The sequence below is a fragment of the Flavobacterium pallidum genome (genome assembly GCF_003097535.1).
In the GTDB taxonomy this organism is placed as follows: domain Bacteria; phylum Bacteroidota; class Bacteroidia; order Flavobacteriales; family Flavobacteriaceae; genus Flavobacterium; species Flavobacterium pallidum.
Map to the genome: position 1 here is coordinate 2076173 of NZ_CP029187.1, position 57671 is coordinate 2133843.

General features: G+C 44.8%; 33 protein-coding genes and 2 tRNA genes (2 of these 35 running past the window's edge). 14 read left to right on the top strand and 21 right to left on the bottom strand.

Annotated features, from left to right (window positions below; all coding sequences use genetic code 11):
• Positions 1-953, top strand: the 3' end of a protein-coding gene (locus HYN49_RS08475; protein WP_108903711.1) for a B12-binding domain-containing radical SAM protein. 1237 nt of this gene lie to the left of the window's left edge; the window shows 953 of its 2190 coding nt (coding positions 1238-2190); the start codon falls outside the window, past its left edge; it ends in the stop codon at positions 951-953.
• Between the two features lies 1 nt (position 954).
• Here HYN49_RS08475 and HYN49_RS08480 read toward each other — a convergent pair whose 3' ends face one another.
• From HYN49_RS08480 to HYN49_RS08495, 4 genes are all read right to left on the bottom strand, one after another.
• A complete protein-coding gene (locus HYN49_RS08480; RefSeq protein WP_108903712.1) occupies positions 955-1395 on the bottom strand; it encodes a hypothetical protein in 441 nt (146 codons plus the stop codon).
• Positions 1396-1506: 111 nt separating this feature from the next.
• Positions 1507-2784, bottom strand: coding sequence for a glycoside hydrolase 5 family protein (locus HYN49_RS08485; protein WP_108903713.1), 1278 nt, complete (start codon positions 2782-2784; stop codon positions 1507-1509).
• Between the two features lie 5 nt (positions 2785-2789).
• The gene (locus tag HYN49_RS08490; protein WP_108903714.1) at positions 2790-3470 is read right to left on the bottom strand and encodes a response regulator transcription factor; all 681 of its coding nucleotides are present in this window, start codon (positions 3468-3470) and stop codon (positions 2790-2792) included.
• The gene (locus HYN49_RS08495; protein ID WP_108903715.1) at positions 3460-4728 is read right to left on the bottom strand and encodes a sensor histidine kinase; all 1269 of its coding nucleotides are present in this window, start codon (positions 4726-4728) and stop codon (positions 3460-3462) included. Before HYN49_RS08495 ends, HYN49_RS08490 begins: the two co-directional genes overlap by 11 nt.
• 158 nt (positions 4729-4886) lie before the next feature.
• Between HYN49_RS08495 and HYN49_RS08500 the strand changes: the two genes are divergently transcribed.
• The 3 genes from HYN49_RS08500 (at position 4887) to HYN49_RS08510 (ending at position 8381) form a co-directional block, all read left to right on the top strand.
• Positions 4887-5270, top strand: coding sequence for a DUF1573 domain-containing protein (locus HYN49_RS08500; RefSeq protein ID WP_108903716.1), 384 nt, complete (start codon positions 4887-4889; stop codon positions 5268-5270).
• A gap of 143 nt (positions 5271-5413) precedes the next feature.
• Positions 5414-7528: an ATP-binding protein gene (locus tag HYN49_RS08505; RefSeq protein WP_108903717.1), complete on the top strand. Its 2115-nt coding sequence runs from the start codon at positions 5414-5416 to the stop codon at positions 7526-7528.
• A complete protein-coding gene (locus tag HYN49_RS08510) occupies positions 7521-8381 on the top strand; it encodes a TorF family putative porin (protein WP_108903718.1) in 861 nt (286 codons plus the stop codon). Before HYN49_RS08505 ends, HYN49_RS08510 begins: the two co-directional genes overlap by 8 nt.
• 44 nt (positions 8382-8425) lie before the next feature.
• Here HYN49_RS08510 and rimO read toward each other — a convergent pair whose 3' ends face one another.
• From rimO to HYN49_RS08525, 3 genes are all read right to left on the bottom strand, one after another.
• The gene (rimO, locus tag HYN49_RS08515; RefSeq protein WP_108903719.1) at positions 8426-9742 is read right to left on the bottom strand and encodes a 30S ribosomal protein S12 methylthiotransferase RimO; all 1317 of its coding nucleotides are present in this window, start codon (positions 9740-9742) and stop codon (positions 8426-8428) included.
• Between the two features lie 226 nt (positions 9743-9968).
• The gene (locus HYN49_RS08520; protein WP_108903720.1) at positions 9969-11462 is read right to left on the bottom strand and encodes an OmpP1/FadL family transporter; all 1494 of its coding nucleotides are present in this window, start codon (positions 11460-11462) and stop codon (positions 9969-9971) included.
• Between the two features lie 65 nt (positions 11463-11527).
• A complete protein-coding gene (locus tag HYN49_RS08525) occupies positions 11528-12478 on the bottom strand; it encodes a hypothetical protein (protein ID WP_108903721.1) in 951 nt (316 codons plus the stop codon).
• Positions 12479-12579: 101 nt separating this feature from the next.
• Between HYN49_RS08525 and proS the strand changes: the two genes are divergently transcribed.
• From proS to rpsT, 4 genes are all read left to right on the top strand, one after another.
• Positions 12580-14058: a proline--tRNA ligase gene (proS, locus tag HYN49_RS08530; protein WP_108903722.1), complete on the top strand. Its 1479-nt coding sequence runs from the start codon at positions 12580-12582 to the stop codon at positions 14056-14058.
• Positions 14059-14159: 101 nt separating this feature from the next.
• Positions 14160-14231 (top strand) — tRNA-Glu (locus HYN49_RS08535).
• Positions 14232-14275: 44 nt separating this feature from the next.
• Positions 14276-14347, top strand: a tRNA-Glu gene (locus tag HYN49_RS08540).
• Positions 14348-14497: 150 nt separating this feature from the next.
• Positions 14498-14749, top strand: coding sequence for a 30S ribosomal protein S20 (rpsT, locus tag HYN49_RS08545; protein ID WP_108903723.1), 252 nt, complete (start codon positions 14498-14500; stop codon positions 14747-14749).
• A 48-nt stretch (positions 14750-14797) separates the two neighbouring features.
• On the opposite strand, the gene HYN49_RS08550 is transcribed toward rpsT, so the two are convergent.
• Both HYN49_RS08550 and HYN49_RS08555 read right to left on the bottom strand, forming a co-directional pair.
• Positions 14798-15199 carry a response regulator gene (locus tag HYN49_RS08550; RefSeq protein ID WP_108903724.1) on the bottom strand — a complete coding sequence of 134 codons (402 nt, stop codon included), beginning with the start codon at positions 15197-15199 and terminating at the stop codon, positions 14798-14800.
• A 1-nt stretch (position 15200) separates the two neighbouring features.
• Positions 15201-16913 carry a PAS domain-containing sensor histidine kinase gene (locus HYN49_RS08555; protein ID WP_108903725.1) on the bottom strand — a complete coding sequence of 571 codons (1713 nt, stop codon included), beginning with the start codon at positions 16911-16913 and terminating at the stop codon, positions 15201-15203.
• Positions 16914-17148: 235 nt separating this feature from the next.
• Between HYN49_RS08555 and typA the strand changes: the two genes are divergently transcribed.
• Together typA and HYN49_RS08565 are read left to right on the top strand one after the other, a co-directional pair.
• Positions 17149-18945: a translational GTPase TypA gene (gene typA / locus HYN49_RS08560; protein ID WP_108903726.1), complete on the top strand. Its 1797-nt coding sequence runs from the start codon at positions 17149-17151 to the stop codon at positions 18943-18945.
• A 171-nt stretch (positions 18946-19116) separates the two neighbouring features.
• Complete coding sequence (locus HYN49_RS08565; RefSeq protein WP_146185075.1) at positions 19117-22509, top strand: T9SS sorting signal type C domain-containing protein; 3393 nt, start codon at positions 19117-19119, stop codon at positions 22507-22509.
• A gap of 67 nt (positions 22510-22576) precedes the next feature.
• On the opposite strand, the gene dnaB is transcribed toward HYN49_RS08565, so the two are convergent.
• The 6 genes from dnaB to tgt all read right to left on the bottom strand — a co-directional run bounded on the left by dnaB (position 22577) and on the right by tgt (position 30686).
• Entirely contained in the window at positions 22577-24121 is a 1545-nt protein-coding gene (dnaB, locus tag HYN49_RS08570) for a replicative DNA helicase (RefSeq protein ID WP_108903728.1), read from the bottom strand.
• Between the two features lie 153 nt (positions 24122-24274).
• On the bottom strand, positions 24275-25228 hold the full coding sequence (locus HYN49_RS08575) for an acetyl-CoA carboxylase carboxyltransferase subunit alpha (RefSeq protein WP_108903729.1): 954 nt from the start codon (positions 25226-25228) through the stop codon (positions 24275-24277).
• A 256-nt stretch (positions 25229-25484) separates the two neighbouring features.
• A complete protein-coding gene (locus tag HYN49_RS08580) occupies positions 25485-27362 on the bottom strand; it encodes a hypothetical protein (RefSeq protein ID WP_108903730.1) in 1878 nt (625 codons plus the stop codon).
• Between the two features lie 150 nt (positions 27363-27512).
• Complete coding sequence (locus tag HYN49_RS08585; protein ID WP_108903731.1) at positions 27513-28406, bottom strand: DMT family transporter; 894 nt, start codon at positions 28404-28406, stop codon at positions 27513-27515.
• A complete protein-coding gene (locus tag HYN49_RS08590; protein ID WP_108903732.1) occupies positions 28393-29475 on the bottom strand; it encodes an LptF/LptG family permease in 1083 nt (360 codons plus the stop codon). Before HYN49_RS08590 ends, HYN49_RS08585 begins: the two co-directional genes overlap by 14 nt.
• A gap of 80 nt (positions 29476-29555) precedes the next feature.
• Entirely contained in the window at positions 29556-30686 is a 1131-nt protein-coding gene (tgt, locus tag HYN49_RS08595; RefSeq protein WP_108903733.1) for a tRNA guanosine(34) transglycosylase Tgt, read from the bottom strand.
• 146 nt (positions 30687-30832) lie between these two features.
• Here tgt and HYN49_RS08600 point away from each other — a divergent pair, with 146 nt between their 5' ends.
• The 4 genes from HYN49_RS08600 (at position 30833) to HYN49_RS08615 (ending at position 33083) form a co-directional block, all read left to right on the top strand.
• Positions 30833-31549: a hypothetical protein gene (locus HYN49_RS08600; RefSeq protein ID WP_108903734.1), complete on the top strand. Its 717-nt coding sequence runs from the start codon at positions 30833-30835 to the stop codon at positions 31547-31549.
• Between the two features lie 118 nt (positions 31550-31667).
• Positions 31668-32156 (top strand): VOC family protein, encoded by a 489-nt coding sequence (locus HYN49_RS08605; protein WP_108905002.1) that lies wholly within the window; start codon positions 31668-31670, stop codon positions 32154-32156.
• 42 nt (positions 32157-32198) lie between these two features.
• Positions 32199-32609: an SRPBCC family protein gene (locus HYN49_RS08610; protein ID WP_108903735.1), complete on the top strand. Its 411-nt coding sequence runs from the start codon at positions 32199-32201 to the stop codon at positions 32607-32609.
• Between the two features lie 222 nt (positions 32610-32831).
• Positions 32832-33083 carry a hypothetical protein gene (locus HYN49_RS08615; RefSeq protein WP_108903736.1) on the top strand — a complete coding sequence of 84 codons (252 nt, stop codon included), beginning with the start codon at positions 32832-32834 and terminating at the stop codon, positions 33081-33083.
• Between the two features lie 68 nt (positions 33084-33151).
• Here the strand turns inward: HYN49_RS08615 and HYN49_RS08620 are convergent, their stop codons facing one another.
• The 6 genes from HYN49_RS08620 to HYN49_RS08645 form a co-directional block, all read right to left on the bottom strand.
• On the bottom strand, positions 33152-43141 hold the full coding sequence (locus HYN49_RS08620; protein ID WP_108903737.1) for a YDG domain-containing protein: 9990 nt from the start codon (positions 43139-43141) through the stop codon (positions 33152-33154).
• Between the two features lie 210 nt (positions 43142-43351).
• On the bottom strand, positions 43352-45178 hold the full coding sequence (locus HYN49_RS08625; RefSeq protein WP_108903738.1) for a T9SS type A sorting domain-containing protein: 1827 nt from the start codon (positions 45176-45178) through the stop codon (positions 43352-43354).
• Positions 45179-45184: 6 nt separating this feature from the next.
• A complete protein-coding gene (locus HYN49_RS08630) occupies positions 45185-46357 on the bottom strand; it encodes a porin (RefSeq protein ID WP_108903739.1) in 1173 nt (390 codons plus the stop codon).
• Between the two features lie 2 nt (positions 46358-46359).
• Positions 46360-47082 (bottom strand): SdiA-regulated domain-containing protein, encoded by a 723-nt coding sequence (locus tag HYN49_RS08635; protein ID WP_108903740.1) that lies wholly within the window; start codon positions 47080-47082, stop codon positions 46360-46362.
• On the bottom strand, positions 47079-48551 hold the full coding sequence (locus HYN49_RS08640; RefSeq protein ID WP_108903741.1) for an Ig domain-containing protein: 1473 nt from the start codon (positions 48549-48551) through the stop codon (positions 47079-47081). The genes HYN49_RS08635 and HYN49_RS08640 overlap by 4 nt, the downstream gene beginning before the upstream one ends.
• A 345-nt stretch (positions 48552-48896) precedes the next feature.
• On the bottom strand, positions 48897-57671 hold the 3' portion of the coding sequence (locus HYN49_RS08645) for a YDG domain-containing protein (protein WP_219928742.1). Its footprint extends 1119 nt past the window's final position; only the last 8775 of its 9894 coding nucleotides appear in the window; the start codon falls outside the window, past its right edge — the gene reads right to left on this strand; its stop codon occupies positions 48897-48899.

Genomic DNA, 57671 nt, shown 5'->3' on the forward strand with positions numbered 1-57671 from the left:
CAATAGAAATCCTGCGCCGCAAACTCACCGTCACGTGGTGGACAAACATCCGTTTTGAAAAAAGCTTTACGGCAGATCTGTGTTTTTTACTCAAAGCCTCGGGCTGTATTGCCGTTTCAGGCGGGCTGGAAGTGGCTTCGGACCGTTTGCTGAAGCTGATTGACAAAGGTGTTACGGTGGAACAGGTAGCCAAAGTCACACGCCATTTTACAGAAAACGGGATCATGGTGCACGCCTACCTGATGTACGGCTACCCGACGCAAACCATACAGGAAACCGTGGATAGCCTCGAAATGGTCCGGCAGATGTTTGAAGCGGGGATCCTGCAATCGGGTTTCTGGCACCAGTTTGCCATGACGGCACACAGTCCCGTGGGATTGGAGCCGGAAAAATTCGGAGTGGTGAAACATACGCAATCCATTGGTCCTTTTGCAAATAATGATATTAATTATACGGACAAAACAGGAATTAACCACGACAGGTTCAGCTATGGACTGAAAAAATCATTGTTCAATTTCATGCATGGCATCTGTTTCGATTACAAATTGCAGGATTGGTTTGACTTTAAGATACCGTCCACAAAGGTTTCACCGGATTTTATATTCGATGCATTGCAGGAAACGGAGCAGTTTAGTACAAAAACTTCAGCTAAAATCATCTGGCTGGGCACGATGCCGTCGGTGAATCATTTTACAAAATCAAAAAAGGGGAATTCATGGGAAATGTCGGAATTGGCTTTCCACACCAAAAAAGAGTTTTTTTCACTTCAATTCCCAAAAGCGGAAGGGGAGTGGCTGGCAAATCTGCTTCAAAATATTAATGTCACAAATCAAAAAGTATGGAGTTTTGCTGAAATCAAATCGGATTTTGAATCACAGTTTGAGGATTTTGAACTTTTTTGGTTTTCAAAACCGATGCTGGCGCTGAAGCAGCACGGACTTTTATCTTTATAGATTAATCCTGTGTTTTTTCTGCGTCGTTGTCGTTCTTTTTGCCTTTGCCTTTTTTCTCGCTTTTATTTTTCATCGCTTCAAATTTCACCAACTGGTCTTTGTTAAGCAGTTGTTTGATTTTCGCCTCCATTTTGTCTTTTACGACATTTATCTTTTCATTTTTACCCGTATCCGGAATCTCTTCAGCACTGATCGATATCACCTGGTTTTTATAATCCTCGATGATGTTTTTTGCAGCGGCCTTCTGGAAATCATCCAATGACAATTCTTTTGCCATTTTATCCGTAGAAGCCTGTACGAAATCAAACTCAGATTTCTTCTCCTTGTTTTTGCTCTGCTGGAATTGCCCAGGCCCGCCAATGCTGCGGTCAACGCCACCATATTGTGCCTGGATTGAGATTGATGTGAAAAATACCGCTAAAATGAAGATTATCTGTTTCATAGCCTGATATAAATTTGAACGCTTTCAGTGCCAAACTTACGATTTATCTTTAAAGATATTTTTTTGGCGGAGTTAATTTTTTACAAAATAGGAAATTGAACGCAATGGTTTTCAATAATTTCCAATGGCCTGATTGAATTGCTTTATCAATTCAAGCAAGGCGGTATCGGAACTGAAAACGGTATTCAATCCTTGCGGTTCCTGCGGTGGATCGGCAGTGTATGGATCGCCGGTATTCCATTTTCCATCGTCATTCCTTGCAACCCCCTCGCCACCGAATCCCCAAAAGTTGATCCCACGCAGCACATCGTTATCTGCAAGGCTTTCTGAAAGCTTCGTGAAAAACGTGTTGTAGAAATGTAACCGGTCACCATAACCCGCAGCAGGTGACAGGCTTTCATTTTCCCTGGGCAGACCGAATTCCTCAATGACAATCGGGCGGCCCAGTTTCCGTGCGATTTTTACGTGTTCATCAATATAGTTTTCGGTATTGGTAAGCGCTATGGGCAGCGTGGTTTTCGCATTATCGGCTTTAAACCAGTTCCAGTTTTTTGGCCAGATGTGCATCGTCAGGTAATCGATCTTGGGGTTGGCGTGCGTACGTTCAAAAGTCGGTAAATCGCCATTGTTGCCCATCCTGCCTTCCGATCCCGTACAGATCAGGTGGTTTTTATCAAGGCTGTCGATCAGGTTCACGGTCTTGTTCAGCCAATCCGTAAAAGCGGTTTCATTTCCGGGAGTAAATACACGTGGCTCATTGGCTACCTGCCACGCCATAATAGCCGGATCTTCGGTGTAGTTCTTTTTGGTGTAATTGTTTTTCCTGCCGATGATGAATTTGATATGGTTGTCCAAAGCCGTTTTACAAGGTTCGCACGAATGGAATTGCGCGACGTAGTCCATAAATTTATCCCATGTATTTTCCGGGCTGGTATTCGGATTCGGGATCACGCCCTTGCCGTTCCATTCCAAATATTGCGCCATACCGCCGGACCATTCCCAGTTGTTGGTCAGATACAGCACCGCAGTCATATCCCTTTTCCCCATTTCTGAAAGCAGGAAGTCGAGTCCGTCAAGTACATCCGCATCGTATTTTCCCTGTTCCGTCTGCAACGGTTTCCTGACGGTGAAATCGTATTTGCCACCATCGGCGCCCACCATAATCCGCAGGTTCGTAATGCCGTATTTTTTCATTAAATCCAGTTCGCGTAGCAATCGTGGGCGGTCACCGTCTTTCGTCCCTAAAAGTGCACCGTACCAGTAATTCGCCCCGATGTAGGAATAGTTTTTCCCGTTTCTGAAGAATGCAGTGCCTTTAATCGTAACAAATTTTTGGGCAGACATGCCGAACGTGCAAAATACAAGCAACAGGTACAGTGTTTTTTTCATGGAAGCTATTCATATTTAAATTTGAAGCCGATCGCATGCAGGTTTTCAATGCTTAAGCCCTGCTCGTTGGCAATGACTTTCCTGAGCCTCGAAATGAAGACGTCCAGGCTGCGGCCCATAAAATAATCGTCATCACCCCAAAGTGCCGTCAGGATTTGCTCGCGCTTCAAAACCTTGTTTTTATTGTCTAGGAAATATTTCAGCAGTTCGGCTTCACGCTCGGTCAGCGTAATTTTTTCATTTTCCTTGAAAACAAGGTAATTCAGGCTGTCAAATCGGTAACTTCCCAATTCATAAATCGGGTTTGGGGAAGTTGCCCTTTGTGAACGTTTCAGGAAAATTTCAATCTTCAGCAGCAATTCTTCAATGCTGAACGGCTTTACCAGATAATCATCAGCGCCGATGCGAAGGCCTTTGATGCGGTCTTCCTTCAGCGTTTTGGCAGAGAGGAAAATAATGGGAATGTCAGTGTTTTTCTTCCGTACTTCCGAAGCCAGTTCAAAACCGTCCATTTTTGGCATCATAATATCGAAAATGCAGATATCAAAAAATCCGGAATTAAAAGTTTCAAGGCACGACGTGCCATCAGCGCAATGAATGACTTCATAGCCATTCTGTTCCAGGTTGTCTTTTGTGAGGAATGCCAGCGTATCGTCGTCTTCGGCATAAAGGATTTTAAACGGCATTGGCTTTTGGTATTAAAATGGTCATGGTAAGTCCGCCTGTATCATTTCCGGAAGGTATGATTTTCCAATTGTGGAGCACGCATATCTTTTTGACATAATACAATCCGAGGCCAAAACCGGTAACTTCATTGCTCCTCGAATTGCTGATCCGGAAAAACTTATCAAAAATAAATGAAATATTCTTGCCGTAAATACCGATGCCATTGTCGATGAATGCAATTTTCAGTTTGTCTTTTTCTTCGGAAATGCAGACGGTGATTTCAGGTGTTTTCTCACAATATTTCACCGAATTGTCAATCAAATTGTACACAAGGTTTGTAAAATGAAAGGCATCGGCATGGATGATATGTTCGTCTTTCCGGGTTTCGATAGTGACTTTTGTTTCGGGATATTTCAGGTGGATGCTTTCCACCACATTTTGAATGGTTGCAATCACGCCGATATGTTCTTTATTCAAAATAAGTGCCGAATTGTCCGACTTGGCGATGTTCAGTACTTTTTCGATATGCGCATTGAGCTTGTTGCTTTGCGCGATGATGATCCCGGTATATTTTTCCAGTTTTTCATCCGACTGGATCTGTGGTTGCTTGCTGAGGTAATTCGAAGCGATCAGTATCGATGACAGCGGCGTCTTGAATTCGTGTGTCATATTATTGATGAAATCGCGCTGTAGTTCGGAGTATTTTTTTTGCTGTAAAATCGTAAAAATCGAATATACATAAATCAGCAGGATCACAATCAGCGCAATCGTCAGCACAAACCAGAATTTCAGCGAACTGAACAAATAAGCCGTTTCGTTCGGGAAACGTACCGCAAAATAATATACCAGGTTTTTATGCTTTGGGAAATAAACCTTTTGAGGAGCCAGGTTTTTATTGGTAAATGAAATATAGTTGCCGTAGACCATTTCGTCGCTTTGGCAATTGTACATCGCATATTCGAAATCGGTGGTGATGTTCACCTTTGCAAATTCCGTTTTCAGGTAAAATTCCAGGATCTTCGGGTCGAAATCATTGTTGATGTTCACCACATAATAGTCATTGGAAACCTTCTGGACCGGATTATCACTGGGAAGTTCGTTGTTTGTCCCTTCATACAACTTTTTAGAGACTTCCAATAATGCAATGTGTGATTTCTGGCTGAATTTTTTCTCCTCGATGGTGTAAGCCTGGCGCGTCCAAAGCAGCTGCAGTACCAGGATGCCGATGATGGCAACCAGTCCGAGAAGTATGATAATATTGAGTTTGTTTATTTTCATTGCCTGCAATATTAGGCAAATTATCCCTTTTAAACGCCGCTTAACAACTCGTTAACAAACATTTGAAAGTCATTAACAACAGGCGGGGTTTTGTTGGGATACTTTTGGAATGTAAAACGACGACAGGTCATTTATTAAACCATCAAAAAACCAGAATTATGAAAAACACCATTATTTTATTCGTAACAGCCATTACATGTGCATTGGGACTGATGTCCTTCACGGGAAATCCGGGAACGTCCATAGTCGTATGGAAATCAGAAGTAATCGACACCGGTGAAATTCCGCAGGGAACGCCGAAAAGCATCGAATTTGAGTTTAAGAATACAGGGGATAAGCCCATAATTATTACCAATGCCAAAGCCTCGTGCGGCTGTACCGTTGCCGATTATCCGAAAGAACCGATTGCTCCCGGGAAATCGGCAAAAATCACCGGGACTTACAATGCCGCTGCCAAAGGCCCTTTTACAAAAACCATCACCGTAACCACTTCGGAAAATGATACCCCGAAAGTCCTTACTTTAAAGGGAACCGTTATTTAAGATTTAGTGCTTTTTTAATAAGATGCCATTGTCGACATACTGATAATGGCATTTTTTATTTTTCACAAAATCTAAAGGCGAAATCAAAAAATCGCGCATCAAATGTTTTTTTATCTATTTTTAACCCCGATATATTATGTAAAGTGCTGAAAAAATTAAACAGGATTACTATTTATAAAAAAATATTATGGCTGACGTTGTTGTCCGCTATTTTTTTTCTGGCCCTGTTTGCGGCAATTTATTATTATACCGTGCAGCAGGAAAAGGACGTTTATAAAGTTTCCCGGGCACAATTTGACAACGAGGTAAACTCATTGATGGAGCTCGATGCACAAACCAATATCTCCAATATCATAGATATGGTTTATTGGGATGAATTCGTATCCTACCTAAAAACGGAAGATAAATATTGGTTTGACCAGAATGTCAATTCTTCACTGGATACCTACAAAGCGGATTACCTTGGGATTTATGATGTCAACAGAAAATTTGTCAGCAAATCCTCAACCCAGTCCATAACGACATTGGATTTTATCCCAAAAGCTGCATTTGATGTCATCGACAGCAAGCGATTGGTCGAATTTTACATCAGGATTCCCGAAGGATTTGTACAGGTTTTCGGGTCGGGTGTGCATGCAACTGCCGATATATATGAGAAAAAGACAAAGCCTTTGGGATATTTCTTCATCGTCAAGCTCATGAACGGCGCTTATTTTGAAAGCCTTGAAAAACTGAACAATTCCAATATTGGGTTTTATAATAGTTTTCCTGACCCTGAAAATAATATTTACGTAGTTCGTAATCTGAAAGATTATAACGGTAAGACAATCACGAAATTATTATTCAAAAGGACTTTCGACGTGAGTTTTCATACGACAAAAAACATCCTTATTTTATTGATCATCACTTATTTGTGTAGTATTGTAATATATCTCTACTATTCGCGTCAATGGGTTTACAAACCGTTGAGCCTCATTACCAGCATCCTCGAAAAAGGCAATGTGAATGATATGGAATCATTAAAACACATCCCGGGTGAATTCAGGCATATCGGTAACCTGTTTGAAGAGCGTGACAAACAGAAGAAGCAACTTGAAGTCGCCAAGGCCAAAGCAGAAGAAAGCGACAGGTTGAAGTCGTCGTTCCTGACAAACATTTCACATGAAATCCGTACGCCGATGAATGCCGTAATTGGGTTTTCCGGAATATTGCAGAACAATAATCTTTCGGAGCAGGAAAGGGCTGAGTATTCCCGGATATTGCACAGCAGCGGTATCAACCTGGTTTCAATCATTGACGATCTCATAGAAATGTCGAGGATTGACACGAACCAGGTAATTCCAAACTATACGGCAGTTGATATCGATTTATGCCTTAAGGTGTTGTATGAATCCATAAAAATAACCCTTCCTGCAGAAAAGGAACTTGATTTTCATATCGCATGGCCTGATCAACGTGCCGCCGGAAAGATCGTCACCGATGAAATAAAGCTTCGGCAAATCCTGACCAACCTGGTTACCAACGCCATTAAATATACCGAACGGGGATTTGTATCCATCACTTATCAGATAAATGAACTCAGTTCCGAAGTGCTGTTTTCAGTACGGGATTCAGGAATCGGGATTGACCCGAAAGAACACGGGAAGATTTTTGAACGTTTTTTCAGGATTGACAATGATTTTTCAGTCAAGGCAGGTGGCCTCGGATTGGGCCTGGCCATTTCAAAAGCTTATGTGAATATGCTGGGCGGGGAAATCAGCATTGAATCGATTGATAATGCCGGGGCCGAATTCCGTTTTACCATTCCGCTGCATTATGCCGTAAATGAAGATTCGAAATCGATTCCCACTACCGATGTCGAAAACGAAAGCAATGAAGTGTTGACTATCCTGGTCGCAGAGGATAATAACATTAATTTTCTGCTCCTTCAAAAAATGCTCCACAAACACAATCATGTCATCTTAAGGGCTTGTAATGGGCGTGAAGCTGTCGATATATGTGAAAAAGACAAGTCAATCGACCTGGTCCTGATGGATATCAAGATGCCTGTCATGGACGGCTACGAAGCTTTCGAATTGATCCGGAAAATGAATCCGTTGCTTCCCGTAATTGCCCAAACTGCTTATGTAGGGGCGGAAGGGAGCATGATTGAACAAAAAGGGTTTACGGCTTACATTTCCAAACCAATCGATAAGGATAAATTGTTGTTATTAGTCAATAGCGCGATTTACCGCAAGAAAACCGCTGCCGATGCATAAGAAATATTATTTATTGCTAATGGTAATTACCGGACTGGCTGTTTTTGGGCAAACAGATACTGCCAAAGACAGCTTGAAAACAGATGGCAAGCGCTGGGAGGCCAAAGTTGATTTGAAAAGCAGGTACATCTGGCGCGGACAGGCATATGGCGGCAATACGCCCGCAATACAGCCTTCTTTTAGTTACTGTGTGACTGAAAATCTTTCCATAGGGATGTGGGCCACGCATAATTTCAGGTGCGAAGATGGCCATGCTGACGGCAGTTCGGACGGGTACCGCGAATTCAATTTCGGGTTGGATTACCAACTGGCTGATTTCCTTTCGCTCGGGATTTGGCAATATTATTGGCCTTCTTTAGACGATGACCCGGATGCTGATACCCGTTTCTTCCATTATGGACCGGCAAGCGTGACAACTATTGATGCGGGACTTACGTTTGATTTTTCCGAAAATTACCGTTATGCGTTCCAGGCAGCAATTAATACATTTATCTCTGGAAATGATTTCCGTTATGGTGATAAAGGGGAATCCACACGCAATTTCACCACTTATGCTGAAATCGGATATGTATTTAAGGACGTATTCAATAGTATTTCAGCAAAGACTTTTCGTGGCATCAGCCTTACGCCGGTTACAGGTGCAGTCCTCAACAATCGCGCTGGTTATTATGAGGCGGCGGATTACAATAAGGTGTCTTTCATCAATCTTTCTGTTGCAGCTGAGCGTGAATTTGACCTTGGGTACGGTATCGCAATGCCTGTCTGCATTAATTACACCCACAATGGCGGTACAGCAAATACAGCATTGGAAGGCAGGGATTTTTTAACAGCCACATTGTCATTTAAATATTGAATACAAAAACGCCGGAATGTTGTTCCGGCGTGTTACTATAATGATCAGTTAACTGGTTCCCCATACAAATCGAATTCTGTGGCTTCAATGATTTTCACCATGACGAAATCACCCGTCTTTACATAATGTTTGGTGGCATCGATTAAAACTTCATTGTCGACATCCGGGCTGTCAAATTCAGTACGGCCTACGAAATGCCCGCCTTCTTTGCGGTCAATAATGCATTTGAACGACTGGCCCACTTTCTCCTGGTTCAGGTCCCAGGAGATTTGCGACTGCAGTTCCATGATTTCATTCGCGCGTTGCTGTTTTACTTCGTCAGGGACATCGTCTTCGAGTAAATAAGCATGTGTGTTTTCCTCATGTGAATAGGCAAAACAACCCAAACGGTCGAACTTCATTTCCTGCACGAAATCCTTAAGTTTCTCAAAATCTTCCTGTGTTTCACCCGGATATCCTACGATCAACGTCGTCCTGATGGCCATTCCCGGAACAGCTTCACGGAAATCCTTGAGTAATTTCGTTGTTTTTTCCTGTGTCGTGCCGCGTCGCATCGATTTCAATACTTGATCCGAGATGTGCTGCAGCGGAATATCAATATAATTGCAGATTTTCGGCTCGCGTTTCATGATTTCGAGTACGTCCATCGGGAAACCGGTCGGGAACGCGTAATGAAGGCGGATCCATTCGATTCCTTCCACCTTCACCAAGGCCTCGAGAAGCTCACCCAGATTCCTTTTCTTATACAAATCAAGCCCGTAATACGTAAGGTCCTGCGCAATCAATATTAATTCTTTTACGCCGTCTTTGGCCAATGTCTGAGCTTCTTTTACCAGTTTTTCAATCGGCTGTGAAACGTGTTTACCACGCATCAGCGGAATCGCGCAAAAACTGCAAGGGCGGTCGCAACCTTCGGCAATTTTTAAATAAGCGTAGTTTTTCGGAGTGGTAGTAAGCCTTTCACCCAGCAATTCATGCTTATAATCAGCACCAAGCGCTTTGAGTAACAACGGCAACTCGGTCGTTCCGAAATACTGGTCGATATTCGGGATTTCTTTCTCTAAATCAGGACGGTAACGCTCAGAAAGACAGCCTGTAACGAAAACTTTGTCTACCAATCCGCGGTCTTTCTTATCGGCATATTCCAAAATCATGTTCACCGATTCCGCCTTTGCATTATCGATAAATCCGCAGGTATTGATCACGATGATATTGCCTTCTTCCTTTTCAGGCGCTTCATGCTGCACTTCCTTTCCGCTTGCGCGCAGCTGGCCCATCAGCACTTCACTGTCGTAGATATTTTTGGAACACCCAAGGGTAATGACATTTATTTTGTTCTTTTTTAAAGACTTAGTCCGCATGTATTTGAAATTTGAGGGTGCAAAAGTACGTTTTTTATGCATAATAATAGTATTTATTTTCAGGAGCTAGTCCGGCTTTCGCCTTTATCTTTTTAGGATAGCCTTCCGCTGCGCTTCAGTCAATCCCCAAAAAGGATACCGGCTCTATCCGGGCTAAAAAAAAATCCGTCCCAATCATGAAACGGATTTAATTATTTTTTCTGTCTGTCGACTTTCAACTTGTTCACTACAACTCAAAAATCACTGTAACACTTACATTGTGGTTCCTTTGATTAATGGTCGCTGAGTCAGTCATGCCCTGTGAGAACGAGGATTGCTGGTAGTCCCTTCTGGCTTTGGTGTAAGAAATATCAACCTTTGTGTCTCCGAAACTGTAGCCCAGACCGGCGGAATACGCATTAAGGTCGCTCACGATCTCGTCATTTTTATACGGACTCTGCTCAAAGCGGTAACCGCCCCTCAAACTCCATTTTTTGATACGGTATTCGCCGCCAACACGCAATTCTCCTGAGGTATCGAGCAAATCATTTATTTGGGCGTTGGCTGTAGCGAAAGTGGGATCGCTTTTAGGTTTCAACCTGGTCTTTGAATAATCTTTCATTGAATAATCAATGCTGATCAATCCCTGTTTCCCGAATACATAAGCGAAACTTCCGGTATAACTTCCAGGTGTCTGCAATTTATAAGTTGGATAAATGAATTTGATGTCCGGATCGGCATAAAAATCTCCCTCACGCGGACTGGTATTGACCGTGCTTACTGCAAACGTTTGCAGCAACTCATCTTTAAGGCTGTACCAGGTCGGTGATGTATATGATAATCCTACGCGGATTTCATTATTGAGTTTGGCGATACCACCCAACTGGAATGAAAATCCGGAACCATAGGTAGTCAGGTCATTACTGAACCGCGATGCCTGTAAGCCATTTCCGTTGTCGTGGCCAGGGGAATCAAGATAATCTTCGTAAAAACTCGTATGCCTGGTGTAATCCGTGAAATGGGAATTCAGATTCAATCCGAAATAATATTTGTCCTTATATGATACTGCAGCGTTAAAAGACAGCTTTCCGTTGTAACCCGTACTGGTTATGGTATTCTCCTGGTAAAAGTTATTGGCACCTGTAATCGCCGATTCGTAGCTGTTGGCTCCCACGGGATTGATGGCATACCCTTCAAAACCCAGGTAAGCCTGCTGTTCGGCATAATTAAGATCCCGGAAATCATTGTTTTGAATGGTCGCAACCGGGATGCCATTCGCATAACTTAAAAAATAATCCGCTACGGAATTGTTGTTGTGGCCCCTGTAAAAAATGGAATTGTCAAATAGGTTTTCATTTTCATAATTCAAGCCGAGTGCCAGCTTGTTCCATCCGCTTTTTTCACTCTGCTCTGTAAAAACCCATACACCGCCGACCTGGTTTAAGTCAAAAGTATTGTCGTTTTCTTTGTATTTTTCTCCAAAATAATTCGAACGGTTCGTAGTGTTGATACTACTTAACGTCAATGCAGCCTGGTTGTTGGTAAATACCGCCGAACCTGCCGGATTTACATTCAGTGAAGAGAAATCGCCTCCTAAAGCCCCGAAAGCCCCGCCCATCGCACGAAACCTTGCTGTCCCGTTCAGATTGTCCTGCGCATACCGGAGTGCATCTGTCATGTCCTGTGCCTGCAGGCCATTGGCTGCAAGTCCTAAAAATAAAATTGATAAATACTTTTTCATATTGATGATTAAATTTTTGGTCAAAAAAATACCTATGCTGAACACAGGTATTTATATTATCTTGATTAGCCCCTTCTTCCACCGCCGCCACCGCCGCTTCTGCCGCCGCCGCCGCTTCCACCATAGCTTCCGCCAGAAGAACGGCTTCCGCCTGATGAACTTGGGGTGTAGGACCTTGATCCTGAAGATGATGATGAACTTCTCGTCGGAGTATAAGTACTGTTGCTTCTTGTTGGTGTTGAGGTAGAAGTGGAGTAGTTTGTGTTCCTGGTCCCGGAATTGCGGGTTGAATAACTCGTTACAGATCTCCTGCCGCTATTATTTATTTCGCTTCTTCCGTAATTACGCGTTCCGGATCTTCCTATAGCGGCATAACCGTTATTCCTTCTTCCGGAATTGATGCCATAATTAGTCCCAGAACCCCTTCTGCCTAAGCCATAGGCATAATTACCATAATGGTGATGGTGCCCGTAATAATTTCCGTAGTAACCGCCGCCATAGTAACCACCATAATATGGGTAATAACCACCTCCCCATCCCCAGCCGGAATAATAACCCCAGCTTGGTCCGTACCAGGAATTCCATCCCCAGCCGATGTTCCAGTTCCATCCCGGGCCATACCATCCCCATCCCAGGCTTGGGCCGTACCAGTTGTTCCAACCATAGCCGTTGTCATAAACATTGATTACGACATTTTCATTACTACCCCAACCGGCGTTGTCGCTGGCATAGCGGTAGGAATTATTGGTGGTGTCTGCCACTGAGGAGTAATTATCAACATCAGTAAAAACTTCCGAAGATTGTTGCTTTTCGTCAAAATAGTCTTTATAGGCCTGATTATTAGGATTTGAAGCGGTTTCCTTTGTTCGGACATCGCTGCCCGCGGCACCGTAAACCCCATCATGGTCATAATAGGACGTATTCTGGTATGATCCGCAGGAAGCGGTCAGCGCTGCGATCAGTCCCATAACGGACCAGGCGCGGAGCGATCTTAAGTGAGCATAATAAGTTTTCATAGTCTGTAGCTTTTTTATTGTTGGACAATACAAAAATAATTAGTTTTGCGAAACTTTTTAGTTAAATAAAGTTAAACCTGTTTTATCTCAATTTATTGCATATGAGCAAGAATCTCACAACAAGGGAAGAAGATTATTCGAAATGGTATAATGAACTGGTGGTAAAGGCCGACCTTGCTGAGAATTCAGGGGTTAAAGGCTGTATGGTGATCAAGCCCTACGGGTATGCAATATGGGAAAAAATGCAGGCAGAGCTCGACAGGATGTTTAAGGAAACGGGCCACCAAAATGCTTATTTTCCGCTATTTGTGCCAAAAAGCATGTTCGAAGCGGAGGAAAAAAACGCCGAAGGCTTCGCAAAAGAGTGTGCTATCGTCACGCACTACCGCTTAAAGAACGATCCGGACAAACCGGGAAAACTGATGGTCGACCCGAACGCCAAACTTGAAGAAGAATTGATTGTCCGCCCTACGAGCGAGGCCATCATCTGGTCTACGTATAAAAAATGGATTCAATCCCACCGTGATTTGCCGTTACTGATTAACCAGTGGGCGAATGTGGTGCGTTGGGAAATGAGGACGCGTTTGTTTTTAAGGACAGCCGAATTCCTTTGGCAGGAAGGGCATACAGCGCACGCTACAAGAAGTGAAGCGATTGAAGAATCGGAAAAAATGATGAATGTGTATGCGGATTTCGCGGAGAATTTCATGGGAATTCCTGTCATCAAAGGCCTTAAGACAGAAACCGAACGTTTTGCCGGCGCTGAAGAAACCTATTGTATCGAAGCCCTGATGCAGGATGGGAAAGCTTTACAGGCTGGAACCTCACATTTCCTTGGGCAGAATTTCGCAAAAGCATTTGATGTAAAATTTGCAAATCATGAAGGAAAACTCGAGCATGTCTGGGGAACGTCATGGGGTGTTTCCACAAGACTGATGGGTGCGCTAGTCATGACGCATTCTGACGATAACGGCCTGGTGTTGCCCCCAAACCTCGCGCCTATACAAGTGGTTATTGTACCTATATATAAGTCAGATGAGGAATTTGCGGCAGTTTCAGAAGCGGCTCAAACCTTGGTATCGCAATTCAGGAAATTAAGGGTTTCAGTGAAGTTTGATGATCGTACGACACAAAAACCAGGCTTTAAATTTGCCGAATGGGAATTGAAAGGTGTTCCGGTTCGCATCGCGATCGGTCCGAAGGATTTGGAGAATGGGACTTTTGAAGTGGCAAGAAGGGACACATTGACGAAAGAAGTCGTACAGAAAGACGGCATTGTGACTTATGTGAATGACCTGCTGGAAACCATACAGCAAAGCCTTTTCAACAAAGCCCTTGATTACAGGAATTCACATATTACCAAAGTAGAAAACTTTGATGAGTTTAAGGACGTGCTTGAAAACAAAGGCGGTTTTATCTCTGCCCATTGGGACGGGACACCGGAAACCGAAGAAAAAATCAAGGAAATGACAAAAGCGACGATCCGCTGCATCGCGTTGGACAGGGTAGCGGAAAGCGGTGTTTGCGTACTGACAGGCAAGCCTTCAGAAGGCAGGGTATTGTTTGCGAAAGCGTATTAACAACCGTTATTTTTAAAGTTTTAAAAAAAATTAAAAAAATAAGCTGAAGCTATTGCGCGAATAAAAAATAGTTGTATTTTTGCATCCGCATTACAGAAGCAGGCCCGTTCGTCTATCGGTTAGGACGCCAGGTTTTCATCCTGGTAAGGGGGGTTCGATTCCCCCACGGGCTACAAAAGTTCAATCCAATATTGAATATCTGAACCAGAGGAATAATGGTCCGTTCGTCTAGGGGTTAGGACGCCAGGTTTTCATCCTGGTAACAGGGGTTCGATTCCCCTACGGACTACAAATTAGTTGTAAATTAGTTTTATAAGATAAAGGTCAGTGTCTCGATTTTTATTTTATTAGTTAAAACCAAAGTGATTACATTTTAATTGTGGGAGGTTTTTCTTTTTTAACTAGTATTTTTTATCAATTACAATTAAATTAAAAGAAAATGGCAAATCATAAGTCAGCTTTAAAGAGAATCAGAAGTAACGAAAAGAAAAGGGTGTTAAACAGGTACCAGCACAAAACTACGCGTAATGCTATCAAAGCGCTTAGGATGGCTACTGATAAAAACGAAGCTTCTTCAAAGTTATCTGCCGTGATTTCAATGATTGACAAATTGGCTAAGAAAAATATCATCCACGATAACAAAGCTTCCAATCTGAAATCAAAATTGACAAGACAAGTAGCTAAATTGTAATCTTTACAATTTCAAGATATACTAAAGGTTCCTTCCAGGAACCTTTTTTTATGCGCTGAATTTTGTGATGATATTTTCCAGTTTCTCTTTAGTAAGCGGCTTTGGAAGGAAATCTAAAACCATCTGGAAATTCTTTGCTTTCCTTATGTCGTTCGGGTCGACGGATGAGGAAAGTAAAATGATTTTGGTATTCTTGTAGTAATTATAGAGGTTCTGATCGAATTGCTCCAGGAATTCCCAGCCATCCATTACGGGCATGTTTAAATCCAGCAGGATGAGCAAATCTTCCATTTCGTGGGGTTTATCCTGTTCATTCTTTAGATAAGCAATGGCTTCTTCGCCGTTGGATAATGCGATTACATTGGTGGCAAAATTGGCTCTTGCGATTACCATTTTTGAAAGCAGTAATGCGATGGGGTCGTCGTCAATACAGATTACTTTGTGGAGCATTTTATAGTTCTTTCCTGAATTTTATTACAAAAGTGGTGCCTTCGTCTACCTTGCTCTCAATGCTGATTTCGCCACCCATACTTTCTATCTGCGACTTCACGAGATAAAGCCCGAGGCCTTTACTGTCCGGATAATTGTGGAAGCGCTGGTAAAGCCCGAAAACCTTATCCCTGAATTTCTCAAGGTTGATGCCAATGCCATTGTCGCTAAAACGCAAAATGGTATAATCTGCGTCTTCGGTTACTGAAATATGGATGCGGAGCGCACGGCTTTCCGATTTGTATTTGATGGCATTGGTAAGCAGGTTCAGCATGATGCTTTCAAAATAGGATTTATTTGAATAGACATCAGTAGCTGTAATGTCATAATCTACATTAAGGTTGTTGGCCGTGATCATGATATTGATCTGGTCCATCACATTCTCAATCGACTCGCGGATAGGGATATGCTGCTTTTCAATAGACGGATTGTCGCGTATGATCACCACTTTGCCCAAATCAGAAATGGTTTCATTAAGAAGGTAAGTGGATTTTGAAAAACCTTCCATAATCTGCTGCAGCTCTTCATTTTCAAGCGGAATTTCTTCAAGCAATTGCAGCAGCCCGATAAGGTTGGATAATGGCGCCCGGAGGTTATGTGAAGTGATGTATGAGAATTGCCTTAAATCCTTATTGTTTTGTGTGAGTTCATTGATGAGCTGCTCGCGTTCTTTTTCCTGCTGTTTCCGTTCGGTAACGTCACGCTGGATCGAAATCCAGTGTGTATGTTCTTTTTCTGAATTGAAAACCGGAACCATCGAAAACCGCACCCAATATTCGTCACCGTTTTTTTTGTAACAAATGATTTCCGTTTCGCATTCTTTCTTCAGCGAGATGCAATGCGTGAGCCGTTCCACTTCCACAGGGTCCGTTTTTGTGCCAAAGAAAATCAAGGGTGATTTCCCGATAACATCATCGTAATCATAACCGGACATATTCGTAAATGCCTGGTTTACGAAAACAATGGAGGGAATGTCCAGCAATGAATTGTCCGCATCTGTAATGACTACCGCATCTTTGGTATTGGTAATCACGGTTTCGAGCAGCCTGAGCCTTTGCTCTTCCTTCTTTTGTTTGGTAATGTCCTGCATTGCCCCAATCATACGGATCGGGGTGCCTTTTTCATTGAATACCAAAAATCCCCTGTCCAGCACATATTTGTAAGAACCGTCGCGGCATTTGAAACGGTATTCGTCCTGCCATTTCTGTGTCTTCTGTTCCAGGAATGCGTATAGTTTCACAGACATCCGGATGCTGTCCTCAGGATGGATGCGGTCAAACCACCATTTGGAATTGTTTCCTACTTCGTCTCTTTTGTAGCCGTAAACGCCCTGGATTCCCTTGTTCCATGTGAATTCATTTTCCTGTATTTTCCAGTCCCAGATGGTGTCGCTGGTGGCTTTGGCGACAATATCGTAGCGCTCTTTCGATTCTCGGATTTCTAGGTTGTTGTTTTTTAGTTTTTCTAGGTTTTGCCTGTTTGCGCGGTCATTCTTTAATATGAAATAACGAACCACCACGATGCATATCGAAATGAAAATGAAATCCCGTAAAATATGGAAATAAAGGAAGTCTTCTGACGGATATCGCCCTTCGAGTAATGTCAGGCTTGAAAACGCCAAAATAATCGCAATGAAAATAAAAATGTAGGTTATTTTATCGGTTTTATTTTTCATTACACCAAATATAACAAAATAATGTTATCGTTGTGATGTTTGTAAAAAAACCGGTAGTGTTTAAAGGTTCAGGGTACAGGGCGAAGAAGAGCGAAATTTTGTCAGTATTTATTTGGTTTTTCTTGGCCTCTGAACCCTGTAGCCTGAATCAAATCCACTCCTTAACTTTCTAATAACCACCATTCCTTTTTTATCCCGAAATAAAGTGTACCTTTGCACCCATTAAAAAATACAGATGGAATCTATCAGAAACATTGCAATTATTGCCCACGTTGACCACGGTAAGACTACTTTGGTTGATAAAATCATGTACCATTGCCAACTTTTCCGTGAAAATGAGAATACCGGCGATTTGATCCTCGACAACAACGACTTAGAGCGTGAACGCGGAATTACCATTACCTCTAAGAATGTTTCTGTAGTATATAAAGGAACAAAAATCAACATTATCGATACGCCGGGCCACGCCGATTTCGGTGGGGAAGTGGAGCGCGTACTGAACATGGCCGATGGCGTTTGCCTTTTGGTCGATGCGTTTGAAGGCCCGATGCCACAAACACGTTTCGTATTGCAGAAAGCGATCGACCTTGGTTTGAAGCCTTGCGTTGTAATCAATAAAGTGGACAAGGAAAACTGTACTCCGGAAGAAGTGCACGAAAAAGTATTCGACCTGATGTTTGAATTGGGTGCTGAAGAATGGCAGCTTGATTTCCCAACCGTCTATGGCTCAGCAAAAAATAACTGGATGTCTGACGACTGGAGGAACCAGACCGATAACATCGAGCCATTATTGGACATGGTGGTTGCAAATGTTCCTGCGCCAAAAGTTTCTGAAGGAACACCACAGATGTTGATTACGTCCTTGGATTTCTCTTCATTTACGGGCCGTATTGCTATCGGACGTTTAGAAAGAGGGGTCTTAAAAGAAAATCTGCCCATCTCATTAGTAAAAAGAGACGGAAAAGTTATAAAGTCAAGGATCAAGGAACTTCACACTTTCGAAGGACTTGGACGTAAGAAAGTAGCTGAAGTTATTGCTGGTGACATTTGTGCCATTGTCGGGGTTGAAGGATTTGAAATCGGTGATACGATTGCTGATTTTGATAATCCGGAAGCATTGGATACCATTGCAATCGACGAACCTACTATGAGTATGTTGTTTACGATCAACGATTCCCCTTTCTTTGGAAAAGAAGGTAAATTCGTTACTTCACGACACATTAAGGATCGTTTGGCGAAGGAACTGGAAAAAAATCTGGCGCTTCGCGTAAGCGAAACGGATTCAGCAGATAAATTCATGGTATTCGGGCGGGGCGTATTGCACTTGTCAGTCCTTATCGAAACGATGAGGAGGGAAGGGTACGAAATGCAGATCGGGCAGCCTCAGGTTATCATCAAGGAAATTGACGGCGTAAAATGTGAGCCGATTGAAGAATTGACCATCGATTTACCGGAAAACGTTTCTGGAAGAGCAGTAGAGTTTGTTTCAGTACGTAAAGGTGAGATGCTTTCTATGGAAGGCAAAGGTGAGCGTATGATCATCAAGTTCAACATCCCATCGCGTGGTATCATCGGACTGAGAAACCAGTTGTTGACGGCCACAGCGGGAGAGGCAATCATGGCACACCGCTTCATTGGATACGAACCGTATAAAGGAGAAATCTCGGGGCGGATCAATGGTTCATTGATTTCTATGGAGAATGGCAAGGCTATTCCTTACTCTATCAATAAATTACAGGATCGTGGTAAATTTTTTGTTGATCCCAATGAAGATATTTACGAAGGACAGGTTGTAGGTGAAAACTCACGTGGTGATGATATGTCTATCAATATTACCAAAACCAAGCAGTTGACGAACTTCCGTTCAGCAGGTGCCGATGATAAGAATAAGATCGTTCCTGCAATTAAGTTTACGTTAGAAGAAGCTTTGGAATACATCCAGAAAGATGAATATGTAGAGGTAACGCCGAAATCGATACGTCTTCGCAAGATCTACCTGAATGAGAATGACAGGAAGAGGTTTAAGATATAAATTTTACATTTATTGATATAGAAACGCTTCGGTAACGGAGCGTTTTTTTTTTGTTCCTTAATCAACCGTTGCAGCGCATTGACAAATTTTAAAATCTTGTAACAGTTTGAAATAATGGTGTAAAAAAAGGATGTAGTTGCACTCTAATTTAGCCCAAAAATAAAAGCTATTATGGAAAAAAGACTACTCTTCAGCAAGGTATTGCGTGTCATAATCTTAGGCATTGCAATCATGGGTTTCAGTACCCAATCGACGGCACAGCTCACCCTTTCGGGAAGCAGTTACAATGAAACTTTTGACGGCATCGGCACGGCACTTCCAGCAGGATGGACCGTACGGGCTACTGCTACTGCAGCCACAAGGGGCACAGCCCAGACCTTTACAACCACTGCCAATACATGGGCAGATACCGGAAGCGGCTTTAAAAACCTGGCTTCATCAGAAGGGCTTGTTACAGGAAGCAATGCCACAGCGCAAAATGCTTCTTCAGACAGGGCCTTAGGCGTCAAGCAAAGCGGTAGTTTTGGTGATCCTGGTGCAGCTTTTGAACTGGCATTGGCCAACACGCAAAACAGGACCGCATTTACACTGACCTTAAAGCACCAGATGCTCAGCGTACAGTCAAGAAGCACCACCTGGACCGTGCAGTATGCTACAGATGGAATAGGTGTGGTATGGACCAATCTGGGTACTTACACTGATCCGGCTGCATTTGGCAGCACTACCGGAAGCTACAACTTCGGGACGGCACTCGATAATATTTCAGGAAACGTATTGATAAGGGTCGTGGCGCTGACGGCTTCAGGCGGAACCGGGACAAGGGATACTTATGGTATCGATGATTTTGTACTTTCCTGGACCAATGCCACAGTTCCGGATTTAAGTACAAGCTCGAACTCATTGACATTCGGGACACACAGTGTGGGTACGTTTTCTGGCAGCCAGACATTCAACCTTTCGGGAACCAATCTCACAGGCGCACCCGGAAACATCACTGTGAATGCACCGAATGCAGATTTCCAGGTGTCGAATGATAATATGGCCTGGGGTGCGTCCACTACCATTGCTTACAGCAGCGCAACACTTCCTGCAACAGCAGTATATGTACGATTTGCACCACAGTCTTCCGGTGGAAAATCGGGGAATATCACTTTCAGTGGAGGTGGTGACGGCACGCCGCCTACAGTAGCTGTTTCTGGAACAGGGATATTGGAAGCACCTGTTGCCATTACAGCTTCGAATATCAAGAATACGGAATTTACAGCGAACTGGCAGCCGGTCAGCGGGGCGACAAGCTACCGCCTTGACGTGAGCTCGACACCTTTTGCCTCTATCGGTGCTGTACCATGGATCAATGAATTCCATTATGACAATATCGGTTCGGATGTGAATGAATTCGTTGAAGTGATTATCCCGACAACTTATGCAGGAACCGGTTTTACATTGACATTTTACAATGGCTCGGGAGGCGCTTCTTACAGTACGGTAACTTTGGCACAGATGACGGCTGGCGAAAGCAATGCGCTTTATACGATTTATTCTTATACTTTTCCTGTAGAAACCTTCCAAAATGGCGCACCGGATGGTATGGCATTATCAGATGCATCGGGATTGATCCAGTTCATTTCTTACGAAGGAAGTTTTACTGCTACCAATGGGCCGGCCAATGGGATCGTTTCCACAGAAATCAATCCTGCACTTAGCGAATCAAATACCACTTTGGCAACAGCCAGCCTTGGACTTACCGGTTCCGGTACTTCTTACAGCAGCTTTACTTGGGCAGCGGTAAATACCAATACTAAAGGTGCGTTGAATGCAGGACAAACCATCGGAAGTGCTACCTACATCATCCAGGATCAGAATGTGGGTAACAATACGTCTTATACTGTTACCGGGCTGAATCCTGAAACGCCTTATTATTACAGGGTCAGGGCTGTGGATGCCAATAGCGTTTCGGGAAATTCAAATACAATCAGTGTGTCCACGATTGCAGAAACTACATGGAATGGTTCCGTATGGTCAGATGGTACTCCAACGGCATCTCTTAATGCTGTTATCGAAGGTCCTTTTGATACTGCAACAGATGGTGTCTTTACCGCAAAAAGCCTGACAATCAATACCGGCGGAAGCGTTACAATTAATTCAGGGACCAATATCACTGTAGTGAACCAGGTTACCAATACGCTGACAGCAGCCGATTTTGTGATTGAAAATAACGCTAACCTGTTGCAGCTTGGCGTTGTAAATGTCAATTCAGGAAATGCAACTGTGTACAGGAATGCAGCTATGCGTCGTCAGGATTATGTGTATTGGTCGTCTCCGGTTGCGGGCCAGAATCTTCTGGATTTTTCGCCAAATACGCTGACCAACCGCTTCTATGAATTGAATGAAACGACCAATTCGTTCGTAGCTGTAGACCCTTCCACAACCGACTTTGCTGGTGCAAAAAGTTATATGCTTCGCGCTCCGGATGATTTTCCAATGACCACCCAGACATTTAATGGTGAATTTATCGGCGTGCCAAATTCCGGAAGCTATTCCATTCCGGTTACCAATAACAACCAGGGGTACAATATGATCGGAAATCCATATCCATCAACCATCAGTGCTGATGCTTTCCTTGACGAAAATGATTCTATCGGCACGATTTACTTTTGGACGCATACGAACCAGGCAGCGGGCGCAGGAGATAATTATGCCACATACAATTCGACAGGGCAGGTAGCACCTTCATCTACAACACCGCAAAGCGACAGTCCTAATGGTGCCATCCAGACCGGACAGGGTTTTATAGTACAGACGAATGCCGCAACCAATGTTAATTTCCTGAACACCATGCGCATTCCTGACAATAATGATCAGTTTTTCAGAAATGCCGCTTCGGTGGAAAAAAACAGGATCTGGCTGAATCTCATTAATGATAATTCGGAGTCATTCCTAAACCAAATGCTTGTAGGTTATGTTGCCGGTGCGACAAATGGTATCGATCTGAGATATGACGGAAGGATGATGGCTTCAGAAGGGGCACGCATTTACAGCGCTATCGACAATAACGATTATGTAATCCAGGGAAGGGGATTGCCTTTTGCTGATAATGATGTCGTTGCTTTAGGATTCAGGACTCAGGAGCCGGGTACATTTAAGATCAGTATTGATCATGTTGACGGACTTTTCGAAGGGAACCAGGATATTTTTATCCATGATAATCTTACCGGAGCGACTGTGAATATTAAAGAATCGGATTATGAGTTTGCTTCCAATGCAGGGGATTTTACAAGCCGTTTCCAATTGGTTTACCAAAGCGCGCCACTTTCAATCGATCCGGTGCTTAATGAAAATACCATTGTGATTTATACTAAGGAGGCCCATCTTGCGATAAATACCGGCATCCTTAACATGGAATCCATAAAAGTATTTGATACCAGTGGAAGGCTTTTGATAGCAAGAGACAATATTAAATCTGCCGAAACAGTATTGGACAACCTCAATGCGAAAAACCAGTTGCTTGTAGTACAGATTACCGATGAAGACGGTTCAACAGTCACTAAAAAAGCGATGTATTAAACCAGATTGGCTTATAAAGAAAAACTCCCGTCACTTGGCGGGAGTTTTTTATTTTATATTTATTGAATTAGAACGGCACATCACTGTCGTCGTCATGATTATTGGCGCTACTGCCAAAAGCCTCATTCGGAGAGGGCAGATGTTTTACCGTAAACGGGTTGTCTTCGTGGTTCATTTTTGATGGGAGGTCATCATAGTTGCCTCCATAATCTTCTAAATTGTCAAACTTACCCAGGTTCCCGATAAACTTCAATCGGATGTTTTCCAGGCTACCGTTACGGTGCTTTGCAATGATGAATTCTGCCTGGCCTTCGGTCGGACTGTGCTCATCGTCATCCCATTCGTCAATCTTGTAATATTCTGGACGGTAGATGAACGATACGATATCGGCATCCTGCTCAATTGCTCCGGATTCCCTAAGATCCGAAAGCAAAGGCCTTTTACTCGAACCGCGCGTTTCCACGGCACGCGATAATTGTGATAACGCGATCACCGGGACACCAAGTTCTTTTGCCAGGGCTTTCAGGTTCCTTGAAATTGTAGAGATTTCCTGTTCGCGGTTTCCGCCACCTTTGCCGTTTCCGCCGGCAGTCATCAATTGAAGGTAATCGACAATAATCATCTTGATGCCATGCTGGGAGGAAAGTCTCCTTGCTTTGGCCCGTAAATCAAAAATCGAAAGTGACGGCGTATCATCAATATACAATGGTGCTTTTTCAAGGTTCTTGACTTTGGTGGTCAATTGTTCCCACTCGTGTTTTTCGAGTTTTCCGGTCCTTAATTTCTCAGAAGAAAGCCCGGTTTCCGACGAAATCAAACGTGTAATCAATTGCACGGACGACATCTCCAGTGAAAACAAAGCCACCGGATGCCCGAAATCTATCGCAATGTTCCTTGCCATCGACAATACGAAAGCCGTCTTACCCATACCCGGCCTTGCGGCGATAATGATCAAATCGCTCGGCTGCCAGCCTGAAGTCACCTTGTCGAGCTTCTCAAAACCGGTGGCAATACCGCTGAGGCCTTCTTTTCCGGCGATTTCCTCAATCCTTTTCTTGGCCTGGATCACAAGGCTTTGCGCGGTTTCGGAACTCCTTTTGATGTTTCCTTGGGTTACTTCGTATAATTTTGATTCTGCCTTATCTAATAAATCAAATACATCTGTAGTTTCGTCGTATGATTCTTCGATAATTTCAGACGAAATTTTGATTAAGCTGCGTTGGATGAATTTTTGCAGTATGATCCTCGAGTGGAATTCAATATGCGCCGATGAGGATATTTTCTGCGTGAGTTGGATCAAATAAAAATCCCCACCTGAGAGGTCCAGTTTGGCATTTTTCTTCAATTGCGCCGATACCGTCAATAAGTCAATGGGCTGCGTATCGGTAAAAAGCTGTACGATCGCTTCAAAAATATGCTTGTGTGCCTCTTTGTAAAATGCGTCGGGCTGCAGGATATCGATTACCTCGTCCACACCTTTTTTATCAATCATCATCGCGCCAAGCACCGCTTCTTCAAGATCAATGGCCTGAGGCGGAAGCTTGCCTTTTTCGAGGTTGATTAAGGTGGTTTTGTCCACCCTGATCGGGTTTATGTTTCTGAGATTTTCCATGTTGCGAATGTAACCAAAAAGTTAAGCCGGAGAAATTACACTTATAACAGTCCCCATGTTGATAACTCGGTATAACTTTATTTAATTGTTCATATCAAAAAAAAATCCAAAACTCGGGGCCTTGGATTTTCAAAAAGACTTGTGTTATAAGCCCTATTCTTTATACTCGCCCATCTTGCTGTATTTATCCATCCTCTTTGCAATAAGATCTGGTGTTGATAAATCCTTGAGCTCATTGAATGCCTTAATGATATATTCTTCGACCGTTTTTGAAGCCGTGATCCTGTCATAATGCGCTCCGCCCAGTGGCTCCGGAATCACCTCGTCAACAAGGTTTTGTTTCTTCATATCGGTCGAGGTCAGTTTCAATGCTTCGGCTGCCTGTTCCTTATAATCCCAGCTTTTCCAAAGGATTGACGAGCAGGACTCCGGCGAAATCACCGAATACCAGGTGTTTTCCATCATTAACACTCTGTCTCCTACACCAATCCCGAGTGCACCACCTGAAGCGCCTTCTCCGACAATCACCGCAATAATCGGCGTTTTTAATCGGATCATTTCAAAGATGTTGCGTGCAATGGCTTCTCCCTGTCCGCGTTCCTCCGCTTCCAGTCCCGGATAAGCGCCTGGCGTATCAATGAACGTGACTACAGGGATGCCGAATTTCTCGGCCATCTTCATCAGCCTCAATGCCTTGCGGTAGCCTTCAGGGTTTGCCATCCCGAAGTTGCGGTACTGGCGGGTTTTCGTATTGTACCCTTTTTGCTGTCCGACGATCATAAACGACTGTCCGCCAATCTTGCCCAATCCACCGATCATGGCTTTATCATCCTTAAAGCTGCGGTCCCCGAAAAGCTCGAGCCATGAATCACCGCAAAGCGCGTGTACATGGTCCATCGTATAAGGTCGGTTCGGGTGGCGTGACAGCTGTACGCGCTGCCATGCGGTCAGGTTTTTGTATATTTTTTTCTTGGTTTCTTCCAGTTTTTTCTCGATCTGCTTGCAGGTATTGGTCACATCGATGTCGGATTCCTGGCCGATGACCTGGCATTTGTCCAACTGTTCCTCCAGCTCTTTTATAGGAAGCTCAAAATCTAAATATTCCATAGGATCGGTGCGTTTTAATTAAAGTTCGAACTACAAAGATAAAATTTAAAATGGCGTGGGAAAACGTTTTTTTGTGTTAAGTTTTAAACATTTTGGGCGCGACCCTTGCTGCGCCGGGTCGGGCTCTCCGCGCTGCATGGCAGCTTGCTGCGATCCCTCGCGCGGCTCCACGGTAAATTGGCGTTATGCCCTTTAAAAAAATATAACCCTTTCAGCAACGCATACTGAAAGGGTTATCATAATTGAATCTGTATTCCTAATAGGTGGACGTCAATACATAGGAGCAGGTTTCATTGCCATTAACTCCGTCGAATTTTACAAAAGTTGCGTTGTGCCCTTGTCGAAGCACAAATTTCTCATCAAATGCAAGCCATATATTTTTCCCTGTCCATTCAGGTATGCCCATCGATACGAATGTAAAATCGGCATCTTCTGCAAACACATGCAGCGTTTCACCTGCGTTTAACGTTGAATTTATGCGGTAAATAGTGTTGTCAGGACTTTCCACATCTTTTTCTTTTATTAGTAAAACTAACTTTTTACCATCAGTAATAATTCCTCTTTTAGTCGCACACGGTGGAGACGCGTCACCTTGCGGATGATAAAATGGCACCGCTATAGTTTTAACTTCAACATATTGTGCAATCCCAAAAGTCTGGCTCAGCATATGATTCGCAAAGTAATTATTCTGCGAATTAATGGTATTATTGAATTCAAGAGTCCCCTCGTTCGTAAGACCCAGGATGAATCTTTCATTATAATACTTATAATTCCCATCAATATCCTCCGGATCCGGATATCCTATCGAAACATTATTCCTTTCCACGTTGATGACAGAGTTTTTTACTGCGATACAAGCGCCTTTTCGGTCAGGGTTAAGCATGGATCTGTTAAGGCCACCGTTTGCAGCTGCATTGGCAAAATTATTGTCGAGTATGCTTATAGCACTACAGTTCTCAACATAAATGCCAAATTCTGAGTCTTCAATCCAGCTGTTCTGGATCAATACGTTTCGCGCATTTTTGAAATAAAACCCTATTTCGCCGGGCCTGCCCGGTGCGCCACCGGCATCGCATCCGATAAATATAAGCGATTGGTTGAATCCCGTATCCTGTGAAACTGATTCGACATGGAATGCTGCACCTAGTAATGTTGGGTGTTCATCGTTAAAGTTGGCATTGGGCATGGTCGGATTACAATTTATGAAAGACATGTTGACATTCTGGCCGGTAATCCTGAAACTGTTGTGATAGTCAAATTGTCTTTCTACCCAAACATTTTCCAGATAAACAAATTGGTTGCATGTTTTATTCCAGGATGTATCATTCTCAACAAATTCACCACCTTCGAAATAAATACCGTGCCTGCCTACTTCTTCAACATATACATCTTTAATGATAGCTCCGTATAACCCTCCTGAAAAATCGCCACTATCAGAGGGCTGGCCTTTAGCATGCAACCAGCCCACCCTGTTATCATTTGAAGGATGACAACTTAAATTAAATTTAATGGTTTCAATACAAAGCCGGTAAATGCCACCTCTGTCTATTTTAAATAAGTAATCCAGGCTTGGAAGTACCTCATGGAGTCTTATTATTGTTGTGGTATCACCTTTAAGATGTGTTCCCGATCTTAATATAAGTGACTCAGTCGGTTGCAGCCAGTAAACGCCTTCCGGAAAATAAATGGTAAAATCGCCATAAGCCAAATCATCTGGGAAAGGGTCTGTGGAAGGAGAATAACCAGCATATGTAATTCCCTGAGCGTTTCGGTGGCAGAAATCGATGGCATCCTGTAGCCTTTCGTGGTTTTTCTTCACAGTTGGCGCCAGTTGTATCGGATGTTTGACTATTCCAAAATAAGCGGCATTAATGTGGCCATCGTACTGCCTGACCCATCTTCCCGGCGCATCTCTTTCAACATGGTCTGAAGTGAAATTAATTCCCAAATCCGGTATGGCGTTGCTTTTCAGGTCGAAGCGAAACATCCCGCCGCCGCCATCGGCCAGATGGTAATCCATACTTGGATCAAAGTCGTCATAATCGTAATAGGACTTTACATAAACGATGATTTTGTCGCTGGGAGGGTAAGCCTTAAGCTTTGCAATACTTTCTACAGTGTCAATTGATGCCATAACTTTACTGATTTAATTGTTTGTGAATAAATTGGTTATACTCTTTTTGTAAGATTACAACGATAAATCAATTCAATTTATTTGACTGCCTTATAAAAATTTACATTTATATAAAACATCCAAAAACTTAAAAAATCAATTCTATGGTATTCAGCTATTGCCAGACTGTTGTCTGCTGCGGTTCTTAATCACGCCATTCAAAATTACCGTCACAATAATCACCGAAGCGCCCACGTAAAACGACAAGCTCATGCGTTCACCCTGCCCGATAATGAAATAGGCCAGCAGGATGCCGTAAACTGGTTCGAGGTTCGTGGTAAGCATCACGGTATATGGCGTCAGTTTTTTCATCACATTTACCGAAGCGGTAAACGCATACGCAGTGCACACAGACGATAAGATCAGGATCAAAATCCAGTCATTCATGGAAACGGAGAAGAATGCGGGCTTAAAGGCACCATCATATAAAAGATACAATGATACGAAAAATGTACCGGCAAAGAATTCATACAAAGTGATGACCGCAGGGTCGTGTTTCTGGATTAATTTGCCATTAAATAACGTAAATACCACACCGACAAATACAGAAAATAACGCACATAAGGCACCGTCAAGATAATGTACCTCGACGTTCATGATCATAAACAAACCGGCGATGATGACCAGTCCGAAAAGCACTTCATACCACAACATTTTACGTTTGTAGAATATCGGCTCGAGTACGGATGCCAGGAAAGCACCGGCCGAAAACATCGCGAGTGTAATAGAGACGTTGGAAATATTAATGGCGCGGAAGAAAAACACCCAGTGAATGGCAATCAACAAGCCGACAAATACCAGGTTTGCAGCGGCCTTGAACGGCAATATGATTTTCCTTCCGGTTAAAAGCAGGTAAATTAAAAGGAAAATCCCGGCGCTGAGCATGCGGTACCATACCAATACGGCATCTTTTACATTGATGAGCGCGCCGAGTACGGCTGTAAATCCCCAAATGAAGACAATCAGGTGCAGGTTTAAATATGCCTTGAGTTTAGCGCTTGGCATTGCGGAGCAGGTAAATGGCCAGGATTCCGAAAATCACGTTCGGGATCCAAACGGCAAGCAACGGCGGCATAGTCGACTTTTCGGCCAGGACACCAAAAATCTTATCGAAGAAAATGTAAATGAACGCGAGCGCAATCCCGATAGCAAGGTTCATCCCCATGCCGCCGCGGCGTTTCATTGAAGATACTGCGACAGCAATAATAGTAAGGATAAATGCGGAAACGGGAATGCTGTATTTTTTATACAAAACCACAAGATAGGTGTTGATGTTCGAGGAGCCACGCTTCTTTTCCCGTTCAATGAATTTATTAAGTTCCCCGAAACTGAGTGTTTCTGCAACATATACTGTGGGCGCTAAATCCTCAAGTTCGAAACTGAATATCGTATCTTTCTTTTCGGCTTTTTCGAGTTTGTCATTCAGTGCGCCAACCGTCCTTTTGCGGTATTGGAACATGGTAAAGTTTTTCGTCTTAGGATTGTACCTGATCCTTTCCGCATCAATCTTGAAAAGCAGTTTTTGATCCTTGAATTTGGATAACGAAAATTTAAAAGCCGTTCCCCTTTCCTGGTTGAAATTTTGTACGTAAATATACTCATTGTCATTCACCTGCCGGAATACATCACTGGTTTGGCGCATTTCATTGAGCCCATTGCCCCGCAGGTACCTGTAACGGAAATTATTGAATCCCTCACTGGCTGAAGGCACGAGGTAGAACCCCATCATCAATGAAAATAATGATACCATTCCTGCCCCGATGATATAAGGCCTTAAAAAGCGATTGAACGAAATCCCTGAACTCAGTATGGCAATGATTTCAGTATTATTGGCCAGTTTTGAAGTAAACCAGATCACGGACAGGAACAGGAAAATCGGGAATAAAAGGTTTGCAAAATAAATCGTAAAATCGAGGTAATATCTCGCAATGGCACTGAATGCCACTTTATTCTGGAGCATCCTGTTCACTTTCTCAGATACATCAATCACAATCCCGATAGGGATAAACATCAGCAACATCACTGTGAATGTGGCGAGGTAGCGCTTGAGGATGTATTTGTCTATTATGCTCATTCGGGTACAAGGTTCAGGGTTCAGGGTTCAGGATTTTAAAGGCACTAACCTGTGCCTTGTAGCCTGCAACCTGTACCTTTTTATAATCTTTGGTCCATCTGTTTTACCATTTTTTCCTTCCATTCACGGAAATCTCCCGCTAAGATATGCTTTCTGGCTTCACGAACCAACCACATATAAAATCCAAGGTTGTGGATGGTTGCAATCTGTTTCCCAAGGTATTCATTCGCGGCAAACAGGTGTCGTAAATACGCTTTGGTGTATTCTGTGTCTACAAAGGTATGCCCCATTTCATCCAGTGGAGAGAAATCGGCTTCCCATTTTTTGTTCTTGATATTAATCGTGCCGTTGGAGGTAAAAAGCATGCCGTTCCTGGCATTCCTTGTAGGCATTACGCAGTCGAACATATCAATTCCCAAAGCGATATTCTCCAAAATATTGATTGGTGTTCCTACGCCCATCAGGTACCGTGGCTTGTCCTCAGGAAGGATTTCGCAGACCACTTCCGTCATGGCATACATCTCCTCGGCCGGTTCTCCTACAGATAATCCTCCTATGGCATTGCCCTGCTGTCCCGCATTGGCTATATATTCTGCAGATTGGCGTCGCAAATCCTTATAAGTGCTTCCCTGGACAATCGGGAAAAATGTTTGCTCGTAACCATATTTAAATGGCAGTGTATCCAAATGCGAAATACAACGGTCGAGCCAGCGGTGCGTCATGTGCATCGAGCGCTGTGCATAACGGTAATCGCATGGATAGGGCGTGCATTCATCAAAAGCCATAATAATATCTGCCCCGATGGTGCGCTGGATCTCCATCACATTTTCAGGCGTGAAAAAGTGGTATGAGCCATCGATATGCGATTTGAACTTTACGCCTTCTTCCTTAATCTTGCGGTTTGCCGAAAGCGAATATACCTGGTACCCGCCGGAATCGGTCAGGATGTTGCGGTCCCAGTTCATGAATTTGTGCAGACCACCAGCCTTTTCCAAGATTTCAGTCTGCGGACGGAGGTACAAATGGTATGTATTTCCGAGGATGATATCCGGATTGATCTCTTCCTTCAATTCGCGTTGGTGAACGCCTTTTACTGAGGCCACGGTGCCGACCGGCATGAAGATCGGGGTTTCAATCACACCATGATCGGTAGTAATGCTGCCTGCACGGGCTTTGGATTGGGAATCTTTCTGTAGTAAATCGAATTTCATATGGCTTTCCCGCTTTTAGGGACGGCAAAGATAGTCTAATTCGTTAATTTTAAAATCGGTATTTTAAAAATTAGAATTGTTTTATGATTTGGTGCCGGTGGCAAGGATCATTCACCAGGTTTGTTATTAATTCCTACATTTATCTTATGAAACATATTGAAATACAGCCCAAATTATTCCTTTATATTTTCCTGGCCTTTATCGGCTGTACCATTATCGGTACGCTTTCACATGAATACGGGCACATAGCCGTGGCACAATCTTTGGGTTATAAGACGACCCTTTCTTACCAAAGCATGCATGTCGATAGGAAAGCTGAAAAGGCGGAACTGCATCGATTGGCGTATCCATATCTCAACGAAATCAAGAATAAGCAGCCCTATCCGGCCAAGGCTGCTGTTGATGCCAAATGCAGGCAGATGCACCGCAATGATTTATGGATACGCCTTGGCGGGCCTTTACAAACCATGCTCACCGGTACTATCGGTTTTTGTATTTTATGGTATCGTAGAAAAAAATCCCGCGCTGCACTTTTCCATATCAATGATTGGATTTTTGTGTTCCTGGCTTTCTTCTGGATTAGGCAGCCGAGCAATATTTTGCATTCATTCGGGTACAAAATCATCACCGGCAAGGGACATTGGATAGGAGGGGATGAATGGTATATATCGTATTATCTGAAGGTCCCGCTATGGACTGCTTCCGTAATTACAGGCATCATCGGGCTATTGATTGTGGCTTATGTAATTTTTGCTGTCATTCCGAAAAAATACCGTCTTACCTTCCTTACTGCAGGAATCACGGGAGGTGTGGCCGGCTTCCTTCTTTGGATGGATTATTTGGGACCGTATCTGCTGCCTTAACATTGTCGAATTCCGATCTCTAAATGTCGTTTTTACACCACATCGAAGGATATTTGTTCATTTAACTTTGTCATATCAAATTAAAAGAATGAATCACAACCTTTTAAATCTTAAAAAAATGATACACACAGGAAAACTGATCAGCCCGTTTTTATGGTTTGATCAAAATGCAGAAGAAGCCGCGAAGTTTTACACCGGCTTCTTTAAAAATTCAGAAATCAAGTCGGTAACACATTACCCGCCAAACGGCCCGGCGCCTGAAGGCAGCGTGATGACGGTGACATTCGAACTGGACGGGCAGGAATTCACGGGATTAAATGGTGGTCCGGCCTTTAAATTTACAGAAGCGGTATCTTTCGTAGTGAACTGCGAAACCCAGCAGGAAATTGATTATTACTGGGATGCGCTTATTGAAGGCGGCGAATCTTCAGCCTGCGGCTGGCTTAAGGACAAATACAGATTATCATGGCAAATCTGCCCCGTACAGCTGTATGACATGTACACTTCTGGCAACAGTGAAGGCATCAACCGTGCATTCCAGGCGATGATGCAAATGGTAAAGCTTGATCTTCAAAAACTTCAGGATGCTTTTGACGGCAATTCATGATGACCATCTCAATTCTCAATACTCACATCTCAATATTATCTTATGAAAATTACAGTAAAAACAACAGTCAACGCCCCAGTGGAAAAAGTCTGGCAATTGTGGAATAACCCGGACGACATTACCAAATGGTGTTCTCCTTCGCCTGAATGGCATACGCCTAGATCCGAAAACGATCTTCGTGAAGGCGGGAGCTTTACCTCGACTATGGCGGCGCGCGATGGCAGCATGTCGTTCGATTTCAAAGGGACTTATACAAAAGTGGACCACAACCGGTTTATTGCCTATACGATTGAAGATGGCCGTAAAGTTGAAATCACTTTCGAAGGCCAGGCTGGTCAGACCATTTTAACGGAAACCTTTGATGCCGAAAATATTAATCCTGTGGAAATGCAACAGGGCGGCTGGCAGGCCATTTTGGATAATTTCAAAAAATATGCCGAGGCTGGCGTGTAAACCCGGTTTCCCCGAACTTATAAAACCTTCTTTGCGGAAGGTTTTTTTATTTTGGCTTAAGCCTTAAAACAAAATGGCAAAATGGCATTACATGTCCCTACATCAAAAGATGTATTTTACATTAAAACTGTGACATTTACAGCCGTTTTTTTTTGATTTCCAGCGTAATTATGCCAAATTTGTGTAGCTCCGAACCAACAAACACCACTTAAACACAAAACCATGGAAGTAATTGCAGTAGAATTAGAAGCCGACGACACCAGGTTTGCACTTGTCTACAAAAAAGTCAATGCCCTGAGCCGCATGCAGAAGGAACGGATTAAAAGGACTTACGCCAAGTTTTTCCCTGGACAGGAAATCATTATGATGTATGCCGAAGCCGACAAGCTGCCGCACTATTATGGCAAAGAAGACCTGATTGAATGGCTCGTCACGAACAATCACAGGTCAGAGTTTAAAAAGTATACTTTCTGAAGTAATTTTCAGCTTATTGGTTACAAAAAAGCCTCCCGAAGGAGGCTCTTTTAATTACATATATCTGATTAATATGCTGTTTTCTTATTGACGGTCTTCCCATCAACCGAAGTAATCTGGACAATCAGCAGTTGCTGTTCCGCCGTAAATTGGCTTACCATATAATTTGCTGCATTGATCCCGTTCCTGTTGAAAAGCAATCTTCCGCGGATGTCGAAAATTTTGATATCATCCATCAGGATGCTGCCAGCGTTGATTACAAGCTGCCCGTTTTGTTTATAAATCACAATACTGTTGGCATCAAGGATCGGTGTTACGTTCAAAGGCGCATTTTGGTACACGATTTCGAAACGGTTTGCAAAATTTCCGGCAGTCGTTGCGAAAGTATAACCGCCATCTTTAATGTTGTGATATATCCCGGTGAAATTGTCCTTGATGAAAATATCCTGCCCTTGTGAAAATAATCCGTCAACATGGTCAAGTGAAATCGTGAAATTGCCATCGGTCATCGCGCGGAAACCCATTGCCACAACATCAGTATCTGCAAACGGCAACGCTTTCCCCTGGATCGTATAAGGTGTATTATCGATGAGGTTGTAAATTGCGGAACTTTGTCCCTCAATCGATTTTCCGTCAAAAGCAAGGTCCAGGGCATTTGTAGCACCTTCAATATAACCCACAAGCATTTGACTGATTTTTGAACCATTGACATTCAGGTTTAACCAAATGCGTCCGTCCTCAGTATCAGCAACGTTCCCATTCCTGAAGAATTGATTCCCATGATTGTCAGCACGCATGGCATTGGTAAACGAAACCGTAGTCCCGGAAGCTACATTCACCACAAATCCCTGACCTGTCTGGATGAAACCGTTAGGAGCGGCACTTCCTGAAGCAGAAGCCGCACCAGTACTGTTAAACGTTGCATAATTTTCTCCTGAAGCCGCAGCCTGGTTAAAGTGTGTCCAGAAGTAAAGCGTTCCTAAGGCCGGATTCGCAGTAAGGAAAGCCGTAGCGCTCATCGGGGACGGATATGGGTTACCGATCATATTGTATCCTTGTCCCGCATGCGTTGCCTGAATCGTGATGTTACCGTTATTAGGTGTACCGGCAAAAAGGCCTGTAAATGCCTGCGGTGTAGCCGGGAAGGTATTCGGAGCCCTGACCATATATCCTTTTGCAGGTACGAACGTAGTGTTGGCTGGGTTCACTGAAGTGAAATTATTGCTTGCTTCGTCCATAACATAAAAACGGTTGGTCAGTGTTTCCGGAGAGAAATTTAACAATGACTGGGTTCCTGTTACGGGAGACGACCAATACACATAATCCTGACGACGCATTGAAGCGGTCCTGCTCACTTTAACGATACCAGTATTTACGGCATTATTAACCTGTATAAGGTTGGCGTTGTTTGCAAGCACGATACCATTATTCACTGTACTAACAGCGTTTTGTACCGTAAGCGTTGTTCCTGATGCCACATTCAGCACTGCCGGAGCATTGACTGTCAGGATATCAGCCTCAAACCCGCCCTGGATTGCCGTATCATAGTTTCCATTGATAATGGCTTCGGTAAATAGGGTAGGGCCGCTTGCGTTAGACCATTGTGTTCCATCCCAGGTAATGCTGGCAGGGACAACACTTCCGTAAAGCGTCACGTCATCCAGCCTGAAAGTACCGCTGGCTGCTGCGGCTGGCGCCGTTAAATCGGCACGCTGTGTTCCGTAAGGATACAGCCTGAAAGTTACCGTTCCACCATTTGCGGAAGCGAAATCGGCGAAATCCCACGTGGCAACCGTGCCAACAGGTGCTGATAAAGGCGCTGCACCCCATGAAGTCGAAGTAGCAAAACCGTCTGTGCTGTAACGTACCTCAAGCTTATTTGGTGCCGAATTGCTCGCCTGCCTGAAGAATTCAAGCGAATTCAGCCTTACCTTATATCCGGAGGCAACACTTACCGAAAATTCGATGTAAGAAGTATTTACAACAATTGCAGTAGCATTCAATGTTGTAGAGTTGAATACATTTCCGGTCGAATTACAGGTAATGGTATTCCTTGTCAATGGTGTTCCTGTTGTATTGACCTGTACGAGTGCAATATTGCCGTTCGTCGGGCAGGCAGAAACGCCTGTGAATTGATTCAGGTAGAGGCCCTCCTTAATAGTCAGGTTTTGCGTAGCAGTTGCCAGGTTGTAATTGGTACTTGCCGCCTGTGTAGCAGTGATTGTCGTAGTGCCTTCACCCGTAATGTGGATCGTCGTTCCGGAGATGATTGTGGCTACGGCAGGATTCGAACTGCTGTATATGATCGGGTTGATCGCTGAAGTTGCAGAAGTAGCACCCGGTGCATAATCAGGTTCGAGCGTTGACTTCTGCGGAAGCGCATTGAACGTAATGGCCTGGTTTGCCTTGTTGATCGTTCCTGTTAATGAAGGCTGCAATAAAGTATATTTTGCAGCATCAGCGCCAACAAGTGTAAATGTCGTGGTTACCGGTTTGCCGATTCCGGCATTAGCATCATCAAAAGTACCGTTACCGCTGATCGTCACTACATCCGAGCCGACTACGCCAACTAAAGTAGCGCCTGTGATCGTTGCGGTATTCGTACCGTCATAAGTTTTTGTGGGCACAACAGCATTGGCCACTGTCAATTGTTTGGTGTCAACTGTCAGCGACTGGTTTACATTCGGTGCAGGGTTATAACTCGAATTGCCGTTTTGTGAAGCGGTAATCGTAGTCGTTCCGATACCTGTGATGGTTACGATATCACCTGAAACTGTAGCCACGGCAGGATTCGAACTGAGGTAAGTCACCATAAGTCCTGACGAAGCCGAAGCATTCAGCTGGAATGGCGCATCGCCATAAGTTTTGTTTGCCAATGCATTGAAAGTAATCGTCTGGTCCGCCAGTGTCGAATTGATCACATTCAATGGCTGAACCACATCTGCGGCAGCGAAATAATCGTTATTGCCTGCCTGTGAAGCGATGATATTCGTGACACCTGCTCCCACGATATGTACGATATTGTCCACAACTGTAGCAACAGCAGGGTTGGAGCTCGTATAAGTGATCGGAATAATAACCTCAGTGGCTGATATTGCGGTGAGTGTGAAATCAGGATCTGAAAATTCTTTCGTAGGAAGTGTATTGAATACTATGGTCTGGGTTCCTTTGGCCACTGTAAGCGAAAGCGTGGCTGTTCCCGTACCCGCGGCATTTGTTGCCGATAAAGTCACGTTGAAACTGCCAGCCTGTGTCGGTGTACCACTGATAACACCAGTGTTGGTATTTACGGTAAGTCCGGATGGAAGTCCTGTCGCATGGTAACTGGCAGGCGCATTTACGGCGGTTATCGTATAACCTGTTAATGCTGTTCCTACCGTTCCATTATCAGTTAAAACCGCATTTGTAATTGACGGAGCGATTAGTGCAGGGGCAAAGGCAACACCTTTTGCAATGGCACCGGCTCCTGCAGTGTATAAGGTCAGGTTACTCGAAGTAGAGATATTTATGGTACTGTTGAATCCGGCGGTATCGGTTAGCCTTAATACGCTGTTGGCTGTCAAGGCGCCCTGTCCGGTTGATACGAACAGGTAGGCGCCACCGCCTTGTGCTTTAGCAGCAATCGAGAATCCACCGAAAGTAGTGGTATAAGTACCGTTGGCAGTCCAGCTTCCGCTTACCAGTGAATATTTTGCTACAGTTCCGGCGGTATTTGAAGTGGCGTACATGGTATAAAGTATGTCATAAGCAGCGCCATTCGTCCCTGATGACATCAGGCAGAAATCCTGTAAATTGGTTACGCTCGCGGTTAATCCTGGCAGTAAGGTCAATGTGCCTCCTGTTGGTGTTGCGATAGTTCCTACTGCGATGGTGCTGCTTTGTGCATAAACTGCCCCGCCGTATGCTTTCACGCCCCTGAAGTTTCCTGACGGGCTGGGTGTTGTCGCGTTATTCGTATAAAAACCACCCTGATCACCGATGAATAGTACAGCGTTATCAAGGCTTGTGGCGCTACGGGCCTGCTGGCCTGAAGTACCGGTGTATGTAACGAGGTTAAAAGTCCCGGCGTTGTTTAAGGATCCTACACCACGGGTTGTCAAAGTATTGGCATTCGCTGAAGTGTTAGTGCTGTTGGCTCCGTTGAAATATAACTGTGTGCCGTCATTACTGTTGGCAAGGTATCCCGTTGAAGTGGCACTTCCTGAGAAACGCAATGCCGATGCACCTGTCCCGCTAATATTTGTTGTGGTAACGGTTCCCGCAGTGGACGGATTCAATTCGATAATGGAAGCGGTAGTATTAGCAGTCACGCCTGAAGGGTTTGTAACCAATACGGCTATATTCCCGTTTGTAAACGATGATGAGGTCACCGTAAGCAACTGTGCCACATCGGTGGCGGTATTGTAATTTGAATCGCCTGCCTGTGTGGCGGTAATGGTGCTTGTTCCGATCCCTGTGATGGTTACGGTATTTCCGGCAACAGTGGCCACAGCAGGGTTAGAGCTGATGTAAGCAATCGCCAGGCCTGATGAGGCCGATGCAGTCAGGTTGAAAGGCACATCGCCGGTGGTTTTTGTTGGCAAAGCGCCAAAAGTAATCGTTTGATCTGCCTTAAGGATATTTCCTGTAAGGGTTGCAGGCTGCGTAAGGAAATATTTAGCAGCGTCCGTTCCGCCTAAGATGAAATTAGTATTGACCGAAATCCCGTTTCCTGCATTTGCAGTAACAAAGTTCCCGTTCCCGCTGATGGTCACATTATCAGATCCGACGATGCCTACCAAAGTCGCGCCTGTAATTGTCGCGGCAGTAGTACCGTCATATGTTTTTGTGGCCACTGAAGCACCTGAAACAGTAAGTTCTTTTGTAGTTATGGTTAAAGGCTGCACTACATCAGGAGCAGGATTGTACCCTGAACCGCCAGCCTGTGAAGCCGTAATGTTTGTTGTCCCAACACCGGTAATGGTCACCACATTACCTGAAACCGTTGCGACATTCGTATCTGAACTGATGTAAGTAACCGTCAGTCCTGAACTTGCCGTGGCAGTAAGGTTGAAGCTGGCATCACCGTATACTTTGTTGGCCAGAGGATTAAAAGTAATGGTTTGGTTGGTCAGCGCCGGAGTGGTTACGTTGAGGTTCTGGTCCACATCTGCGGCAGCGTCATAATCAGCATTACCCGCCTGTGAAGCAGTAATGACAGTAGTTCCCGCACCTACAAGGGTAACGGTAGAGCCGCTTACGGTCGCTACGGCCGGATTCGAACTCGAATAAGTGATCGGGTTGATTCCGGAAGTTGGCGATGTAGCCGTTAAATTGAAAGCCGGGTCAGTAGTTTCTTTTGAAGGCAATGCCCCGAAAGTGATGGTTTGCGAACCTTTTGAAATTGTAATTTCCAAAGTTTTGGTATCAGTACCCAATCCGTTCGTTGCAGAAATACTTACGCTGAAAATACCTGCTGTCGTCGGAGTACCCGAAATTTCGCCGGTCGTGGTATTGAGAGCTAATCCGCCAGGCAAAACGACCGCATTGTAACTTGTCGGACTGTCAGATGCCGTAATGTTATAAGTAAAAGCTGTCCCTACCGCGGCAGTTGCAGTAAGCGGACTTGAAATTACCGGGGCGGCAGGGCATACGTTCAATGGTGCATCGCTGTTGCCGATCACCAGTGCTGTCGTTCCTCCGGCAGGGTTTACGGTATTCACCGCACTCCACGAACCGTCGTTGTCAGAAGCACAGCCTACAATGTTGTTGGCAAGATTCCTTTGCTCAATCCTTTTCACGCCATTGGCATTGACATTCGGGATAATGGCATTCCAGCTTCCCGCTGTAGTAGCATATCCTGTGACAACGCTTCCAATCGTGAGCCCGATATTTTCCACAACGGTAGATGCCAACGGCCTGCCTGTACCTGTAGTATTGTCATATAATTGTACGAAGTTTTTGACTGTAGCCGAAGAACTACTTTTGATGAAAGTACCATTATTGGCATTGGCAGCAGCATTAAAGGCAAGTACCTTGATGCTCTGGTCCATAGCCCATTTGTAAAATGCCAATCCGTTTGCATTTCCGATAGTGATTGTCGGATAAATGATATTTCCGGCGGTAAACCTGGCATTTCCGGTATTCACGAATCCGAACCAGCCGGTATAGTTACCAGAGGCATCAGTCGTGAAAGTTTCGTAATTCCCTGCTGTACTAAGGCTTGCGCTGGAACTGTAAATGTAAGTAGTACCAGTATTGTTAAGCAACAACGGGTTTCCTGCACCCGAGTTTGTCGTGCCGAAATCAATTGTTCCCCCACCCGTTGTGGCATTTGTAGCACCGTTGATGTAATATCTGTATGAAGTATTCGGTGCCAGTCCGCTTACCGTAGCACGGAACATAACCGGCAACCTTGTCGAAGTCCCTGAGCCCATGTATTGTGGCACAATAACACCTGTAAATCCTGTTTGTATCAGTAAAGGCGCGGCGATAACCAATGGTTGTACCACACTTAAAGCAGGATTGTAATTGGTGTCTCCGGCTTGTGAAGCGGTGATGTTTACAGTACCTGAATTCAGGATGGTTACCGTATTCGCTGATAATGAAGCAATTGCCGGATTGGTGCTTACAAGCGTAACGGCTAATCCTGAATCCGATGTTGCTGTCAAGACAAACGGCGCATCGGCTGTCGTTTTTGAAGGGATTGTCCCGAAAGTAATTGTTTGGTTGGCCCTGGCGATATCTGCGGTCAGTGCTAAGGGCGCCAGGTTGTAGTTTCCTGCATCATTGCCCGTAAGGCTATATCCTGTCACGGTTACCGTTTTTGCAGTGCCTGCGTCGGCGGTTGCGAAAGTGACAGAAGGTGTTCCTGCAATCGTTACATCTTCTGAACCTACAATCCCAGTCAGAGCAGGAGTTCCGCTGAGTGTTGCTGAAATAGTGCCATCATAAGTCTTGTTGTTTGCGGTAATTCCTGTGATGGTCAATATTGCCGGAGTGATATCTGCCGTAAGGCCTGTTGGCTGTGTAATGCTGTAATTTGGTGCGTCAGTGCCAGTAAGGGTTATGGCTGGAGTTACATTGATACCTGTTCCGATAGCAGCAGTTGCAAAATTTCCTGTGCCAACATATGAAACGGCATCCCCGCTGATGATACCCTGCAAAGTGCCGGTAATGGCAGCAGTATTATTACCGTCATATGCCTTGTTGGAAGCTATAGCTGCGTTTAGTATTAAGGTTTTTGGCGTAATATCGGCGGTAAGTCCCGTAGGCTGTGTCAGCGTATAGTTTGAAGCGGCGCTTCCGATTAAGGCAGCAGTCGGGGTGACGCTGATGTCGTTTCCGACAGTTTCAGCCGCAAAAGTACCTGTTCCCGTGAAAGACACGCTGTCAAAACTCACAATTCCTGATAGTGTACCGGTAATTACGGCATCAGTATTATTGTCATAAATTTTATCTGAAGCTACAGCACCTGCAATCGTAAGGGATTTGGGATTTACGGTTAATACCTGGTCTACCGTTGCTGCAGAATCATAAGTGCTGTCTCCGGCCTGCGAAGCGGTAATCGTCGTCGAACCCGCAGAAAGGATGGTCACGGTATTTCCTGAAACCGCAGCCACGCTGGTGTTCGAACTTACATATGATACCGTCAACCCTGAACTTGCCGTAGCATTAAGGCTGAAGCTTCCATCACCATAAGCCACCTGTGAAAGGGCATTGAAGGTAATGGTTTGGGCGGTATGCGCAGCCGTAATATTCGCCGTAAGCCCTGTTGGCTGTGTGAGTGTATAATAAGCTGACTGGGCTCCTGAAAGCGTACTCGTTGAAGTAACAGGAATGTTATTCGCTACGGCGGCAGAAGCAAAAGTTCCAGTTCCGTTCAATGTAACCACATCCGGAGCGATGATGCCTGAAAGCGTACCGGTAATGATAGCGTTGGTGTTGCCGTCATATATCTTATCCAGTGCGGCAGCGCCTGTGATGGTCAGTGCTTTTGGATTTACCATACTTAAAGCAGTGGCAATATCGGAAGTCACTGCGCCAGCACTAGCATTGGAGATATTTCCGGAATAACTGCCCGGAGTTGCTGTCGATGCCAAACGCACATAAATGGTTGTTGAAGCAATCGTACCTGCAGCACCAACCGTAATTGGTGAAGTGCTGCTGCCTACATTCGCTGAAAAATCCGAAGTAGTGGAAACCTCAAATCCAACAGGAGGGGTAACCGTAATGCCGGCAGCCATATTGGTTCCCGAAACGGTATAAGATGTTGTTGCCGAAGCTGTTCTGTAAGTTGTTGTTAAAGCGGAAAGCGTACCGCTCACATTGATTGTCGGTGTAAGGGCTTCAGGTACGATTTCGCCTGTGCTTAAAATAGCAGCGTGGCCTGAATATCCTGTAAATGAAATTTTAGCAAGTTGGGTATTGTCCAACCCTGATGCATTTGACCCAACAAAAATCTTACCAGCTGTTCCCGAAGCGCCTGCAGTTCCGGTCCATCCTGTAATCGTCAGCGTAGTACCGTTCCAGGTAATGAGATGGCTGTCTGCAAAAGTCAGCGTATGTGATCCTGCTCCCAAAGCAATAGTGGCATTGTTGTTCAGGTTTAAGGTACCTACTGTTTGCGTGAAACCCGTAGCTGTTCCCAAAGTACCGCCATTTAAGGTAACATTGGTTGAAGAAGCCAAAGCATTTGCAACCCCTAAATCCAATTTACCTCCGGCTATTGTAGTGGTACCTGTATAGGTATTGGCACTGGTCAGGGTTAAAGTACCCGCACCGTTTTTAATGATATTTCCGCTTCCTGCAAGCCTTGTTGTCAGTGTGTTCACTGCGCCTGCCCCGAAAGTAGTATTTCCTGATTGATTTATTGTAAGTGTATGTCCGCTTGCGAGGTTGATGGTTTGTGCAATAGTTCCCGTAACAGCCGTCCATGAGCTTGAAAGTCCGCTGATGGTTTGAGCGCTGTTGTTCAGGTTAATGGTCGTGGTATTGGTTGAAGTCTGTGCCAATGTCAAAGCCCCTGTACCCATTGATGAACCGCTGCTGACAGTCAGTGTGCCGTTGCCGATGCTTGTCCCGCCGGTAAGGTTATTGCCGGTTCCTGATAAAACCAAAGTTCCTGCCGCCTGTTTGAACAATGTTCCCGACCCGGTGGCATTTCCTGAAAAAGTAATTGAGTTTGCCGCGCCGCTTGGCTCGATCCTCGTATCGGCGCTGAGGCTTACAGTACCCTGCCATATTACGGCACCGGTATTGATATCCAATGAAGGCGTTGTTGTCTGGTTTGGATTAAATACCAAAGCCTGTGACGCGCCGCCGTAAGTTCCTGCCGCGTTAAAGCGAAGGCTTCCTGCAGTGTTAATGGTTACTGTCCCGGTTGTAGGTAATGAATTCACAGCGTCTATACGCATCCTTCCTGTACCACCTCCGGTTGCACCAATGGTTGTACCTCCTGTATAAGTATTGGTTCCGGAAAGGTTGAAATTACCGGTATTTGTAGCATTGAAAGAAAGCAGCCTTCCCGTACCGCTAATATTGCTGCTGATGACGATATTTCCCGTCCCATCGATATTCACGACGTTTGCCGTAGCGTTCCCGAGGACAATGCCTAAGGTTGTTCCTGATGCACCGCCCTGATTGTTTTGGAAGGTGAAGTTCCCCCCGGCATTCCTTATAATCGTGTTGCTTACCCCATTTACGGTTGCACCGTTCAATGTCAGTGTTCCGCTTGCGCCACCGCTGCTGTTCCCGACAAGCGGCATGTTTGTGGTTTTAGCCGAAGTCAATTCGATGGCTCCAACCTGTACATTGCTATTCGTATTGGAATTGATCCCGACTCCGACAGAAGTGCTCGTGGGATTGGCGCCAAACTGTGTTATACCGGTACTTGTAGGTACTGAGCCGCCGGTCCAGTTGCTGCCCGTAAGCCAGGCTGAGCCGCCAGTGCTTGTCCACAATTGGGCGCTTGCCTGGTGAAGGCCAAACAGCAGGAAAGCCAAAAGAATGAAGCTGTGTTTTAAAGAAACCACGCATTTTACTTTTGCGGCTGGGTTGTTAAGTAGCATTTTTTTCATAAGTAGGGTGTAAACTTTATTCTGTTAAAAATTCGCAACAAATTTAGTTTTATTTAAAAGTACACATGGGCATCCCTTATTACTATATGGTTAAAACTAAACGGCTGTTTTTTAATTTAATGTAAACAAAGCTAAATAGTCATAACTAAAAAATCCCGCAAGTTCGTTGCGGGATTTTTTTAAATGAGGTAACTGGCAGGATTTGTGCGGTTACCTGATGAGTTTGAGTACATTCCCCGCAGCGTTCCTTATGAAATAAATACCTTTTGAAAGATTGCTGATATTTAATTCGGTCGTGTTTTCCGCTCTCATAATTTCTTTCCCGCTGATATCTGATAGGGTTACATCTGCGGCAGCGTTGAAATAAATCATATTGCCATTTGCAGGATTAGGGTAGAAGCTGAAACGGTTGTTAATTTCTAAATCCGGTGTGCCCAATACAACATTTGTAAACCCGATATCATCCAGTGCCAATTGCGCACGGCTTCCCGTTCCGCTGATATAATAATACACCCAGCGTATTTCCACAAAATTCTGGTTGAGGCATTCCGCAGGCAATGGCGTTACGATATCCTGTGAAGTATTGTCATCGCCGCTGATATATTCCTGTACCTGCGGGAACTCGGTCCACCCGGCATTTGGGTTGCCGTTGCCGTTGCCAATACGGTATTGCATCCTCAACCCGTAAACCCGGTTGTTTTTCAGGATCGTCCTTCCGGTCCAGTTCAGGTCAGCCGAATCTACGAAGGTATCGCAACCGCATAAATTGTCTGCATTGGTATTAAGTGCCAGGACTATGGCACCGGCACGGCCGTTATCAATCATGGCCCCTGTGGCCTGAGTTGGATCTGAGCCGTCACATACTCCGGTAAACTGTGAGTTTCCAGTATTTATAAATGAAACGCCGTTATCGCCTTCGCCTGAAAATCTTGACCTGTTTGTAAGGTTGTATAGGCAATGCCAATCCTCGACAAATTGTACATCCAGGCTGGGATCAGTAACCGAATGTGTCCAGAAAGCCATGTGTTCCGGGAAGGTATTTATTGCCGAGGCTGGATCCCATGCCGTAAAAACCGGGCCAGCTTCCGGTTGTAAGTAAAACGGTTCAGGATCCGTCACATTCACGGCAACGGTAACACCGGAAAGATTTACAACAGCGTCGGAAACACCTGTAGTGCTGATGGTCAATGTTCCGGTATAACTGCCTGCGCTTAGAGCGTTCATCCTTACGTATACTATAGTTTCATTTACGATTCCGCCGCCTGGTGTCAACGTTAAAGCGTTTGTAAACCCTGTAGCGTCAGACAATGAAATCTCAAAACCGGCTGTAGCGGATAAAGTGATGTCGCCCGTAAGATTGCTTCCGGAAACGTTTACCGTGTGTGCCGGTGAAGGCGCGCCCAAAATCTGGTCAAAAGTCATCGCAGTCTCATCAACAGCCAGTTGTGGCGTATTGGATTGTGCGATCGATACATCGTCAATAATCAGTTTTCCGGCAGTACCACTTCCATCGCCCCTTGTTACTTTAAAGCGCACCAGCACTGCAGCCTGGTTGTTTGCAGCAGCAGGAAGCGCATAACTGTAATCTGCGAAATCGGCCTGGTCCGCATTCGGAAGCGAAGCGATTTGCTGTGTACCAATCCATGTCGAACCGGCATCCAGGGAAGTTTCCATTGTCAGGATGACATTCCTTGTTCCGGTCCCGTCACCGTTCAGCATTGATTTTGCCTTAAAGGAAAATGCCAGTGAAGAAGCCGATGTCATGTCGAGGCTCACGCGTACATCACCTGTAAAGGAACTTGTCGGGATGATGCTCAAAGCCGCTGGATCAGAAAAATAAACCGTTTCATCACGGAAAATCCTTGTGGCCGTGGCAGTCGGATTGACAAGGTTTCCGGTCCAGTTTGGAATAAATGCCACATCAGTACCTTCAGTAAAAGTAGCGTCGAAGCTTTCTGTTGCGGGAAACATGCTGATTTGCGCAAAAGCGCCCGTTCCAAAAACCAGCAATAATGGGATTAGTAATTTTTTAATCATATTGTTTTATTTAAAGTTCAATTGTAATCCGAGGCGGAATTGTTCTTTCCATTTAAAAGGGTCGACCGCTTCTTCTTTCAGGATGTTAAAGTACTGAAATTTTATCATAGCATCAAAACCGTCAATCTGGTAAGCGATAGCTGGTGAAAACCTCCTGGAATTGCCTTTGACAAGATCATTCAGGTCCAATTCCTCATACCTTGCAGAAAGGATGGTCCTGATGCTTTTGGCAAAATAATTCAGCTGCGCCACATAACCACCGGAAAGGAAGTAACCGCCGGTTTGCGCTGCAGCAAGATTGTGCAATAATGGATCGTTGGCCAAGGCCGGTTCTCCCTTCACCTGGTGCATTTCAAACTGCCCCGAAAAACCCATGTATTGAAAAGCAGCATCAAATCCATAAACATATTTCTTCCCATTGATGACTTTCAGTCCGTATTCGCCTTCCGCATTTTCCGGAAACACTTCGCCTTCAGGCAGTGTTTTGTTGGCATAGCGCGCATTAATTCCTATTGTAAACATGGGAATCGGGGTAATCCTGTCGTCAATATCGCGGTAACGGAATCGGGATGGATAAGAAAAATCAACCCTTGCCGCATATTCCGGCTGTCCGCTGGCATCATTATCGCCCTGGAGTGAAAGTTCGCCCAAACCGGTGTAGATTCCGGCGTAAACATTCAGGCGCTGGTTCAGGAAATCTTTCATAATGGTTACACCCACATCCCTTTGGCTGAAAATATCGCCGCGAACCAGATCGGCACGTTGCCAATATGGGGAATATGCGAAAGGCACCATCGAGCTCCTCGAGTAAAATAATTTGCCATATCCCACCTGCACATCGAAGAGTTTCAGCCCTTTGTATTTTACGTAAGCATCCATCAATCCCGGATTTTCCGGATCGGGTTGCGCATTGCTGTTATTGGCAGACATGTCGGCGAAATCCATCTGCAGTTCATACTCCCAGATGTTCCCGATACGGCCCTCGAGCTGCAATTGTGCATCGCGCAATTTAAAGCGGTCTTTGTCTTTTTCAAATTCACCATCCTTCAAAGCACGATAATTGTAATAGGCGGACACGCTACCGCTGATTTCAAGCGTATGGTTCCCATTGGTCAGTGTGAGTTGTGCCGAAGCGCCTGAAACCGACAATAAAATAAGATACAGGTAGAAATGTTTCATGATTATTGTTGTTCAGGGTTTTTGAAGAAGTATAGTTTTTTCATATCGTCGCAAAGCACCAGCATGTTCCCGTCTTTATCGAAAGTGAGGCCTTCGGGATTGATTAACGGGAGTGTCCATCTGGCAACCACTTCATATGTTTTCGGATCCAGTTTAAAAACAGTACGGTCTTCGTCACTGAGCACCCACAAATGATTGTCATGGTAAGTCGCCGCAGAAATATCACGTGCGATTTTACTAAGGTTGATTTCATTTTCGACTTTTAAATCGGCATCCAGTTCGAATAAATACACAGGGTCTTTTTCAGTCAGGATCACGAATTTGTTTTTGGCCTTGTTGAATGTCAGTGCTTCATAGCCTTTATTCCTTCCTCCGGAATAGCTTAAGGTGACGGTTCGGACCAACTTCAAAGTCCCGGCATCGAAAATCCTGACTTTCCTTGTCGCTTCCTCAACAGCATAAACAAATTGATTGTCCGCGTAAACCGCTTCGTTGTCAATCCCGGCATAGTCGGCTTTGCGGACGATTGTTCCTTCGGCATCGGTTTCAAAAAGCCAGCCTTTGTCGCTGACGATGTAGGTTTTCCCACTTTCGCTTACGCAGATATCGGACGGCTCGGGAATTTCAAGCGAAATGCTGTTGTAAGGTTTTATACCAGCTGCTTTTTGCGCATGCAAAGCCGAAAAAAGCAGCAGTGCAGCAACGTTGAATCTTAGGTTGATCATAAACTGTTTCCGTGTATGGTTAAATTGTCAAAACGATTGTTTCCGCTGGCACCTGATGCTGATGCACCGCCAAATCTGATGCGGAATATGAAATTCGGATTATTCGCAACGCCTGGAATTCCGGACAGGTCGAGTGTCACCAATTCGAAATTCGGTTCGGCAGGCGGACTGTAAGTGGCCATTGGCAATCCGGCAGTAATAAAATTGGTGCCATCGATGCTGTACGAATATTGCTGTTCTGAAGCGCCGGAGCCTGTCCTTTCTGTGGCGAATTTTATAACAATATCAGTATACCCCAATGTAGACGCTTTAACGTCAATGCTCCTGGTGTTACTTGGATTCCGGACCCTGAGTCCAAGCCCTTCCGCGTCGTCACTTTGTGTGTTTAAAGCAGATCCGGGTGTCACCTGGTCCATATAACCCGCACCAGTTCCCGGATAAGTGATGGTGGTATTGGCAGCAGCCAGGAGGCTGAAATCGGCATTTACCGTTGTAAGGGTTCCTGTAGGCAAGCTATTGAAGTTCCAGTAATGTATCAGCGCAGCTTCAGGAATGGGGCTTACGCTAATGCTCAATGTTGCCGTTGTATTGCCAAAAGCATTGATGGCTGTAACGGTATAGGATGTCGGCGCACTTAAAACCGTCGGCGTGCCGCTGATAATTCCAGTTGACGGATCAATCGACAAACCTTCGGGCAGGGCAGGGGTAATGCTGTACGAAATCACGGAACCGGTTATGGCAGGCACTATTGGCATGATGGCTGAATTTATTGTAAAGGCATTGTTTTGGGCATAACTCAAATCGGTGGGCGCTGCACCGTTCGCCATCGGAATGGCTTGAAGCGTAAAGTTGTCAAATCGGTTATTACCCGTTATCCCTGAAGCATTATCGCCGCTAAAAGCAATCCTGAGCTTAAAATCCGGATTGTTATCGGTAGCGATGATGGCCGAAAAATCCAATGTCACCAAATCGTTAACAGGATCTTCAGGAGCGTTATGGGAGGTCTTTTCTAAACCGGTCGTGATATAATTGATGCCATCAATCGTGTAACTGTAGTTTTGGGTTACGGCACCCGAACCGCTTCTGGCTGTAGCAAATTTGATGATGGATTTCTTAAACCCGGTGGTAGGCAGGCTTACGATTATTGCCCTCGTATCACTCGGATTCCTTGCCCTTAAACCGGAACCGTCGGCATCTGAATTTTGTGCATTCGTACTGTAGCCTGGTGCGAAATCATCCATATAACCCTCACCATTGCCTTCATATGCAATGGATGCTTCTCCGGGAATCAGGCTCATATCAGGCAAAGCTTCTGTTACTGTGCCAGAAGGCAAAGCGTTGAAATTCCAATAGTGTACTAAGACGGCCTGTGGGTCAGTAATGACGGTGGTTTCAGTGATGTCCCTGTCGGAGGTGCAGGAGATCATCAGGGCAATTAAGGCAGTGAATAAAGTGTAGTGGTATCTCATTGGTAAAGTTTCTGCAAAAGTACCTGCTTCACTAAAGTTGTCTGTTATTGTAATATTATCTGATTGTTAGCTTAAATATAAAAACCCTGATATAAAGCGTGACGTTACTTCTGGAATTAACAATTGGTATACATTTTACGTAAATGTATGTTGCTGGAAAATTGTATTTTACCTCAGGGAAAGGGGAAATGACAGTCCCTAAGAAATAATTGCATCACTTCACTGCGTAAAAAGCATACCATTTGTTAAACTTTCAGCGTAGATGGAGGATGACGACACCAGCTTGTAACAGGATTAAATAAAGAAAGCCTCCCTCGGGAGGCTTTCATATTACTAAGGTCTTAATTAATAAGCCACTTTTTTAGTGATGGTCCTGTTGTCATTTGAAGTAACCTGGATCAGCAATACCTGTTGCTCAGCATTGAACTGGCTTACCGTATATGCAGAAGCGTTCACTCCCGATTTTTCAAACAGCAACCTGCCTCTGATATCGAAGATTTTCACATCATCCATCGTTACAGCACCGGTATTGACAACCAACTGTCCATTCTGCTTGTAGATCACTACGCTGTTTGCATCAAGCGTTGGCTGCTCCACACCCAGAGGCGCACTTTGGTACACTACTTCAAAACGGTTCGTGTAGTTGCCTGCAGTAGCTGTAAAGGTATAATCGCCGTTTTTGATGTTGTGGTAAGTTCCTGTGTAGTTGTCCTTGATAAATATATCCTGGTCATCGGCAAAGAATCCGTCAGTATGGTCAAGGCTGATGGTGTAGTTTCCATCTGTAACAGCCTGCATGCTCAACGGCACTACATCGGTATCTGCAAATGGAAGTGATTTACCCTGGATCGTATAAGCAGTGGCATCAAGCAAGCTGTAAATACCAGGCTTACCTGCCTCGATAGCTTTACCGTCAAAGTTCACATCGACGGCATCTGTAGCATCGGCAACATAACCTACAAGCATTTGGTTTAATTTCTCCCCATTTGCATTATTAAGGTTCAGCCAAAGGCGTCCGTTTGCAGTATCATTTGAAGACCTGAAGAATTGGTTGGCATGATTATCAACCCTCATTCCATTGTTAAAAGTAACCGATGTCGTCGCAGCTGAAGGAAGCTGTACTACAAATCCCTGGCCCACCTGGATGAATCCGTTTGGCACTGCACTTCCCGAACCTGAAGCAGCTCCGGTACCGTTAAAGGTAGCATAGTTTGCTCCTGAAGCGGCAGCCTGGTTGTAATGGGTCCAGAAATAGATTGTACCTAAAGTAGGGTTAGCGGTAAGGAAAGTATTGGCATTAATGGCTGAAGGATAAGGGTTACCGATCATGTTGTACCCCTGGTTGTTCTTCGTCACCGGAATAGCAATGGTTCCATTGTGAGGCGTTCCTTCAAATGTCGCGGTATAATCCTGTGGTGTAGTCGTGTAATTGTCAGGAGCCCTTACCATGTATCCTTTTGCTGCTACCATCGTTGTTGCAGTAGCATCGACACTTGCAAAATTATTATTGGTTTCATCCATTACATAGAAACGGTTCGGTAAAGTTGCAGGCGAAACGTCATGAAGAAGCATATCGTCAACCGGAGAAGACCAGTAAACATAATCCTGCCTTCTGATGTTGGCAGTCCTTTTAACCGTAATGATGCCGTTATTGACTGCTGCACTATTCAGCTGCATCATGTTGGCATTATTTTCAAATTGAAGCGTACCGCTATTGATGCTCAAATCATCGGTAAGTGTCAATGATTCTCCGGATGAGATGATGACATTTCCTGAATCAATCGTCAAAGTCTTAACCGCAAGGCCGTTATTTCCATCGGTCGCTGAAGTGAAATCTCCATCTATGATTGCAAATGTGTCTCCATCAGGAGCGCCGTTCGACCAGGAGTTACCATTCCATGTAGTGTATTTCCTCAAAGCAAGATCCCTGAAACGGATGCCCTGCGCAGGGTTAGATCCTGTTGTCATTTTGAATCTCAGCCTGCCATTGGCAGTATTATAAGAAGAAAGGTCGATAGTTTGCGTCACGGTAACATAAGTTGTTGACACCGGGCTTGCCAAACCACCTGAAATCGGGCTGTAAGTATTACCGCCGTCAACAGATATTTCCGCCTGTAGTGTCTGGCCCGAGCTTCCGTTAAAGGTTGCAGCAGTGAATGACAATTGTACATTCCCATAGGCGTTAAAGTCAATGATCGGTGTCTCAACATAAGAGTTGTTGCCGATAATCTGCTCATAGCCGTTTGATGGCGGGCTTGCAGTAAATGTCACACCGTTGAAGGCGAAACCTAGACTCACAGCTTCATCATGTTGTGCCTGTGAACGGAGACCGTTTACATAAGAAAGTTCCAAAGGTGTCCTTACATGGCCGGAAACAGTCACCGTTTTATCAGGTGATCCTCCACCGGCAACGGTAAGGGTTCCACTGTAAGGTGCTACTGTAAGTCCTGAAGCCAATCTCACATATACTGTTGTGGCAGCAAGTGCACTTCCGGTGTATGGTAGCGTTAACGGCCCGGCAGCAAACGTCACATTGTCGGTTGACAATTGGAAACTGGCTGAATCACTGGTTACCGTAATATCGCCAGAAGCAGGAGTAAGGTTTGCTCCGGTTACAGTAAATGATTTTGAAGCCGATGGGCCACTACCCAGGATATAGTCAAGATTGTTTACCGCTGTTGCAGAAACATTCAGGCTGATGGCAGAACTTGGCGTGATTTCCCCATCGAAGTTGAAATCATTGATACTGTAAGTTCCTCCTGTACCGCCCCATGCATAAAGCCTGAAGGTGATCGGTGTACTGACATTCTGGAATTCAGGACCCGAAAGGCTGATCTGGTTGACGTTGGTTACTGGAGATCCGATATTGGCAGTATAGCCGTCAACGCTTGACCTTAAGGCGAAGTTAGTCGGTCCTGAAGCTGATGCCTGTCCTGTATAAATAACATTTACAAGGTCGATTTCATTGCCTCCCAATGGGGACAAGGTCCATTCAAAATAATCATTGGCATCTAAACCGGTGGTGCTGAATCCTGTCGCGTTGTAACGGTTAGCAGCTGAAGTCCCTGTGATTCCGGTACCTCTTCCGATTCCGCTTGCGGAAAGGTTTGTGATTACGAATTGCCCGTTAGTGTAAGGGTTAGCCAAACTTGGGTTCGTATCCACAATCAGGTTATAGAAAATCGGGTTGAACACATCAAAAGTACTGCTGTTTGCGGATGCAAGACCTGTAGACGAAGCAGTCAGGTGGTATCCGGAGCCATAAGCGGTGTGCGTCAGCGTACTAAATGTAGCCACACCCGCAACAGCATTGGCATTCGCAGTAGCCATAGTTCCTGTAGATACCACATCAATTTGGGCAGTAAAGTCAAGATCCGTATTGCTATTGGCATCTACAGCTTTCACAGTTACGGCAGGAATCATCGCTACGTTGATGAAGGTATTTGAAGCATTTTGTCCGTAAGCAAGTGCTGTAGCAGAAACTTCGATACGGTTGGCATCACCTGTTACAGAAGAAGAAGCGCCACCTGCATTTGCAGCAGCAAAAATCGAACCTGAACTGTCAGCAACAGCAGCAGTCACTGTCAATTGAGACTGTTGGTTGTCTGTAACGACTGTCTTATAAGCAGCCCTTACAGAGAATGATTTAGAAGCAGCTGAAGCAGCCTCGATCGCAAGTCCTGTAAAGTGCAGCGAAGCGGCTGCAGTGATTTCAGTAATTTCAGTATTGGTGTCATCATACAAGGCTACTTTTTCAAAGTTGGCACTGTTTGATAAACTCAATGTAAGGTCGGTAAGCTTGGTAGTAAATGCGTCACCCGGCGTACCGATGATGTCGTTTACAAGGAAACGCCCGATTTCAATGCTGCTTCCGGTAACATCTGTTCCTGTAAATGCAGCATAGTTTATGTTTTGTGTTTCTGTGAATGTAGGATCGGCAGTAATGGTTGACGCTGCGTCACCAGCAGGGCTTACAAGCAATCTTGGGCTGCTGTAAGCTTCAATGCCTGTTGGCGTTCCTGTAGCTGCTTTTGGCGTCACACCGAAACGTACATATTTATTAAGGTCGGTTGAAGTCAGCTGGTAAGTGGTTGCCGTAGCGCCCGGAATCGCACTTTCGTTAGATCCTGAAATGTCATCCGCACGGAACCATCTGTAAGTACTTGTACCTTCAAGGTCACCTTCGTTATCATTATAAGTGTAACTACCAGTCAGCGTTTGTCCGATAGTAGGCGTTCCTGTTACAGAAACTGCAGTAGCTGTCGGTGCCTGGTTGGTTGGCGAATACGTAGTAATACCATTTACAGAAAGATCGCTGGCGACAGAATTCGCCACGTCAAAGATGTAGAAAGTACCTGTTGTAGAACTCGCGCCGAAAGGAACAATCCTGAAAGTGATTACACTTGTTGACGGTACATTCTGTAGTGCGGTAATACCCGTTAGGTCAGTGCTAAGGGTTGCACCCGATGAGCTTGTATTTGATAAATTATAAGTGGTAATCGTTGTAAACGCCCCACCATCAATAGCATATTGTAACTCAGCAGAGGAAGCGCCAGTTGAAGATCTTCTGTAGCTGAATGGGTTAACCGATGTCAGCGAAAGCGTGTAATCCGTAGCGGCCTGCGTACTGAATGTAATAAATTTATTTCCGGAAACACCGGCAGCTACATTGGCTGCCCATCCGATTCCGCCCCAACCCCTTGCTGCACCCGTTGCAGACGGGGTGTTCGATGTCGCTACGCCGGAACCTCTTATCAGTGATCCGTTCACGACATGTGCCGCACTTGTTGTCGGTGATAATGGGCTGTTTCCGAAGAAATTCGTTCCGCCTGGCTCTGTACTTACGTTCCATGCAATGATAGAAACCGGCGCTGCTGTAACAGTCAATGTCTGTGGCACCGGCGTTGCAGCGCTGTAATTTGCGTTGCCTGCCTGTGTTGCAGTGATTGTTGTTGTTCCTGCACCAGTAATGGTTACAGTACTTCCTGAAACCGTAGCTACTGCAGGATTGGAGCTACTGTACGCCACCGTAAGTCCTGAAGAAGCTGTCCCTGTTAATGCAAATGGAGCATCTGCTGTAGTTTTATTGGCAAGCGTACCAAAAGTAATCGACTGCGTAGCCTGTGTGATTGTAAATGCCGTGGCATTGCCTGGAGCCTGTACAAAGCTGTAATTCGTTGCAGATAACCCAGATCCGTTAAGCGAGTATGATGCTACCGGACTGGCCATAGTTGCAGTAGTAGTAAATACTGCTGTTCCTGTGGTAGCCGTAGCAAGGGTTTCACCATTGACGAAACCGGTTACGTTTCCAGTAAAGGCAGGATTCGCTGTATTGTAAACCCTTGTTGCAGGATCTGCAGTGTAGGTAAGGATTGCAGGAGCGATTGAAGCGGTATGGCCTGTTGTATCAAGTGTGTAATTACCACTGTCTGTACCCGCAAGGGAAAGGCCCGTGATTGAAATGCTGTAGTTGGCTCCAACTGCAGCCGATGGGAAGCTTGCAGTAAGTGTACCGCTTAAGCTCACATCCTCACTTCCGATAATACCACTTAAAGCAGGTGTTCCTGTAATGGAAATGGTATTGTTTCCGTCGTAAGTTTTGTTGTTAAAAGCAAAACCTGTAAGTGTTAATGTCTTTACAGTAATGTTTGCTGATAAACCTGCAGGTTGTGTCAGGCTGTAGTTTCCGGCAGCTGTTCCTGTAAGTCCGTAACCTGTTGCATTAACAGTGATTCCTGTTCCAACAACCGGTGAGACGAAATTCGCAGTACCAGAACTGAAATCGAACGCTACATTGGCAGCATCCGCAGGGAATACACCGTTTAAGGTAGCTGTTCCTGTCAATGAAGCAGCTGTTGTTGCGTCATATTGTTTGTTTGAAGCAGTAATTCCTGATACGGTAACCGCTTTTGGAGTAATGTTTGCAGATAAACCAGTTGGTTGTAACAACGTATACTTGGCATTGTCCGCGCCGCCCAATGTCAAAGCTGCAGTAACCGGCTTGGCATTAGCAGCATTAGCATTGTTGAATGTTCCGTTACCGCTTACAGTGACGATGTCTGAGCCTACGATGCCAACCAGTGTTGCTCCTGTAATTGCAGCAATATTGTTTGTGTCATATTCTTTAGAAACAGCTGTTGCACCTGTAACAGTAAGGTTTTTAGTATTTACGGTCAATAATTGGTTCACATCCGGGGCAGCATTGTAAGAACTGTTTCCTGCCTGTTGCGCTGTGATGGTAGTCATACCCGGCGTATGGATGGTCACCATGTTCCCTGACACCGAAGCTACGCCCGGATCAGAACTGATGTAAGTTACGGTAAGGCCTGAATCCGAAGTCGCAGTCAATGCAAAATCAGCGTCGCCGTAAGTAACCGGAGTCAAAGCATTAAATGTAATAACCTGATCTGATTTTGTCGTAGTAGTTATCAATTGCGACTGCGGCACATCTGCTGCAGCGTCATAATTTGAATTACCAGCCTGTGAAGCGGTAATTGTTGTAGTCCCTGCACCAACAATAGTAACAATGTTACCGGCTACAGTAGCCACGTTGGTATCTGAACTCATGTAAGTAACAGTCAATCCTGAGCTTGCTGTAGCAGTCAATGCAAACGGTGGGTCATTATCAGGTCTGCTTGCCAATGGCCCAAAAGTAATGGTTTGGCTGGCTTTTGTAATATTTGCTGTCAATCCTGATGGTTGTGAAACCAAATGATAATTTACAGCATCCACACCGTTCAGTGTAAATCCGATCACAGTCACTGCAATTCCGTTTCCGGCATTAGCAGTTGCAAAAGTAGCCGATGCACCTGCGCTGTTAACTGTAACGACATCCGGAGAAATTACGTTTGTAACCGCTGCACTTCCTGTATTCAGGGTAGCGGTGTTGTTTCCGTCGTAAGGTTTGTTGTTCGCAGTAACACCTGTAATCAATACATCAACAGGGGTGATATTACCTGAAAGCGTTGGCTGCGTTAAAGTATAGTTTGATGAAGGTGTTGTATATCCTGCAACATTGATTGTTTTTCCGTTTGCGACACCCGGAGTCAGGAAACTGGCAGATGGCGTACCGCTTACTGGAAAGCTTTCCCCATTCTGCAATCCTGAATACGCAGCAGTTCCTGTGAAGCTTGCAGTAATATTCCTGTCGTAAATTTTATTTGAGCCTGTAAGTCCCGTAATCGTCAAGGCAGCCGGGCTCACTGTGTTGCCGCTGGCCGTGGTAGCGATATTGATTGAAGAAGCACCTGTGCTGCTCAATACGATGTTTTGTGAATTGTAAGTTCCTGTTACAGCAGCGGTAGCAGCAAGGCGTACGCTTAACGTACCGCTTACATTTCCTGCTGTCTGTACGAATGTAGCGGTTGCACCATATGTAGCACCGTCACTGGCTACTTCAAAACCTGTTGGCGCTGTAGCGGTGATATTGGCAGTCAATGCACCTCCTGTTATTGAGAAAGTCTGTGCTGCTGAGGCAGTTCCATATGTAGTTGTAAATGCTGTAGCTGTAGCTGCTCCTGAAATGGTTGGATTGCAGAAATTTGCTGTAGTAGCACTATTCCTGGCGCTGGCTACGGTATTGTTGCTGAAATCGGTATTGTTATTATTGGTGTCAAGGCAGCCTGAATTGTTCCTTGTGTATGAATTTACGTTACCTGACAATGCCGTAGCTACTGTACCTTCAAATCCATTGGCGGTACCGAAACCGAAAAGGTCAACGACAGCCCCGCCTGATGGGTTGGTAGCCGCTAATGCCGTTGTGGTATTGGTCAATGCTACTTTTCCAGCAGTAGCGCTCATGTTGATACCGGTTGCTGCAAAGTCAGAAGTAGGCAATGCTACACCGTTCGCGCCGCTTGCCAGCCTGATCAGGAAATATTTCCCTGGTTGTACGGTAACGTTACCTAAGTTGCCCGTTGATGTCCAGCTGCTGCTTGTCGCTGCTGCATACTGTACGGTGTAATTATTCAGGTTTATCGGTGAAGCTGTCGGGTTGAACAGTTCCACAAAGTCGTTAGTATAGGTCGCGCTTGTATTACCGCCACCACCATAAACCTGGCTGATGACCATATGATTCACTACCAATGCAGTAATATCTGCAGTAAGTCCGGTCGGTTGAGTCAGGGCATATCTTGAAGCTTCAGTACCACCAAGTGTTAATGCTGGTGTAACGGTTTTACCGGTACCGACAGCTGCGCTGCTGAAAGTTCCGCCACCGCTTACGGTAACATTGTCTGAGCCTACTATACCTACCAATGTAGCACCTGTAATGGTTGCATTGGCATTACCATCGTAAACTTTCGACTGGGCGGTTGCTCCTGTTACGGTTAAGGTTTTTGTATTTACGGTAAGGCTCTGTACTACATCTACAGCAGGATTGTAATTGATATCTCCTGCCTGTTGTGCCGTAATGTTTGTTGTTCCAGGCTTATGGATGGTTACCATGCTTCCTGAAACAGAAGCTACAGTAGGATCGCTACTTAAATAGGTAACAGTAAGTCCTGAATCCGAAGTCGCCGTCAGGGCGAAATCAGCGGCACCATAAGTAACCGGGCTCAGTGCCCCGAAAGTAATAGTCTGTCCTGATTTTACCGATGCATTTACATGCAGGTTCTGAGGCACATCTGCGGCAGCACTATAATTGGTGTTTCCTGCCTGTTGCGCGGTGATGGTCGTGTCACCCGCACCTGTGATGGTTACCGTGCTTCCCGAAACTGTCGCTACTGAAGGATTTGAACTGATGTAAGTAACAGTCAGTCCTGAACTCGCAGTACCGGTAAGTCCGAATGGCGGGTCAGTACTTTGTTTGTCTGCCAGGGTGCCGAATGTAATGGTTTGGCTTGCCTGGGTAATATCCGCAGTCAATCCTGTCGGCTGAGCGCTTAAAGTGTAATTCCCGGTATTAGCACCGCTTATAGCAAATCCGGCAGCGGTAACACCAATTCCTGTTCCTACATTTGCGGAAGCGAAGGTAGCCGTTGCCGATGCACTGTTGATGGTTACGACATCAGAAAAAAGTGTCCCTGCAACGGTTGCGCCTCCAAGGTTGAATGTTCCGGACGTGTTGCCATTGTATGATTTATTGTTGACCAATACGCCGCTTAGAGTAACACCTAATGG

Coding starts and splice junctions, on each gene's coding strand:
- HYN49_RS08550 (WP_108903724.1), bottom strand. CDS start 15,199: ATGCTCCACAAAGTAATCTGTATTGACGACGACCCCATCGCATTACTG.
- HYN49_RS08635 (WP_108903740.1), bottom strand. CDS start 47,082: ATGATCAACCTAAGATTCAACGTTGCTGCACTGCTGCTTTTTTCGGCT.
- tgt (WP_108903733.1), bottom strand. CDS start 30,686: ATGAAATTCGATTTACTACAGAAAGATTCCCAATCCAAAGCCCGTGCA.
- dnaB (WP_108903728.1), bottom strand. CDS start 24,121: ATGGAAAATCTCAGAAACATAAACCCGATCAGGGTGGACAAAACCACC.
- HYN49_RS08495 (WP_108903715.1), bottom strand. CDS start 4,728: ATGAAAATAAACAAACTCAATATTATCATACTTCTCGGACTGGTTGCC.
- HYN49_RS08575 (WP_108903729.1), bottom strand. CDS start 25,228: ATGGAATATTTAGATTTTGAGCTTCCTATAAAAGAGCTGGAGGAACAG.
- HYN49_RS08565 (WP_146185075.1), top strand. CDS start 19,117: ATGGAAAAAAGACTACTCTTCAGCAAGGTATTGCGTGTCATAATCTTA.
- HYN49_RS08525 (WP_108903721.1), bottom strand. CDS start 12,478: ATGAAAACTTATTATGCTCACTTAAGATCGCTCCGCGCCTGGTCCGTT.
- typA (WP_108903726.1), top strand. CDS start 17,149: ATGGAATCTATCAGAAACATTGCAATTATTGCCCACGTTGACCACGGT.
- rimO (WP_108903719.1), bottom strand. CDS start 9,742: ATGCGGACTAAGTCTTTAAAAAAGAACAAAATAAATGTCATTACCCTT.
- HYN49_RS08580 (WP_108903730.1), bottom strand. CDS start 27,362: ATGGCATCAATTGACACTGTAGAAAGTATTGCAAAGCTTAAGGCTTAC.
- HYN49_RS08590 (WP_108903732.1), bottom strand. CDS start 29,475: ATGAGCATAATAGACAAATACATCCTCAAGCGCTACCTCGCCACATTC.
- HYN49_RS08600 (WP_108903734.1), top strand. CDS start 30,833: ATGAAACATATTGAAATACAGCCCAAATTATTCCTTTATATTTTCCTG.
- HYN49_RS08610 (WP_108903735.1), top strand. CDS start 32,199: ATGAAAATTACAGTAAAAACAACAGTCAACGCCCCAGTGGAAAAAGTC.
- HYN49_RS08640 (WP_108903741.1), bottom strand. CDS start 48,551: ATGAGATACCACTACACTTTATTCACTGCCTTAATTGCCCTGATGATC.
- HYN49_RS08615 (WP_108903736.1), top strand. CDS start 32,832: ATGGAAGTAATTGCAGTAGAATTAGAAGCCGACGACACCAGGTTTGCA.
- HYN49_RS08500 (WP_108903716.1), top strand. CDS start 4,887: ATGAAAAACACCATTATTTTATTCGTAACAGCCATTACATGTGCATTG.
- HYN49_RS08555 (WP_108903725.1), bottom strand. CDS start 16,913: ATGAAAAATAAAACCGATAAAATAACCTACATTTTTATTTTCATTGCG.
- rpsT (WP_108903723.1), top strand. CDS start 14,498: ATGGCAAATCATAAGTCAGCTTTAAAGAGAATCAGAAGTAACGAAAAG.
- proS (WP_108903722.1), top strand. CDS start 12,580: ATGAGCAAGAATCTCACAACAAGGGAAGAAGATTATTCGAAATGGTAT.
- HYN49_RS08490 (WP_108903714.1), bottom strand. CDS start 3,470: ATGCCGTTTAAAATCCTTTATGCCGAAGACGACGATACGCTGGCATTC.
- HYN49_RS08585 (WP_108903731.1), bottom strand. CDS start 28,406: ATGCCAAGCGCTAAACTCAAGGCATATTTAAACCTGCACCTGATTGTC.
- HYN49_RS08480 (WP_108903712.1), bottom strand. CDS start 1,395: ATGAAACAGATAATCTTCATTTTAGCGGTATTTTTCACATCAATCTCA.
- HYN49_RS08630 (WP_108903739.1), bottom strand. CDS start 46,357: ATGAAACATTTCTACCTGTATCTTATTTTATTGTCGGTTTCAGGCGCT.
- HYN49_RS08620 (WP_108903737.1), bottom strand. CDS start 43,141: ATGAAAAAAATGCTACTTAACAACCCAGCCGCAAAAGTAAAATGCGTG.
- HYN49_RS08520 (WP_108903720.1), bottom strand. CDS start 11,462: ATGAAAAAGTATTTATCAATTTTATTTTTAGGACTTGCAGCCAATGGC.
- HYN49_RS08510 (WP_108903718.1), top strand. CDS start 7,521: ATGCATAAGAAATATTATTTATTGCTAATGGTAATTACCGGACTGGCT.
- HYN49_RS08625 (WP_108903738.1), bottom strand. CDS start 45,178: ATGATTAAAAAATTACTAATCCCATTATTGCTGGTTTTTGGAACGGGC.
- HYN49_RS08485 (WP_108903713.1), bottom strand. CDS start 2,784: ATGAAAAAAACACTGTACCTGTTGCTTGTATTTTGCACGTTCGGCATG.
- HYN49_RS08605 (WP_108905002.1), top strand. CDS start 31,668: ATGATACACACAGGAAAACTGATCAGCCCGTTTTTATGGTTTGATCAA.